The 45,143-nt window shown below is 71.7% G+C and carries 40 protein-coding genes, 3 pseudogenes and 1 riboswitch (1 of these 44 only partly in view); of the genes and pseudogenes, 7 read left to right on the forward strand and 36 right to left on the reverse strand.

All coding sequences use genetic code 11. From position 1 onward, the window contains the following. The 8 genes from ACFPZI_RS15760 to ACFPZI_RS15795 form a co-directional block, all read right to left on the reverse strand. On the reverse strand, positions 1-658 hold the 5' portion of the coding sequence (locus ACFPZI_RS15760) for a hemolysin family protein (RefSeq protein ID WP_381363515.1). The gene continues 686 nt to the left of window position 1, outside the view; the window shows 658 of its 1,344 coding nt (coding positions 1-658); the start codon lies at positions 656-658; its stop codon lies beyond the left edge, outside the window. Positions 659-916: 258 nt separating this feature from the next. Next, positions 917-1,423: a PH domain-containing protein gene (locus ACFPZI_RS15765; RefSeq protein ID WP_381363517.1), complete on the reverse strand. Its 507-nt coding sequence runs from the start codon at positions 1,421-1,423 to the stop codon at positions 917-919. 25 nt (positions 1,424-1,448) lie between these two features. Continuing rightward, positions 1,449-2,312, reverse strand: a complete 864-nt coding sequence (hisG, locus tag ACFPZI_RS15770; protein ID WP_381363518.1) for an ATP phosphoribosyltransferase — start codon at positions 2,310-2,312, stop codon at positions 1,449-1,451. Positions 2,313-2,368: 56 nt separating this feature from the next. Beyond that, positions 2,369-2,641 (reverse strand): phosphoribosyl-ATP diphosphatase, encoded by a 273-nt coding sequence (locus tag ACFPZI_RS15775; RefSeq protein WP_010046365.1) that lies wholly within the window; start codon positions 2,639-2,641, stop codon positions 2,369-2,371. Positions 2,642-2,675: 34 nt separating this feature from the next. Beyond that, entirely contained in the window at positions 2,676-3,161 is a 486-nt protein-coding gene (gene ribH / locus ACFPZI_RS15780) for a 6,7-dimethyl-8-ribityllumazine synthase (RefSeq protein ID WP_381363520.1), read from the reverse strand. Positions 3,162-3,249: 88 nt separating this feature from the next. Then, positions 3,250-4,539: a bifunctional 3,4-dihydroxy-2-butanone-4-phosphate synthase/GTP cyclohydrolase II gene (locus ACFPZI_RS15785; protein WP_381363522.1), complete on the reverse strand. Its 1,290-nt coding sequence runs from the start codon at positions 4,537-4,539 to the stop codon at positions 3,250-3,252. Next, positions 4,536-5,180: a nicotinamide mononucleotide transporter family protein gene (locus ACFPZI_RS15790; RefSeq protein WP_381363524.1), complete on the reverse strand. Its 645-nt coding sequence runs from the start codon at positions 5,178-5,180 to the stop codon at positions 4,536-4,538. The genes ACFPZI_RS15785 and ACFPZI_RS15790 overlap by 4 nt, the downstream gene beginning before the upstream one ends. After that, positions 5,177-5,836, reverse strand: a complete 660-nt coding sequence (locus ACFPZI_RS15795) for a riboflavin synthase (protein WP_381363525.1) — start codon at positions 5,834-5,836, stop codon at positions 5,177-5,179. The genes ACFPZI_RS15790 and ACFPZI_RS15795 overlap by 4 nt, the downstream gene beginning before the upstream one ends. A 143-nt stretch (positions 5,837-5,979) precedes the next feature. After that, positions 5,980-6,110, reverse strand: a riboswitch (FMN riboswitch). 442 nt (positions 6,111-6,552) lie between these two features. On the opposite strand from ACFPZI_RS15795, the gene ACFPZI_RS15800 reads away from it, so the two are divergent. Continuing rightward, entirely contained in the window at positions 6,553-7,311 is a 759-nt protein-coding gene (locus tag ACFPZI_RS15800; protein WP_381363526.1) for an SDR family oxidoreductase, read from the forward strand. Positions 7,312-7,376: 65 nt separating this feature from the next. Here the strand turns inward: ACFPZI_RS15800 and ACFPZI_RS15805 are convergent, their stop codons facing one another. Next, positions 7,377-8,582, reverse strand: coding sequence for an ROK family transcriptional regulator (locus ACFPZI_RS15805; protein ID WP_381363528.1), 1,206 nt, complete (start codon positions 8,580-8,582; stop codon positions 7,377-7,379). A 178-nt stretch (positions 8,583-8,760) separates the two neighbouring features. Here ACFPZI_RS15805 and ACFPZI_RS15810 point away from each other — a divergent pair, with 178 nt between their 5' ends. Together ACFPZI_RS15810 and ACFPZI_RS15815 are read left to right on the forward strand one after the other, a co-directional pair. Next, a complete protein-coding gene (locus ACFPZI_RS15810) occupies positions 8,761-9,966 on the forward strand; it encodes an MFS transporter (protein ID WP_381363529.1) in 1,206 nt (401 codons plus the stop codon). 151 nt (positions 9,967-10,117) lie between these two features. Next, positions 10,118-11,572: a uracil-xanthine permease family protein gene (locus ACFPZI_RS15815; RefSeq protein WP_381363531.1), complete on the forward strand. Its 1,455-nt coding sequence runs from the start codon at positions 10,118-10,120 to the stop codon at positions 11,570-11,572. On the opposite strand, the pseudogene ACFPZI_RS15820 reads toward ACFPZI_RS15815, so the two are convergent. Beyond that, positions 11,554-11,874 (reverse strand): annotated as a pseudogene (locus ACFPZI_RS15820) (glycoside hydrolase family 6 protein); the annotation flags it as partial. The gene ACFPZI_RS15815 and the pseudogene ACFPZI_RS15820 overlap by 19 nt on opposite strands. Next, on the reverse strand, positions 11,859-13,112 hold the full coding sequence (locus ACFPZI_RS15825) for an RNA-guided endonuclease InsQ/TnpB family protein (RefSeq protein WP_381363533.1): 1,254 nt from the start codon (positions 13,110-13,112) through the stop codon (positions 11,859-11,861). The gene ACFPZI_RS15825 and the pseudogene ACFPZI_RS15820, both read right to left, overlap by 16 nt. Before the next feature lie 152 nt (positions 13,113-13,264). On the opposite strand from ACFPZI_RS15825, the gene ACFPZI_RS15830 reads away from it, so the two are divergent. Continuing rightward, on the forward strand, positions 13,265-13,951 hold the full coding sequence (locus ACFPZI_RS15830) for a DUF5995 family protein (protein ID WP_381363535.1): 687 nt from the start codon (positions 13,265-13,267) through the stop codon (positions 13,949-13,951). 46 nt (positions 13,952-13,997) lie between these two features. On the opposite strand, the gene ACFPZI_RS15835 is transcribed toward ACFPZI_RS15830, so the two are convergent. From ACFPZI_RS15835 to rpe, 9 genes and pseudogenes are all read right to left on the reverse strand, one after another. Next, the gene (locus tag ACFPZI_RS15835) at positions 13,998-15,695 is read right to left on the reverse strand and encodes a flavin monoamine oxidase family protein (RefSeq protein ID WP_381363537.1); all 1,698 of its coding nucleotides are present in this window, start codon (positions 15,693-15,695) and stop codon (positions 13,998-14,000) included. A gap of 55 nt (positions 15,696-15,750) precedes the next feature. Then, positions 15,751-16,539 (reverse strand): carbon-nitrogen hydrolase family protein, encoded by a 789-nt coding sequence (locus ACFPZI_RS15840; RefSeq protein ID WP_381363611.1) that lies wholly within the window; start codon positions 16,537-16,539, stop codon positions 15,751-15,753. Between the two features lie 423 nt (positions 16,540-16,962). Further along, positions 16,963-17,244 (reverse strand): annotated as a pseudogene (locus ACFPZI_RS15845) (hypothetical protein); the annotation flags it as partial. 170 nt (positions 17,245-17,414) lie between these two features. Then, on the reverse strand, positions 17,415-18,617 hold the full coding sequence (locus tag ACFPZI_RS15850) for an MFS transporter (RefSeq protein WP_381363538.1): 1,203 nt from the start codon (positions 18,615-18,617) through the stop codon (positions 17,415-17,417). 130 nt (positions 18,618-18,747) lie between these two features. Beyond that, entirely contained in the window at positions 18,748-19,200 is a 453-nt protein-coding gene (locus ACFPZI_RS15855) for an Lrp/AsnC family transcriptional regulator (protein ID WP_381213335.1), read from the reverse strand. A gap of 126 nt (positions 19,201-19,326) precedes the next feature. After that, positions 19,327-20,769 carry a GuaB1 family IMP dehydrogenase-related protein gene (locus ACFPZI_RS15860; protein WP_381363612.1) on the reverse strand — a complete coding sequence of 481 codons (1,443 nt, stop codon included), beginning with the start codon at positions 20,767-20,769 and terminating at the stop codon, positions 19,327-19,329. Between the two features lie 107 nt (positions 20,770-20,876). Beyond that, positions 20,877-21,230 carry a barstar family protein gene (locus ACFPZI_RS15865; RefSeq protein WP_381363540.1) on the reverse strand — a complete coding sequence of 118 codons (354 nt, stop codon included), beginning with the start codon at positions 21,228-21,230 and terminating at the stop codon, positions 20,877-20,879. Between the two features lie 435 nt (positions 21,231-21,665). Further along, positions 21,666-22,712 carry a sugar-binding transcriptional regulator gene (locus ACFPZI_RS15870; protein ID WP_381363542.1) on the reverse strand — a complete coding sequence of 349 codons (1,047 nt, stop codon included), beginning with the start codon at positions 22,710-22,712 and terminating at the stop codon, positions 21,666-21,668. Between the two features lie 79 nt (positions 22,713-22,791). Further along, complete coding sequence (gene rpe / locus ACFPZI_RS15875) at positions 22,792-23,478, reverse strand: ribulose-phosphate 3-epimerase (protein WP_381363544.1); 687 nt, start codon at positions 23,476-23,478, stop codon at positions 22,792-22,794. Positions 23,479-23,834: 356 nt separating this feature from the next. Between rpe and ACFPZI_RS15880 the strand changes: the two are divergent. Beyond that, positions 23,835-24,156: pseudogene (locus tag ACFPZI_RS15880) on the forward strand (MMPL family transporter); the annotation flags it as partial. Here ACFPZI_RS15880 and ACFPZI_RS15885 read toward each other — a convergent pair. Together ACFPZI_RS15885 and fmt are read right to left on the reverse strand one after the other, a co-directional pair. Continuing rightward, positions 24,137-25,555: an RsmB/NOP family class I SAM-dependent RNA methyltransferase gene (locus ACFPZI_RS15885; RefSeq protein ID WP_381363545.1), complete on the reverse strand. Its 1,419-nt coding sequence runs from the start codon at positions 25,553-25,555 to the stop codon at positions 24,137-24,139. The pseudogene ACFPZI_RS15880 and the gene ACFPZI_RS15885 overlap by 20 nt on opposite strands. A 100-nt stretch (positions 25,556-25,655) precedes the next feature. After that, positions 25,656-26,588: a methionyl-tRNA formyltransferase gene (gene fmt, locus ACFPZI_RS15890; RefSeq protein ID WP_381363547.1), complete on the reverse strand. Its 933-nt coding sequence runs from the start codon at positions 26,586-26,588 to the stop codon at positions 25,656-25,658. A 333-nt stretch (positions 26,589-26,921) separates the two neighbouring features. On the opposite strand from fmt, the gene ACFPZI_RS15895 reads away from it, so the two are divergent. Continuing rightward, positions 26,922-27,488 (forward strand): hypothetical protein, encoded by a 567-nt coding sequence (locus tag ACFPZI_RS15895; protein ID WP_381363548.1) that lies wholly within the window; start codon positions 26,922-26,924, stop codon positions 27,486-27,488. Positions 27,489-27,580: 92 nt separating this feature from the next. Here ACFPZI_RS15895 and ACFPZI_RS15900 read toward each other — a convergent pair whose 3' ends face one another. The 14 genes from ACFPZI_RS15900 to pyrR all read right to left on the reverse strand — a co-directional run bounded on the left by ACFPZI_RS15900 (position 27,581) and on the right by pyrR (position 44,356). After that, positions 27,581-29,740: a primosomal protein N' gene (locus ACFPZI_RS15900; protein WP_381363550.1), complete on the reverse strand. Its 2,160-nt coding sequence runs from the start codon at positions 29,738-29,740 to the stop codon at positions 27,581-27,583. Positions 29,741-29,877: 137 nt separating this feature from the next. Continuing rightward, on the reverse strand, positions 29,878-31,086 hold the full coding sequence (gene metK / locus ACFPZI_RS15905) for a methionine adenosyltransferase (protein ID WP_381363552.1): 1,209 nt from the start codon (positions 31,084-31,086) through the stop codon (positions 29,878-29,880). A 246-nt stretch (positions 31,087-31,332) separates the two neighbouring features. After that, a complete protein-coding gene (coaBC, locus tag ACFPZI_RS15910; RefSeq protein ID WP_381363554.1) occupies positions 31,333-32,535 on the reverse strand; it encodes a bifunctional phosphopantothenoylcysteine decarboxylase/phosphopantothenate--cysteine ligase CoaBC in 1,203 nt (400 codons plus the stop codon). A 202-nt stretch (positions 32,536-32,737) separates the two neighbouring features. Continuing rightward, entirely contained in the window at positions 32,738-33,010 is a 273-nt protein-coding gene (rpoZ, locus tag ACFPZI_RS15915) for a DNA-directed RNA polymerase subunit omega (protein ID WP_055570801.1), read from the reverse strand. 73 nt (positions 33,011-33,083) lie between these two features. Next, on the reverse strand, positions 33,084-33,677 hold the full coding sequence (gene gmk, locus ACFPZI_RS15920; RefSeq protein WP_381363556.1) for a guanylate kinase: 594 nt from the start codon (positions 33,675-33,677) through the stop codon (positions 33,084-33,086). A gap of 37 nt (positions 33,678-33,714) precedes the next feature. Beyond that, complete coding sequence (locus ACFPZI_RS15925) at positions 33,715-34,038, reverse strand: integration host factor (RefSeq protein WP_006382163.1); 324 nt, start codon at positions 34,036-34,038, stop codon at positions 33,715-33,717. 256 nt (positions 34,039-34,294) lie between these two features. Beyond that, positions 34,295-35,140: an orotidine-5'-phosphate decarboxylase gene (gene pyrF / locus ACFPZI_RS15930; RefSeq protein ID WP_381363558.1), complete on the reverse strand. Its 846-nt coding sequence runs from the start codon at positions 35,138-35,140 to the stop codon at positions 34,295-34,297. Next, positions 35,137-36,243, reverse strand: coding sequence for a quinone-dependent dihydroorotate dehydrogenase (locus ACFPZI_RS15935; protein WP_381363560.1), 1,107 nt, complete (start codon positions 36,241-36,243; stop codon positions 35,137-35,139). The genes pyrF and ACFPZI_RS15935 overlap by 4 nt, the downstream gene beginning before the upstream one ends. A gap of 75 nt (positions 36,244-36,318) precedes the next feature. Next, positions 36,319-39,642: a carbamoyl-phosphate synthase large subunit gene (carB, locus tag ACFPZI_RS15940; protein WP_381363561.1), complete on the reverse strand. Its 3,324-nt coding sequence runs from the start codon at positions 39,640-39,642 to the stop codon at positions 36,319-36,321. Beyond that, positions 39,635-40,777 carry a glutamine-hydrolyzing carbamoyl-phosphate synthase small subunit gene (gene carA, locus ACFPZI_RS15945; RefSeq protein WP_381363563.1) on the reverse strand — a complete coding sequence of 381 codons (1,143 nt, stop codon included), beginning with the start codon at positions 40,775-40,777 and terminating at the stop codon, positions 39,635-39,637. Before carA ends, carB begins: the two co-directional genes overlap by 8 nt. Next, positions 40,774-41,394 carry a PH-like domain-containing protein gene (locus ACFPZI_RS15950; protein ID WP_381363565.1) on the reverse strand — a complete coding sequence of 207 codons (621 nt, stop codon included), beginning with the start codon at positions 41,392-41,394 and terminating at the stop codon, positions 40,774-40,776. Before ACFPZI_RS15950 ends, carA begins: the two co-directional genes overlap by 4 nt. Further along, a complete protein-coding gene (locus ACFPZI_RS15955; protein WP_381363566.1) occupies positions 41,391-42,704 on the reverse strand; it encodes a dihydroorotase in 1,314 nt (437 codons plus the stop codon). Before ACFPZI_RS15955 ends, ACFPZI_RS15950 begins: the two co-directional genes overlap by 4 nt. A gap of 4 nt (positions 42,705-42,708) precedes the next feature. Next, positions 42,709-43,692, reverse strand: coding sequence for an aspartate carbamoyltransferase catalytic subunit (locus ACFPZI_RS15960; RefSeq protein ID WP_381363567.1), 984 nt, complete (start codon positions 43,690-43,692; stop codon positions 42,709-42,711). A gap of 106 nt (positions 43,693-43,798) precedes the next feature. Next, positions 43,799-44,356: a bifunctional pyr operon transcriptional regulator/uracil phosphoribosyltransferase PyrR gene (gene pyrR / locus ACFPZI_RS15965; RefSeq protein WP_381363569.1), complete on the reverse strand. Its 558-nt coding sequence runs from the start codon at positions 44,354-44,356 to the stop codon at positions 43,799-43,801. Between the two features lie 274 nt (positions 44,357-44,630). On the opposite strand from pyrR, the gene bldD reads away from it, so the two are divergent. Continuing rightward, complete coding sequence (gene bldD, locus ACFPZI_RS15970; protein ID WP_055572227.1) at positions 44,631-45,134, forward strand: transcriptional regulator BldD; 504 nt, start codon at positions 44,631-44,633, stop codon at positions 45,132-45,134. The last annotated feature ends 9 nt before the right edge of the window (positions 45,135-45,143 follow it).

The following is a 45,143-nucleotide window of genomic DNA, read 5'->3' on the forward strand; positions in this document are numbered from 1 at the left end:
GCTGCGCGGTCAGCCCGGCCAGGGACAGGGTCCGTACGAAGAGGTCCGCGGTGTCCTGTTCCAGGGCGCCGGCCCGCGCGGAGTGCCGGGCCAGGGAGACGAGTTCGCCGGGGCTGCGGGCAGAGGCCAGTTCTGTGGTGGGCTCGATGCCCAGGGTGCGCACGAGCCGGTTGGCCACGGCGTTGAGCCCGGCGATGACCGGGCGGAACACGCGGGCGAAAGCATGCTGCGGGCCGGCGACGAACCGCGCGACCTGCAGGGGGCGGGACACCGCCCAGTTCTTGGGCACGAGTTCGCCGATGACCATCTGCACGGCGGAAGCCAGCAGCATGCCGATGACCACGGCGACGGTGGAGACCGCGCCGGTGGGGACGCCGATGCCGGTGATGGGGCCGTGCAGCAGTTCGGCGAGTGCGGGTTCGGCGAGCATACCGACGGCCAGGGAGGTGAGGGTGATACCGAGCTGGGTGCCGGAGAGCTGGAAGGACAGCTCCTTGAGTGACTCGACGACCCGGCGGGCGCGCCGGTCGCCGCCGGCGGCGGCCTGTTCGGCATCCGGCCTCTCGACGGTGACCAGGCCGAACTCGGCGGCCACGAAGAACCCGTTGGCGAGAATCAGCAGGAACGCGGCTGCGAGGAGCAGCAGAGGGGTGGTCATGATGCCGCCGCTTGTGCACGGTCGCGGACCTCGGAGAGTGGGTTCGCGCTATGTCGACAGGGGGCGGCGCAGGTACTGCAGGACGATCCGTCCATCGCCGGAGAGGGTCACTCCTCGGGTAGCTGGAGCCCCTGGGGCACCGGGCGGGGCGGCAGGGGCGAGGGCGCGGTCGTCGCGCCTGTGCCCAACAGATTAATCAAGACAGTGGCGACTGCGGCAGGGTGGACAACCCCGACATGTCCCCGAGGTGTTCCCGGATCAGCCCTGGGAGGTCCGGCCGGTGGTCGTGGTCCGTGCCACGGCGAGCGCCCGCAGGGCCCGCGCGTCGGCGATGGCGCGCTCCCGGGCGATGCCCGGCTGGATGCCGAGCACCGGCAGGCTGGTGCCGTCGCTGAGGTCGAGGAAGACCCAGGGGTCACCCGGACGGAGGTTCACCTGAAGGATCTGGGCCCACTCCAGCCGGCGCCGGGTCACGATGTTGACGACGGTGACGCCCGTCTCGTCGGCGTCGACCCTCGGCCGGGCCAGCAGGACCAGGGCTCCGGCCAGGAGGGCGGCGGTGAACACGAAGCTGAGGCGCTCGCCCGGGTTGAGCTGCTTCAGCAGCAGCGCGATCAGGGAGATGGCCGCGAAGAGCGCGACGGCCGCGGTGAGCAGCACCGCGCGGGTCCGGCCCGGCCGGAAGGTGACGGGCAGGGCGGGCAGTTGGTCCGACGGGGTGCCCGGGGTGGCATCCGGGGAGGTGTCGGGGGTGGCGTCCGGCATGGTGCGGCTCCGGGATCGGTCCGGGTCAGAGACGGCAGGCGTGGATGGCCGTGGTGAGGATGGCGCGGGCGCCGAGGTCGTAGAGATCGTCCATGATCCGCTGGGCCTCCTTGGAGGGGACCATGGCACGGACGGCAACCCAGCCCTCGTTGTGCAGCGGGGACACGGTCGGGGACTCCAGGCCGGGGGTCAGCGCGACGGCCTTCTCCAGCTGCTCGACCCGGCAGTCGTAGTCCATCATCACGTAGGTGCGGGCGACGAGGACGCCCTGGAGGCGCCGCAGGAACTGGCTCACCTTGGACTCGACGGTGTCGTCGGCCCCGGCCTCGGCGCCGGTGCGGCGGATGACGATGGCCTCGGAGGTCATGATCGGTTCGCCGATGACCTCCAGGCCCGCGTTGCGCAGGGAGGTGCCGGTCTCGACCACGTCCGCGATGACCTCGGCGACACCGAGTTCGATGGCGGTCTCGACGGCACCGTCGAGGTGGACCACGGTGGCGTCGATGCCCTGGTCGGCGAGGTGCCGCGCGACGATGCCCTCGTAGGAGGTGGCGACCGTGCTGCCGTTCAGGTCCGCGACGCTCTTGGCGGCGCTGGGCTTGGCGGCGAAGCGGAAGGTGGAGCGGGCGAAGCCGAGAGGCAGGATCTCCTCGGCCCCGGCGCCGGAGTCGATCAGGAGGTCGCGGCCGGTGATGCCGATGTCGAGACGGCCGGACGAGACGTAGATGGCGATGTCGCGGGGGCGGAGGTAGAAGAACTCGACCTCGTTGACCGGGTCGACAATCCTCAGTTCCTTCGACTCCCGGCGCTGCTGGTAGCCGGCCTCATGCAGCATCTCCGCCGCAGGGCCTGCCAGTGAACCCTTGTTGGGGAGTGCGATGCGCAGCATGAGGTCGGCTTCCTTTGCGGTGTTGTCGTATCAGGGGTGGGAGGGGCTGTCCGCGCTCATAGATGGGCGTAGACGTCGTCGAGGGAGATGCCTCGGGCGACCATCATCACCTGAACGTGGTAGAGCAGCTGCGAGATCTCCTCGGCGGCCGCTTCCTTGCCCTCGTGCTCGGCGGCCATCCAGACCTCGGCGGCCTCCTCGACGACCTTCTTGCCGATGGCATGGACGCCCTTTTCCACCAGTTCGGCGGTGCGGGAGGTGGCGGGGTCGCCGTGCGCGGCCTTGTGCTGGAGCTCGGTGAAGAGCTCCTCGAACGTCTTCTTGGACATGGTGGTCCTCACCCTACGCGGTGTCGGGGGCTGCTCACCGCCAGGGTTCGGATACCGAACGCAGCGTGGCCGCGGTCGCCACCGCCGCCGTGACCGCCTCGTGCCCCTTGTCCTCGGTGGAGCCGGGCAGTCCGGCACGGTCCAGCGCCTGTTCCTCGGTGTCGCAGGTGAGCAGGCCGAAGCCGACGGGCACGCCGGTGTCGGTGCTGACCTGGGTGAGTCCCTGGGTGACGCCCTGGCACACGTACTCGAAGTGGGGTGTGCCGCCCCGGATGACGACGCCGAGGGCGACGACCGCGTCGTAGCCGCGTCCGGCGAGGACCTTGGCGACGACCGGGAGTTCCCAGCTGCCGGGGACCCGCAGCAGGGTCGGCTCGTCGATGCCGAGGTCGTGCAGGGCGCGCAGGGCGCCGTCGACCAGTCCGTCCATCACCTTCTCGTGCCACTGTGCCGCGACGACGGCGACGCGGAGGTCCTCCACGTTGCGTACGGACAGTTCCGGTGCACCCTTGCCGCTCACGTCTCTCCTCGATGATTCTCTTGCCGGCCGCCGCGGGCAGGCTCTCCTGCCGGCTGCCGTGGTGGGTGGTCGCCCCGGGCGGGCGCTGTCATTGGTTGCCGCAGGCGGGCACGGTCGGCGTGTCCAGCCAGGGCAGGTCGTGGCCCATCCGGTCGCGCTTGGTGCGCAGGTAGCGGATGTTGTGCTCGCCGGCGGTGACGGGCATCGGCTCGCGGCCGGTGACCTCGATGCCGTACCGGACGAGTGCCTGGGACTTGTCGGGGTTGTTGGTCAGCAGGCGGACTCCGCGCACCCCGAGGTCGGCGAGTATCTGCGCGCCGGCGGCGTAGTCGCGGGCGTCGGCGGGCAGGCCGAGCTCGAGGTTGGCGTCGAGGGTGTCGCGTCCGCGTTCCTGGAGTTCGTAGGCGCGCAGCTTGGACATCAGGCCGATGCCGCGCCCCTCGTGTCCGCGCAGGTAGACGACGACGCCCCGCCCCTCCGTCTGGATGCGGTCCAGGGAGGCGTCCAGCTGGGGGCCGCAGTCGCAGCGCTGGGAGCCGAAGATGTCGCCGGTGAGGCATTCGGAGTGGACCCGCACGAGGACGTCCCGGCCGTCGCCGATGTCTCCGTGGACGAGGGCGACATGTTCGACGCCGTCAATGGTGGAGCGGTAGCCGTAGGCGGTGAACACGCCGTGGGAGGTGGGCAGCCGAACCTCGGCCTCGCGGCGGACGGTGGGCTCGGAGGTACGGCGGTAGGCGATCAGGTCCTCGATGGAGATGATCGTCAGGCCGTGCTTGCGGGCGAACGGAATCAGTTCGGGCAGGCGCAGCATCCGGCCGTCCTCGCCGGCGATCTCGACGATGGCTCCGGCCGGGCGCAGTCCCGCGAGGCGGGCGAGGTCGACGGCGGCCTCGGTGTGGCCGTCGCGTTCGAGTACGCCACCGGAGCGGGCGCGCAGCGGGAAGATGTGGCCGGGGCGGACGAGGTCGGCGGGCTCTGCGGTGCCGCTCGCGAGGAGTTGGAGCGTGGTGGCCCGGTCGGCGGCCGAGATGCCGGTGCTCACGCCGTGGGCGGCGGAGGCGTCGACGGAGACGGTGAACGCCGTCTTCATCGACTCGGTGTTGTCCTCGACCATCTGCGGGAGGCGGAGCCGGTCCAGTTCGTCGCTCTCCATGGGGGCGCAGATCAGTCCGCGGCATTCGCTCATCATGAAGGCGACGATCTCGGGGGTCGCCTTCTCGGCGGCGACGACGAGGTCGCCCTCGTTCTCGCGGTCCTCGTCGTCGACGACCACGACGGGGCGGCCGGCCGCGATGTCGGCGATGGCCTGTTCGACCGGGTCGAGCATGGGGTCCTCGAACTCCTCGGTGCTGTGAAGGATGGGTGCCGTGCTCATGCCTGCGCTCCTTCCAGGGCGGGGCGCGCGTCCTCGCGGGAGCGCAGCCACCAGTCGCGCAGTCCCCACAGGACCAGTGCGCCGTAGATGACGTAGACGAAGCCGGAGAAGGCGAAGCCGTTGGCGAAGTTCAGCGGTACGCCGACGAGGTCGACCAGCAGCCAGGCGAACCAGAACTCGACCATGCCGCGGGCCTGGGCGTACATGGCGACGATGGTGCCGACGAAGATGTACGCGTCCGGCCAGGGGTCCCAGGACAGGGACGGGTACAGCGTGAACAGCCCGCCCACCGCGAGGGTGCCGACCGCCGCGGCGCCCACCATGAGCAGGCGTTCGAGGCCGGTGGCGAACCGCACCGCGATGGAACCGTCCTGCGCCTGCTGCCGACCACGGTTCCACTGCCAGAATCCCCAGGCGGCGACGACCATGACGACGATCTGCTTGCCCGCGCTGCCGGAGAGGTGGGCGGTGGCGAAGGCCGTGAAGAGGATGACGCCCGAGACGAACTGGGCGGGCCAGGTCCAGATGGAGCGCCGCCAGCCGAGGGCCAGGGCCGCCAGACCGATCACGTTGCCGATCATGTCCGACCACTTGATGTGCTGGTCGAAGAGGGTGAAAGCCTCCGAGTTCAGCCAGTTCACCGCGCGGCCCCCTCACCGGCGGCCGAAGCGTCCACGACGGGGACGCCGACGGCCGGAACACCGATCGCGCGGTCGCCGATCAGCCGCTCGACGTATTTGGCGATGACGTCCACCTCGAGGTTGACCGGGTCGCCGCTCTGCTTGAGCCCGAGGGTGGTCAGGGCGAGGGTGGTGGGGATCAGGCTGACGGTGAAGAAGTCCTGCCCGGCGTCGACGACGGTGAGGCTGATGCCGTCGACCGTGATGGAGCCCTTCTCCACGACGTAGCGGGAGAGTTCGGCGGGGAGCGAGACCCTGACGATCTCCCAGTTCTCGGACGGCTCGCGCCCGAGGATCCGGCCGGTGCCGTCGACGTGCCCCTGCACGATGTGGCCGCCGAGGCGGGCGCCCAGGGCCATGGGGCGTTCGAGGTTGACGCGGGAGCCGACGGCCAGGGCGCCGAGGCTGGAGCGGTTCAGGGTCTCGGCCATCACGTCCGCGGTGAACTCGTCGCCCTCGTGGTCCACGACTGTGAGGCAGACACCGTTGACGGCGATCGAGTCGCCGTGCTTCGCGCCCTCGGTGACGGTGGGGCCTCGCAGCCGGAAACGACAGGCGTCGTCAAGGGTCTCGACGGCGGTGATCTCACCCAGTTCTTCGACGATTCCGGTGAACACTTCCCGGGTCCTCCTGCCTCTTCGGGCACGGACTCCGGGGCTGTCGACGACGACAGAAAACGGGCGAAGGCACCGGGAGCGACGCCGGACGGAGCCCGTCACGAGGACGGACCGGTACGGCGGCGCGCATGGATGCCCGCCCGCCGCGCACTGCCTCCCATCCGGACTTTAACCGTCGGTCCAGGAATTTCACCTGGTCAACCGGCCACTGGAAGCGGCCGGGTCGCGGACTGTAACCGCCGGTTCGGACTTTCACCGACCCCGGAGTGCGCTGCTGCTGGTACAGGGCCAGTGTGCCACGCCCGCCCGCCGTCCATACGGGCACCGGATGTGGGCTGCCTCACAGGAAGTGACACCGTACGCCGTCACCGCAGGGCAGACTCCCGGAGGACGGCCCGCGATCACCCGACCGCCGCCCTCTTTCGCACCCTTGGAAGCCACCGGAGCGCGCCTGAATACCCCCCACATCTGGTCCATACCTATTGACTGAATGGTCTAGTCCTCTTACCGTCTGCTTCAGCCTCCCCAGAGACCGGCCCGGCGGCGGTGACGACGGCCCTTGCCCGCCGCCGGGCCTCACCACCTCGCCCTCCGGCCCGGTTCGCGGCCCCGTGTCACATTCCCGGCGGCCGTTCCGTCTCTCTCCTGATGAACTGGGCAAAAGCGCGCCGACAGGAGCGCCGCGTCCGACGACAGGACCTGAGGAGCTGAACGGCATGACCACAATCCTGGTGACCGGCGGTACGGGAACCCTCGGCCGGCATGTCATCGAGCGGCTGCGGACGGGCGCGCAGGAGGTGCGGGTGCTCAGCCGGCACTCCCAGCCGTACGCCGTCGACCTGCGCCGGGGCGGCAATGCGCTGGACGCGGCCGTCACCGGCGTGGACACGATCGTCCACTGTGCGACCACCCCGCGCGGCGGCGACGAGGAGGCGGCGAAGAACCTCGTGGCGGCGGCGCGGCGGGCCGGGGTGGGGCACGTCGTCTACATCTCGATCGTCGGCGTCGACCAGGTGCCGTTCGGCTACTACAGGACCAAGTTCGCGGTGGAGCGGCTGATCGAGGAGTCGGGGCTCGGCTGGACCGTGCTCCGTACGACCCAGTTCCACGACCTGGTGCTCACCCTCCTCCAGGGACTGGGCAAGGCTCCGGTGATGCTGCTGCCGGCCCATGTGAAGGACCAGCCGATCGAGGTGACCGAGGTCGCGGACCGTCTGGCGGAACTGGCCCGGGGCGGGCCCGCGGGGCGCGTCGCGGACATGGGCGGGCCGGAGGTGCGCACGTTGGAGTCCCTGGCGCGTTCCTACCTGGAGGCCGCGGGCCGCCGCCGCGCGGTGGTCAAGGTCCCCCTTTGGGGCGCGGCGTACCGCGCCTTCCGTGCCGGCGGCCATCTCGCCCCGGAGCACGCGGTGGGCAAGGGCACCTTCGAGGAGTTCCTGGCGGCCCGGGCGCAGCGCGCACGCGCGGGCAAGTGAGCGCGCACCAGGTGAATGAGCTGCCGCGGGCGCCGAGGGGGCGTGCGCGGCGCCGAAAGGGCGCTTCAGTGGGCGTGCCCCTGCGCGGCCGGGCCGAAGAGTTCGTCCTGGGCGTGGTCACGGGCTGTCAGGAGGGCGCCTCGCAGCACCGCTCCGCCACCCAGGACACTCGCCCGCACCTCAGTGGGCAACGGTGACATCCGGGCCGTCCGGTCCTGCACGCGGGCGGCGAGTTCCTCGCCGCCCGCCTGTCCGATCTCCCCGCCGAGCACCACGCACCCGGGATCCAGCAGCGCGGCCACCGACGCGACCCCCACGGCGACGCGGTCGGCGAGGGCGTCGAGGAAGCGCGCGTCCACAGAGCCCGGCTCCTCCCCCGCCCGCGCGACGGCCGCCCGTACCGCTCCCGCCGCCGGTTCCCCTCCGGGCTCGGCCACGACCCCGTACCCCCCCGCCAGTTCCGCGACCGCCGCCGCCGACGCGAGGGAGTGGAAGCCGCCGCCGCAGTCCGTGGCCGACGGCAGGCCCGGTGTGCCCGGGACCGGCAGGAAGCCGATCTCACCCGTGCCGCCGGAGGCGCCCCGGCGCAGAGCGCCGTCCAGGATCACGGCCGCGCCGGTACCGTGGCCGAGCCACAGCAGGACGAAGGTGTCGCGGCCGCGAGCGGCCCCGTCGCGCTGCTCGGCCAGGGCTGCGAGGTTGGTCTCGTTCTCAAGGCTGACCCGCGCCTCGGGCAGCCGCTCCTGAAGCGCGGCGACCAGTCGGCGGTGCCATTCCGGCAGCCCTGTGGAGTCGCGCAGTTCGCCGCTCGCGGGGTCGATCAGCCCAGGGACGCCGACGCCGACGGTGTGCAGCCGGTCTGCGCCCGCCTCCTTCAAGGTCCGCTCGACCAGGGTCACCGCCCGCTCCACGGCCGGGCCTGTCCCGGCGGCCGGCGCGATCGGTGCGGAGGCCTTGGCCAGGACCGTGCCGACGAGGTCGGACACGACCACGGCGACACCCTCGGTCCGCACATCGAGTGCGGCCAGGTGTGCCCGGTCGGCGACGATCCCGTACAACTTCGCGTTCGGTCCACGCCGTTGCTCCCCGGCCTCCCCGACCACGGCGATCAGCCCGGCTGCGGTCAGCCGCTCGGCGAGGTCGGCGACGGTCGGCCGGGACAACCCGGTCAGCTGCTTCAACTGCCCGGCCGTCAGCGGGCCTTCCTGCTGGAGCAGCCGCAGGGCGAGCCGGTCGTTGATGGCTCGGGCAGTGCTCGGGGATGCGGCCATGGCGTGATCCTTCCAGATCGGCGGTCTGCCGACGGCGGGCGGCCGCGGTCACGGCAGCAGGACCGGACCGGGCTGGGCTGGACTGGACTGGCGAAAATCCCCTTATCTTTCAGGCAGGGTCCCTGATAGTTTACGCGGCGCGTCAGGGATGCCTTGGGCGACCGGGAGGGGCGGGACCATGAGCGCAGAGGTGTACGGGCAGCGCGAGGTGCGGCGGGCACGGTACGCCGTGGGGGCGGTATTCGCCGTGCACGGCGCCGTCACGGGCTCGTTCGCCACCCGCGTACCGTGGATCCAGGACCATGCCGGAGTGAGCCCCGGACAGTTGGGGCTCGCGCTCGCCTTCCCCGCGCTCGGCGCGTCCGTCGCGATGCCGCTGGCGGGGCGCATCAGCCACCGCTTCGGCGCCCGGACCGCACTGCGCGGGCTGATCGCGCTGTGGACGCTCGCGCTGGTCCTGCCGTCCGTCGCCCCGAACCTGCTCACCCTCTGCCTGGCCCTGTTCGTCTACGGCGCCACGGCCGGCATGTCCGACGTGGCGATGAACGCCCTCGGCGTGGAGGTGGAGAACCGGCTCGACCGGTCGATCATGTCCGGACTGCACGGCATGTGGAGCGCCGGCGCCCTGATCGGTTCGGCGGCCGGCACGCTCGCCGCGCACCTCGGTACGGACGCCCGGCTGCACCACACGCTCGCGGCCGGTGTCCTGACCGTAGTGGGCGTCCTCGCGGCCGGCCACGTCCTCGATCTGCGGTCCGCCGCCGACGAGGAGCCGCCGCCGAGGTTCGCGCTGCCGCCCCGCTCCGCGCTGCTGATCGGCGCGATCGGCTTCTGCGCGGTCTTCGCGGAGGGCGCGAGCCTCGACTGGTCGGCGATCTATCTGCGCGACCAGCTGGAGACCTCAGCCGGTCTCGCGGCGGCCTGCACCACCGGTTTCACGCTCACCATGGCGGTCGCCCGGATCACCGGGGACCGGGTGGTGGACCGCTACGGCGCGGTGCGCACGGTCCGCGCGAGCGGTGTCGTCGCCGTCTGTGGCGGACTGCTGATCGTCCTCGCGCAGCACCCCGCGGCGGCGATGGCCGGCTTCGCGCTGATGGGTCTCGGCATCGCGGTGGTGGTGCCGCTGTGCTTCGCCGCGGCCGGCCGCAGCGGCAGCAACCCGAGCCTCGCCATCGCGGGCGTCGCGACCATCACGTACACCTCGGGGCTGATCGCTCCGAGCGCGATCGGGCTGCTGGCCCAGGCGACCAGTCTGGCGGTGTCGTTCGCCCTGGTCACGGTGTTGTCGTGCGGTCTGGCCGGCTTCGCGGGCGTACTGCGCGCCGGGGACCGGGTGAAGATCACCCGGCCCGACGCGGCGGTTCCCGAGCCGCGGCCCTGACCGTCGCGTTCCCCGGGACCGGGCATGCCCGGGGACTCTCCGGGCGGGCGCTCCGCGCGAACGCTCCCCGCCCTCCCCCGTGAACGGAGCATGCCTGATCAGCCCTCACAATGGTCCGGACACGCTGCACGAACGACGAAAGCGACAGCCCATGGATCTCGGCGTCCGCTGGACACTGCACGGCGACGGACGCACCCCGGCCCCCGGCGCGGTGGTCCGTCCCGACGAACGGCTCTCGTGGCCCCGCACCGCGGGACTCGGCGCCCAGCACGTCGTGGCGATGTTCGGGGCGTCGTTCGTCGCCCCGGTCCTCATGGGTCTGGACCCCAATCTCGCGATCATGATGTCGGGCGTCGCGACCATCGTCTTCCTGCTGGCCACACGTGGCCGGGTGCCCAGCTATCTGGGCTGCTCGCTGTCCTTCGTCGGCGTCGCCGCGGTCATCCGGGCGCAGGGCGGGTCCAGCGCCACCGTCACCGGCGCGGTGTTCGTGGTCGGGGCCGCACTGTTCCTGGTGGGGCTCGCGGTGCGGCACTTCGGGGCGCGGATCATCCATGCCGCGATGCCCCCGATCGTCACCGGTGCGGTGGTGATGCTGATCGGCTTCAACCTGGCGCCGGTCACGGCCGCCACCTACTGGCCGCAGGACCAGTGGACCGCCCTGTTCGTGATGCTGTTCACCGGTCTGGCGGTGGTGTGCCTGCGCGGTTTCTGGTCCCGCATCGCGATCTTCCTCGGACTGGTCTTCGGGTACGTCCTCTCCTGGGGCCTCGACCGGGTCTTCGGACAGATCCACTCCGCGGACGCGAGCGGCGAGGTCACCGATCACTGGCGCCTGGACCTGTCGGGCGTCGGCCAGGCCGACTGGATCGGCCTGCCGACCCTGCACGGCCCGTCGTTCGAGTGGTCGGCGATCCTGGTCGCCCTGCCGGTCGTCATCGCGCTGATCGCCGAGAACGCCGGACACGTCAAGGCCGTCGGCGAGATGACCGGCGACAACCTCGACGACAAGCTGGGCACGGCCATCTCCGCCGACGGCGTCGGCTCCATGCTGTCCACCGCCGTCGGCGGCCCGCCCAACACCACGTACTCCGAGAACATCGGTGTGATGGCGGCGACCCGCGTCTACTCGACCGCCGCGTACTGGGCGGCCGCGGGCTTCGCCCTGCTGTTCGGCCTCTGCCCGAAGTTCGGTGCGGTCGTGGCGGCCGTCCCCGGGGGTGTGCTCGGCGGCATCACCGTCATCCTGTACGGCATGATCGGCCTGCTCGGCGCCCAGATCTGGACCAACGCCAAGGTGGACCTGCGCAATCCGCTGAACCTGGTGCCGGCCGCCGCGGGCATCATCATCGGCGTCGGCAACGTCACGCTGGAGTTCACCGACACCTTCTCGCTCAGCGGCATCGCGCTCGGCACGCTCGTCGTCATCACGGGGTACCACGCGCTGCGCGCCTTCGCGCCCGCCCACCTCAAGACGCAGGAGCCGCTGCTCGACGAGGGCACCTCGTCCTACGACACGAGCGACGAAGGCGCCGATGCCGGCGGGAGCGGCGGGAAGGACAACGGCGAGGCGGACGGCGAAGGCGCTCAGCGCGCCAAGTCGTAGGCGTACGACGGGGCGAAGGTGCCCGGCGCCCCCTTGCAGCCGTCCGACTCCCCCGGCAGCTTGACCCACAGGTAGGCGTCGACCCCGGCCTCGCCGGTGCTGAGCGTCGGGGCCCGGCCGAGGGAGCGGCCTCCGGGGTCGCACCACTCCTCGTCGGCCGGGGCGCCGTTGCCGTTGCGGCTGGTGTCGATCACGGCGCCGAGGCCCGGCGGGCCGCCGAGGGCGTCGAGCACCCGCCGGTCGTAGGCGATCTCGTCGGCGGTGGCGTGGAAGTTGGAGACGTTGGTCAACGACCCGGGACTGAGAGTCCCGGGCTTGCACAACGGGCATCACTGGCGGTGATGCTGCGTTTGCGTCCAGCCCCGTCCCGCTGGCGCGGGAGCGGGGCAGGGGCCGTTGACTGGGCCCCGCGTCGCCACAACTCCCGCGCGCGAGCGCGGATGTTGCGGGAGCCGTTCCGGTCCGCGTGATCAACGAATCCGCAGGACCGGCACGCGAACCGGGCCTGACAGACCCGGTTCGCCCTGTCGATGTACCCGCACTCGGCGCAGGTACGGGAGGTGTACGCCGGATCGACGTGCACCACCGGCACCCCCGCGCGGCGGGCCTTGTACGCGATGAACTGCCCGAGCTGATGGAAGGCCCAGGAGTGCAGGGTGGCCCGTTGGGGCTTGCGAAGCCGTACCCGCTCACGGATTCCGCCCAGGTCTTCCAGAGCGATTCCGCGACCGGTGCGTTCTGCCTCGGCCACCACATGTTTCGCGATCTTGTGGTTGATGTCCCTGGCTCGCCGTGTCTCCTTGTGGCGGCGTTTCTTCAGTCGCCGCCTGGCGGACGGGGTGTTCTTCTTCTGCAGCTTGCTGCGCAGGCCGCGCTCGCGGACCCGGATCCGGTTGAGTTCACGCCCGGCCATGATCTCGCCGTCCGACGTGGTGGCGATGTTCACGATGCCCAGGTCGATACCGAGGAAGTCCACCGGGTCACCGTTCAGCGGCGCCTCGGGGACCTCGCAGGTGGCATTCAGGAACCACATACCGTCCCGGCTGATGAGATCGGACTCGCCCCTGCGGTACAGGACAAGCGTGGCCAGCTGCTCCGGCGCGGCGGTAAACGCCACGTCCTTCATCCGCCCGCCGGTGGTCCACACCGACACCGTCCGCCCGGCGAGCTGCCACGAGAGCATCCGGTCGTCGAAGGGCTGAGCGCCGAAGGGACGGAAAACGACGGGTTTCTGGGTGGCGCGGCGGTGGCGTGCCGAGCCGGAACGGCCGAGGCGGCCCGCCGCCAGGTTCGCCCTCAGCGTGGCGTAGGCGTCGCAGGCCTTCTTGATCGTGTGCTGGGCCGCCTGGGCGCCCAGGTTCCACCGCGACCTGACCTGCCCGTAGGTGAGCCTGCGCAGTGCAAAGTTCTTGAACTTCCCCTGCTCGAAGGCGACCTCACTGACCCAGGTGGCAGCCTCGTTGCAGGCGCGCAGGGTCGCCTCCAGAGCCGCCGCCTGCACGGGCGTCGGCAGCAGTCTGATCTGCACCACCAGCTTCACGATCACCGATCGTAGACACCCGCACGACACCGCACCACGCGTTCCCCACCCACCACCCCATCGAGTGAAACCCGGCACCCCTGGCCCGACGTTCCGGGGAAGCCCCGGCCCCGCCGCCACGGGCACCACACTAAAGGTGCGACTCTGCGCTCATGGCGCAATGCGAACAAGTCCACAATCCCGTAGACACGGTCGTCTCCCGTATGCGCGCCCTCGACTCCGTCCTGCCCCGCCGGGACGGGATCGCGGTCTTCAACCGGGTCTACCTCACGGTGACGACGGAGGCCGACCGGCGCATCGACGCGGGTCTGCTCGCGGACACGCGGGCGGCGGTCACCCTGAACGTGGTGTTCGCCGAGCGCTATCTGGCCGCCGTCGAAGCGGTGTCCAAGGGGCGCCGCCCACCGGCTTGCTGGCGTCCGCTGTTCCAGTTCCGCCACCATCCCGGCGTACGTCCGCTGCAGTTCGCACTGGCGGGCATCAATGCGCACATCGGTCACGATCTGGCGCTCGCCGTCGTGGACACCTGCCGTACGCTCGGCTGCGAACCCGCCCGGCTGGAGGACGAGTTCGAGCAGGTGGGCGACCTGCTGGTCGCGCTGGAGGAACGCATCCGCGAGGACCTGATGCCCGGCCCCGACATCCTCCAGCTCGCCGATCCCCTCACTCATCTGACCGGCGCGTGGAGCCTGGACCGCGCCCGGGACGCCGCATGGACGACGGCCCGCGCGCTGTGGGCGCTGCGCGGACTGCCGGACGTCACCGAGGAGTTCGCCGCACGCCTCGACATGGCCGTGGGCTTCGCCGGGCGCATGCTGCTCACGCCGCTGCCCGACTGAGCGGAAACCGGGGCCGGCCGGTCGCCACGCCCCTGTGCGACCGGGTTCAGTCGTCGGAGAGTTCCACCGGTGCGATCTCGTCGTACACGTCACCGGGCCCGGGATTGGCCCCGTCGGTCCCTCCCCCGAAGTGGTGCATGACGCCCCAGACGGCGTTGAGGGCGGTCTGGACGGCGCCCTCGGCCCAGCCGGCCGTCCAGGAGATGTCGTCGCCGGCGAGGAAGACGCCCCGCTTGTCCTCGGGCAGCCGGTCCTGCATGAAGTGCGTGAACAGGCGCCGCTGGTAACGGTAGTGACCGGGCAGGTTGGCCTTGAACGCGCCCATGAAGTAGGGCTCGTTCTCCCAGGAGACGGTGACCGGGTTGCCGATGATGTGCTTCCTGATGTCGGCCTTCGGGTAGATCTCGCCCAGCGACTTCAACATGACCTCCATCCGCTCGTTCGGTGACAGCGGCAGCCACTTCAGGCTGTCGTCGCACCAGGTGTAGGACAGGCAGATGACGGCGGGCCGGTCCGGGCCGTCGTCCAGCAGATAGGTACCCCGGGTCATGCGGTCGGTCAGCGTCATCGACATGACGTCCCGCCCCGTGTCCTCGTCCTTGTCGAGCCAGAAGGGCCGGTCGACGGGCACGAAGAGCTTGCTGGACTCCATGTAGTGGGTGCGCTCGATGGCGGTCCAGTGGTCGATCGGGAAGAGCGCGTCGTCGCAGGCGATCTTGGACAGCAGCATCCAGGACTGGGCGGTGAAGACGGCCGCCCTGTAGGTACGGACGTCTCCGTTCGCGTCCGTCACCGTGACGCGGTGGCCCGCGGTGCGGTGCAGCCGCGTCACCGCCGGGCGCGGCTCGCCGTCCACGTGCAGGGCCTTCAACGAGGTGCCGTACGGCCAGTGGACGAGCTTCTCCGGCTCGCGCTCCCACAGGCGCAGCGGCAGCTGCTGTGAGCCGCCGACGATGCCTCGGTGATGGTCGTCGGCCTCGGTGTAGACGACGCGCAGGACCTCCAGGATGGAGTTGGGGAAGTCGGTGTCCCAGCCTCCGGTGCCGAAGCCGACCTGGCCGAAGATCTCGCGGTGCCGGAAGGACCTGAAGGCCTCGGAGTCGCAGAGGAAGCCGTAGAAGGTCTGGTCGTCGAGCTTCTCGACGAGCCCGGACCAGATCTCGCGGATGCGCGGGACGTCGCGCTCGCGCAGGGCGCGGTTCATGTCGGAGAAGTCGGCGCCCTCCTCCAGGCACCGGGCCCAGGCGTCGGCCACGTCCCGGTAGACCTGCGGGAGGTCGTCGAGGGTCTCGGCGTAGTGGGACTCGCCCTTGAGGTCGACGACGGTCGAAGGCGTCGATGCGGCGAGGGGGTTGGGGAACGGGCGGGTCTCAAGGCCCACCAGGTCGATGTAGTGCTGGAGGGCCGTGGAGGACGGCGGGAAGCGCATCGCGCCCATCTCGGCGGTGAGCGCGGGGTCGCAGCCCTCGAATCCGACGGTGCGCAGTCGGCCACCGATCCGGTCGGCCTCGTACACGACGGGCTTGAGGCCCATCTTCATCAGCTCGTAGGCGGTGATGATGCCGGACAGGCCGCCGCCGATCACCGCGACCTCGGTGCCGTGCTCCGTGGCGGGGATCTGGCCGAGGCCCGCGGGGTGGGCGAGGAAGTCGTCGTACGCGTACGGGAAGTCCGGGCCGAACATGGTGATCGGCGGCTGCTGCTCGTCGGCGTGCTCGACGGCGTTGGGCACCGTGGACGTCATGGGGTACGGACTCCTTGCGCGAAAGAGGTCGAAGGGGGCGGAGGGTGGCGGGGGTTCAGCCGAGCGGCCCGTACAGGGCGGGGCGGCGGTGCCGCAGATACGGGTTGTGCTCGCGGGAGGCGGCGAGGAGCACGGGGTCCGCGTCGGCGAGAACCAGTTCCTCGCCGCGCCCGGCCCGGGTACGGGCGACCCCGTCGGGTCCGGCGAGGGTGGAGAGCCCTGTGAACTCCCACTCGCCCTCCTGGCCGACCCGGTTGACGTACGCGATGTACATCTGGTTCTCGAACGCCCGTACCGGCACGAGGTGCTCGGCGACGAACTGGAACGGATGCATCAGCGCGGTGGGCACCAGCAGAAGATCGGTGCCGGCCAGGGCGTGGGCGCGCGCGTTCTCAGGGAACTCGATGTCGTAGCAGGTCAGCAGGCCGACGGTGAGGCCGTGCAGCTCGGCCTGGACGACCTGTTGGTCGCCGGGGGCGAAGTGGTCCTGCTCGAAGGGGCCGAAGAGGTGGGTCTTCCGGTAGTTCGCGAGGCGGGTGCCCTCCGCGGAGATGAGCTGGGTGGAGTTGTGGACGGTGTCACCCGCGCGCTCCGGGTAGCTGTAGGCGATGGCGAGCCCGTGCCGGGCGGCGGTCCGGGCGACCGCGTCGGCCGCGTCGCCGTCGGCGGGCTCGGCGAGCGCCGCGATGTCGTGGCCGATCGCGTACCCGGTGAGGAACAGCTCCGGTGTGACGAGCAGCCCGGCGCCGGCCGCGGCGGCGCGGTCGGCGGCCTCGTCGAGGACCTTGAGGTTGCCGGCGACGGAACCGGGTCGGCCGGAGCTCTGGAGCAGGGCGGTACGCATGCGTGTTCCTCGTCGGTACGCGGGGTTTCGGGGGGGCGCATTGACGGTACGGTCGGCCGGCTCGGCCGGGCAAGATGGAGCCGTTGCGCGCCGGTGAGCGGATCGTTGCGTCCGGTGCGGGATCGGCGGCGATTCGTTGCGCACTCCCGATCGGAGCCTGCTTCCGACCGGAGTCGCAGGGGGCGGGCACGACGTCGGGGCCACGGTGACCTCCGTTTCATCTGCGGAGAGGCCGCCATCAACCGCCGTACGAAACACACCCACCGCGCGCGATACCCCGCTGGGACGACCTCCCTGGTGCCCGGTGTCACCACCGCATCCGGCCTGCCCGGCGCGCAGGGCAGGCGCCCCGGTCCCAGGAGATGTCGCGAGCAGCACCCGCTGGCGCAGTCCCTCCAGTTCCTCGGCGGCGCCGACCATGGCGTCGAGGGCATGGCGCTGCGGGCCGGAGAGCCGGTCGTGATCGCCGTCCCGGATCGCGCCGCGCATGGCGTTCACGGCGCGGTCGGTGCGGCGATGCCGCTCCATGAGGTCCAGGGTCGCGGACGTACGGTGGCCCGTCCCCCAGTAGGTGGCGGCCAGCCGCCGTTCGATCTGGATCTGCCCGATCGCCGTGTCGACGGGCGTGCCGAAGTCCTCGTACACATCCTGAGCCGGGCCAGTGCGCGCAGTTCTCCGGTGACCGACACCATGGGGAAGGTCCACAACGCCAGCAGGGCGAACGCCGGAGCGAACGCAAGCGCGACGATGCGGGCGCGAACCGTGGCGGGACGGCCGATGAGCCGGCGCACAGCTCTCCCCCAGGACGCTCGGGTTACTGGGCGGCGAAGCAGATACCAACGGATGTTACCCACCGGTAGCGAGTGACGGACAACCTACGGGATGCCTCGCGGCGAGCGCAATGGCCTCTTGAACACCAGGAGCAACGCCGTCACCGCATACGGCAGCGCGAACACGGCGAAGGCCGTGCTGTGCCGGCTCTGCGAGGCGATCAGGGCATAACCGCCGAACACCGCGACCGTGGCCAGCTCGGTGCCCAGGCCCGCGAGCGAGGTCAGGGTGGCCCGCCCGGTGTCCCCGATGCGCCGCTGGAGCCGTGCGTCGGCCAGCACGGTCGCCGCCTGGAAACCGCCGAAGGCGAGGGCGACCAGGATCAGCCCGGCGGGCGTACCGGCGAGCGAGCCGACGGCCAAGGCGAGTCCGGCACCGGCGAGCAGGGCCGCGAGTCCGGCCGTACCGAGGCGTTCGCCCTCGCCGGCGAGCAGGCTTCCGGCAGTGGCACCGGCCCAGATCAGCAGCAGGAGGTACGGGACGGTCTCGTCCGCGACGCCGGTGTCCCGCACCAGCAGCGGCGTGTACTCGTCGAGGGCGCCCCACACCGCGCCGACGGCCGGTACGAGCAGCAGCGCGCCGCGCACCGACCGGTCGGCGCGCGCCTCGGCGAGCCCGGCACGCAGGGGGGCGGTCCAGCGGCGGTGGCCCGCCGCCGGGGACCGGTGTTCCGGGAACCGGAGGGCGGTGGCCGCGGTCAGCAGGCACGCCAGGACGCTGGCGGCGCCGACGGCGGTGTGGCCGCCCCGGCCGAGCACCGGACCGGCGAGCCCCATGGCCGCCATTACGGCCACCAGGCCGGCCGCGCGGGCCCGGCCCATGATCCGGGCGTAGCGGCCGGCCGCGCCGAGCCGCTCCAGTTCGTCGTGGACCAGGGCCTCCAGCGCCCCGGAGGCGAGTGCTCCGCCGGCGCCCCACAGGACGAAGCCGACCGCGAAGGCGCCGTACGAGGGCAGCAGTACCCACAGGGCGAAGCCGGCGGCGGTGAGCAGCGGGCCGAGCCACAGGAGCAGGCGGCGGGAGACGGCGTCGGCCCAGACGCCGGAGGGGACCTCCAGCAGGACGCCGGTGACCGACCAGAGGGCGAACAGGGAGGAGATCTGCCAGACGGTGAGGCCGGTGTCGTTGAACAGCAGCGCGTACACCGGGTAGAGCAGCACGAAGTCTTCGAGGAACGCGTAGCCGTACAGCGTGGTCGTCAGCCGTCGGACGCGGGGGTCGGGCGCACGCGTGGGCGTGGAGGTCATGGGGCCTTCCCGTAAGGGCGGTTCGGACACCGGACGTGGAGGACGTACGGCATCCGAGGTGGCCCTCGGGAGGCGTTACCGGTGGATCAATGTCGCCAGGTCATGACACCGAGGATAGTGCGGGCGGCCGTCAGGCGGGCGGTCCGGACGAGAATCGTCGCAGCAGCGGTGACAGCACCAGCACGGACTTGGTCCGCTCGACGAAGGGCTCCCCCGCGATCCGTTCCAGGACCCGTTCGAAGTGCCGCATGTCGGCGGCGAAGACCTGGGCGATCGCGTCCGCCTCTCCGGTGACGGTGGAGGCGGACACGACCTCCTGGTAGCGCTCCAGGCCCCGCTGGATGGTCTCCGGGGAGGTGTTTCCGCGGCAGTGGATCTCGACGAAACCCTCGGTCTCCCAGCCGAGGGCGGCGGGGTCCACCCGCACGGTGAAGCCGGTGATGGCGCCGGTGGCGCGCAGCCGGTCCACGCGCCGCTTGACGGCGGGCGCGGACAGGCCGACGAGCTTGCCGATGTCCGCGTAGGAGCGGCGGGCGTCCTCGGCGAGGGCGTGCACGATGCGTTCGTCGAGATCGTTCAGCACTGCGGGCGGTTCACTTCGCTTCTGGGAGGTCCGGGACGGGATCGGCGGGTTCGGCGAGTTCGGCAGGGCCGGCGGGATTCGTGAAGGCCGCCCGGGAGCCGGACGGCCGGGCAGCCGGGACCTCGGTCAGGTCCAGCTGACGTGCAGCGGCTTGCCTTCGGCGTACCCGGCGGCGCTCTGGATGCCGACGACGGTCTTCTCCCCGAACTCCTCCAGGGAGCCGGCACCCGCGTAGGTGCAGGAGGAGCGGACACCCGCGATGACCGAGTCGATCAGGTCCTCGACGCCGGGCCGGGTCGGGTCGAGGAACATGCGGGAGGTGGAGATGCCCTCCTCGAACAGCGCCTTGCGGGCCCGGTCGTAGGCCGATTCCTCCGAGGTGCGGTTGCGTACGGCGCGCGCGGAGGCCATGCCGAAGGACTCCTTGTAGGGGCGGCCGTTCGCGTCGTGCTGAAGGTCGCCCGGGGACTCGAAGGTTCCGGCGAACCAGGAGCCGATCATCACATTGGACGCGCCGGCCGCGAGGGCCATCGCCACGTCGCGCGGGTGGCGGATACCGCCGTCGGCCCACACGTGCTTGCCGTACTTCTTCGCCTCCGCAGCGCACTCCAGGACCGCGGAGAACTGCGGCCGGCCGACGCCGGTCATCATGCGGGTGGTGCACATGGCGCCGGGGCCGACGCCGACCTTGACGATGTCCGCGCCGGCCTCGATCAGGTCGCGGACGCCCGTGGCGGAGACCACGTTGCCCGCGGCGATCGGGACCTGCGGGTCAAGGTCGCGGACCAGCTTGAGCGCGCTGATCATCGATTCCTGGTGCCCGTGCGCCGTGTCGATGACGAGCGTGTCGACGCCCGCGTCCAGCAGTTGCTGGGCCTTGCCCGCGACGTCACCGTTGATGCCGACGGCCGCGGCGATGCGCAGCCGTCCCCGGTCGTCGGTGGCCGGCGTGTACAGGGTGGCGCGCAGGGCGCCCTTGCGGGTGAGGATGCCGGCGAGGCGGCCGTCCTTGTCCACGGCGGGGGCGTAGCGCCGGTTGGCGCCGTCGAGGGTGTTGAAGGCCTCGCGCGGGTCCATGCCGGCGTCGACGAGCAGCAGGTCGCGGGACATGACCTCGCTGAGCTGCGTGAAGCGGTCCACACCGGACAGGTCGGTGTCGGTGACCACGCCGACCGGCCGGTGCCCGTCGTCGACGACGACGCCCGCGTTGTGCGCGCGCTTGGGCAGCAGGGCGAGCGCGTCGGCGACGGTCTGGTGCGGGGCCAGCACGATGGGGGTGTCGAGGACCAGGTGGCGGCTCTTGACCCAGGCGACGACCTCGGTGACGACCTCGATCGGGATGTCCTGCGGGATGACCACAAGCCCGCCGCGGCGGGCCACCGTCTCGGCCATGCGGCGGCCGGCGATGGCCGTCATGTTGGCGACGACGAGCGGGATGGTGGTGCCCGTACCGTCCGGGGAGCTGAGGTCCACGTCCTGACGCGATGCGACGGCGGACCGGTTGGGCACCATGAAGACGTCGTCGTAGGTCAGGTCGTACGCAGGCTGGATGTCGTTGAGGAAACGCACGTGCTGCACATCCCAGTCGATAAGAGGTGGCCCCCGGACAGGTCAGCCAGGGGGAAGAGCACGTACTTCATTGTCCCATGACGACCGGATCGCCAGTTCCGGTGCGATCATCCAGGCAGGTCGGCACGCGGCCGGGAGGAACCTCCGAGGGTGAGGGCCACGGTGAGTGACGGGGTCCGTCGCACCGCTTCGGCGAACACCTCCCGCGCCGTCTCCCACTCCTCGGGGCGTGCCGTCGCGTAGGGCAGCCGGCCGTCCACGACGATCAGCAGTCCATGTTCGACGGTGCCTTCGGGCCGGACCGTGTGGTCGGCGAGGGAGTCCGCGAAGGCGTCCCAGGTGCGGCCGAACCAGCCCGGCAGGTCCAGGGCGCGGGCGCAGCGGTCCATCAGGCCTGCCTTGTCCGTGGCCCCGTCGAGGTCGAGCGCGACCACGAGCCGGCCCGCCAGTTCGTGCGTCATCCCAGTACCGTCCTGAACGATGCGTAGGGGGCGTCGGCGCAGTACCTCCCACCGCCGCGTCCGGTGACGACGCGCCGGGCCCGCGGTCGGCCGAGTCCGGTGTCCCGACCGTGTACTCGTGGTGGTAGCCGCGTTCGCGCCGGGGCAGCAGCCGCTCGAAGTCGCCGAGGACGGCACCGTCCCGCTCGTACGGGAAGGGCCCGCCCGCGTCGACGGGGCCCAGCGTGCGCCGCGCTCCCTCGGGAGGTCGGCCTCCCGGACCGTGGCCGTGCCGTCGGCCCGGACGGGCGGCGGGTCCTCGGTGCCGCCGGGCGAGCAGCCCGCGAGGAGCGGGCCCGCCGGCAGCACGAGGAGGCAGGCCAGGAGAGAGGGAGGAGCCGCGGCACCATACGCCGATGCTGCCACGCCCGCCCTCGCCCCTCGTCCCTCGCCCGGTCAGGGACCGTCCGGGTCGGACCGGTTGAGGGCGGACCTCGGGGCGGGTCCCGCCGCCATCAGGTAGTCGGCGGCCGAGGTGTCCGTCACCAGGCTGGTGACCAGCCCGGAGCGCAGCACCGCGTCGATCGCGGGGCCCTTGCGCTGCCCGCCGGCGATCGCGACGACCTCGGGGACCCGGCGCAGCTGGTCGGTCTTGACCGTGATGCACCGCTCCCCGAGGTCGCGGCCGACCCGGCGCCCGTCGGCGTCGAAGAGGTGCGCGGACATCTCGGCTGCGACGCCGAGGGAGGCGTAGTGCTCCCGCTCCTCATCCGTGAGCATGTCGTGCACCGTCGAGATGCCCGGCTCCCAGGAGCCGATGGAGACACAGGCGACCGTGACCTTGTCGAAGTACTCGAAGGCCCGTGCGATACCGGTCTGGTGGCGCAGTGCCTGAGCGGTCGCCGCGTCCGGCAGCAGCATCGGCGCGTAGATGGGGTGGGCGTCGCCGCCCGACACCTGCGCGGCCCGCCGTACGGCCTCCACCGAGCCGCGCTCGGCGGTCCCGGCGTCGTACACGCCCGTCAGCTGCACGACCGTGCAGGGCGCCAGCCGGTCCAGGGCCGCCGCCATGTGGATGGTGGACCGGCCCCAGGCCAGCCCCAGTACATCTCCTTCGTTGACCAGTTCGCCGAGCAGGTCGGCGGCCACCTCTCCCAGGTTCTCGGGGTCGGGTGTCTCCGCGGCCTCGGCCGGGGACTCCACCACGACGGCGTGCCTGAGGCCGTAGCGGGCGCGCAGCGCGTCGGAGCGCTCCGCGTCCAGCTCGGCGGGCACGCGGATCTCGATGCGTACGAGATCCCGTTCGAGGGCGGTCTCCAGGACCCTGGCCACCTTGAAGCGGCTGACGCCGAACTCCTCGGCGATCTGGATCTTCGACTTGCCCTCTAGGTAGAAGCGGCGGGCCATGGCCGCCGCCTGCACCAGCTCAGCGGGTCCCATCCGCATGGCTGAACGGCCCGCCGCCGACATACCCGACACGGCGATCTCCTCACTGCTGTTCACACTCTGGATTCGCCGTTCATCCTTGCAGATTCGGCGCGGTCGAACGGTCCTGCTGGAGAGCCGTTCACGTTCCCGTGGCTCAGTGGTCGCACGCCCAGGATGCCTTGCCCGTGGCTGCCTCGGCCTGGTTGCGCAATGCACGTACCGCCTCGGCCGGGTCCTGTGCCCCGTACACGGCGGATCCCGCGACGAAGACGTCGGCTCCGGCGTCGGCGCACTGCTCGATGGTGGACGCCGAGACACCGCCGTCGACCTGGAGCCAGAGGTCCAGGCCGTGCTTACTGATCATCTCGCGGGTGCGGCGAATCTTCGGAAGCATGATGTCGAGGAATGCCTGGCCCCCGAAGCCCGGCTCGACCGTCATGATCAGCAGCATGTCGAGCTCGGGGAGCAGGTCCTCGTACGGCTCGATAGGCGTCGCGGGCCGCAGCGCCATGGAGGCTCTGGCCCCCTTGGCCCGGATCTCCCGGGCCAGCCGCACGGGCGCGGCGGCCGCCTCGACGTGGAAGGTAACGGAACCGGCCCCCGCCTCGACGTACTGGGGCGCCCAGCGATCGGGGGCCTCGATCATCAGGTGGCAGTCCAGCGGGGTGCCCGTCGCACGGGCGAGCGACTCCACGACCGGCACACCGAGCGTGAGGTTCGGGACGAAATGGTTGTCCATGACGTCGACATGGAGCCAGTCGGCTCCCGCGACCGCCTGCGCCTCGTCCGCGAGGCGGGAGAAGTCGGCGGAGAGAATACTGGGGTTGATCTGCGCGGCCATGCACCAAGCCTGCCATGCCCTCCGGGGGTCGGCGGCACCGGTGGGGGACGGATGCGGTCGTATCCGCTGTATCCGCTGTATCGGCCGTCCCGGACGCACGACTCGCACGGGTCGCACGGGTTGTACGGGTTGTACGGGGTCCACGAGACGCACGGGTCGCACAGGGCCCACGAGTCGTATGCGGACCGCGGGTTGTCCGTTGCCGGGTGCGCGGTGGCCCGTGGCCTCCGGTCACCCGGGCCCGGGGCCGACCGGCTGTGGATGCGGCCATGAGCGCGACACACGGCACCCCCGGGAAAAGCGGGACGCCCAAAGAGCGCGGCACCCCCGGGGAGCGCGGGGCACCGGGGACGCCGGAGGCGGGCCTGCGCGGAACCCGGCGGGGCGTGGTCACCGGGCTCGCCACCACGGGCACCGTCATCACCTCGGCGGTCCTGGTGCCGGCGGGCACCTTCGCCGCGCTCGGCACCCTGCCCCCTGGTCGCCTTCGCCGAGATCGGCTTCGCGGTCGCCCTCGGCGTGCCGCTGGACACCTTCATCGTGCGGTCGGTGCTGGTCACGTCCCTGTTCCTGGACATGGGCCCCCAAGTGTGGTGGCCGCACCGGCTCGCCCGCGAGGACGGCGCCGGCGCGGTACGCGAACCGGAGGAGGCGGGCGTCAGCCGGTCCGGCGGATGAGCGCCAGATACATGGCGTCAGTCCCGTGCACATGCGGCCACAGCTGAACGTCGGGGCCCTCACCCAGCTCCGGGACGCCGGGCAGCAGCGGCCGGGCATCGAGGAGTTCGGCGTCCGGGAACTGCTTGAGGAGGTCGGCGACCACGGCCCGGGTCTCCGCCAGGTGCGGCGAGCAGGTGGCGTAGCCGACGACACCGCCGACCCGTACGGACTCCAGGGCGGTGCGCAGCAGCCCGCGCTGCAGCGGGGCGAAGCCCTCCAGGTCGCCCGGCCGGCGCCGCCAGCGCGCCTCGGGGCGCCGGCGCAGGGCGCCGAGGCCGGTGCAGGGCACGTCGACCAGCACTCGGTCGAAGGTGCCGGGCCGCCACGGCGGCCGGGTCCCGTCGGCGGCGATGACCTGGTACGGCCCGGGGTTCCCCGCCAGCGCCTTGGCGACCAGTCCGGCCCGGTGCGGCTGCTTCTCGGAGGCCAGCAGGACGGCACCGCGCTCGGCGGCGAGCGCGGCGAGCAGCGCGGCCTTGCCGCCGGGGCCGGCACAGCCGTCCAGCCACATCCGGTCGGGCCCGTCCAGCGGGGCGTCGGCCAGGGCGAGCGCGACGAGCTGGCTGCCCTCGTCCTGCACGCCGGCCCTGCCGTCCGCCACCGCCGGGATCGCACCCGGCTCGCCGCCCTCGCTCAGCCGCACCGCGTACGGCGACCAGCGGCCCGGCAGAGCGGCCTCCTCGTCGAGCAGTTCCCCGGTGGTGGCCCGGCCGGGACGGGCGACGAGCGTGACCTCGGGCCGCTCGTTGTCGGCCCGCAGCAGTTCCTCCACGCCGGCGCGGCCGCCGCCGAGGGAGTCCCAGAGCGCGGAGACGACCCAGCGCGGGTGCGAGTGCACCACGGCGAGATGGCCCTCGGGGTCTTCGTCGTACGGCGGCGCGACCCGCTCGAGCCAGCCGTCGAGATCGTGCTGCGCGACCTTGCGCAGCACGGCGTTGACGAACTTGGCCCGTCCGTCGCCGAGCACCACGCGCGCGAGCTCGACGGAGGCGGACACGGCGGCATGGGTCGGAATCCGGGTCCCCAGCAGCTGGTGCGCGCCGAGGCTCAGCACGTCCAGCACGGGCGGGTCCACCTCGCGCAGCGGCCGGTCGACACAGGCGGCGACGACCGCGTCGTACGTGCCCTGCCGACGCAGCGTGCCGTACACCAGCTCGGTGGCGAGCGCCGCGTCCCGGGCATCGAAGTCACCGCCCTCGCGCGCCTTGCGCAGCAGCGGCGGCAGGACGAGGTTGGCGTAGGCGTCCCGCTCGTCCACGGCCCGCAGGGCCTCGAAGGCGAGGATGCGGACGGGGTCCTTCTGGGGCCGGCGGTAGGGCTTGCCGGGCTTGCGGGGACGACGGGGCTGGTCACTCACGAAAAGGTGCTCCGGGTGTGGGGTGAAGTGCGCGGTCCAGCGTACGTCGTCGGGACGGGCCGGGGTCGCGTGGCGCCGGCGCGGGGCAGGGTCCACGGCGTCAGCCGCCGACGGTCTCCTCGGCGCCGATCCGTGCACCGCGTGCCCAGTCGGCCGCGCGCATCGGCTTCTTGCCCTGGGCCTGCACCCACAGCAGTTCCACGGCGTGCGAGCCGGTGCCGGCGTACACGTTGTTCTTGCCTGCGGACAGCCGGCCGGGCGCGAGATCCGGGCGGTCGGGGGCGGGCCTGACCTGGACGAGCTTGAGCCGCTCGCCCCGGAAGGTGGTCCAGGCGCCGGGCGCGGGTGTACAGCCGCGCACGATGCGGTCGACGCGCAGGGCCGGGGCGCTCCAGTCGACGTGGGCGTCCTCCACGGAGACCTTCGGGGCGAGGGTGATCCCGTCGACGGGCTGCGGTACGGCCTTCAGGGTGCCGTCCTCGATGCCGTCCATGGTCGCGGCGAGCAGTCCGGCGCCGGCGAAGGCGAGCCGGGTGAGCAGGTCGCCGCTGGTGTCGGTGGGGCGGATCTCCTCGGTGACGGTGCCGTAGACCGGCCCCGAGTCGAGCCCTTCCTTGATGAGGAAGGTGGACGCGCCGGTGATCTCGTCGCCCGCCATGACGGCGTGCTGCACGGGCGCCGCCCCGCGCCAGGCCGGCAGCAGCGAGAAGTGCAGGTTGACCCAGCCCCGGTCCGGGATGTCGAGGGCGACCCGGGGCAGCAGGGCGCCGTAGGCGACGACGGGACAGCAGTCGGGGGCGATCTCGCGCAGCCGCTCGAGGAACTCCGGGTCCCGTGGCTTCGCGGGCCTGAGCACCTCGATCCCGGCCTCCTGCGCCCGCTCGGCGACCGGAGAGGCGACCAGCCTGCGGCCCCGCCCGGCCGGCGCGTCGGGCCGGGTGACGACGGCGGCCACCTCGTGCCGCTCCGAGGCGAGAAGAGCGTCCAGGGCGGGAACGGCGACCTCGGGGGTGCCGGCGAAGACGAGCTTCATGGGGTGGATTCGGGCCTCTCGGGCGGGGACGTTGCGGGCAGCACACCAGTCTATGGGGGGACGGCCGAGGGCGTACGGGCGGCGTACGGGCGGCACGGCGGGCGGCGGTTCGGACGCGGCAGTGGGGCGGTACGGGGGGGGGGGGACGGGCCCGCGGACGGGCTCCGGGCCTGGGCCTGGGCTCGCAGTCCTTCACAGGGGCGGGCGCGGGAATCGCCACGCCCCCAGCCCGTGACCCACGGAGCGGATCAGCGTTGGTCAAGAAAGAGTTGACCACACTGGGCCGCTCCGACGCGGCCCATTCCTTTCAACGCCGGTTCGAGAGGCTTGTTCATGGCCGACCACGCAACCCACGACGCCCAGGCTCGCGCCAGCCTGCACTTGCTGGTGCGGGACATCGAGCGGGTCCGCCGGCAGGTGGACGCACTGCGCACGCTCACCGCCCAGCTCGGCAACGTCTACCGCCCGCGCCGCTCCGGCCCCTCCACGGGCTTCGTCGTCTACGGACGCGCCCCCGCCCCGACGGTCCGTCTCGCCCAGGAACTGCGGGACAGCGTCGAGACCCTGGTCACCGCGGCCGTGGACTTCGACCGCTCGCTGGGCTTCTCGTGGGACGCGGTGGGCTCCGCGCTCGGCGTGACCAAGCAGGCGGTCCACCGTCGTTACGGCGCCCGCCGTGCCGCGGCCACCCAGAACCAGGCCACGGAGACGGAGCACACCGCCGAGCCGTCGGGAACGCGCGCGGTCAACGTGGGTGCGGGGGTCTCCGGCGTGCCGACGGTTCCCGCCGCCCGTTCCATGCCGACCCAGCCGACGGCGGGCAGCCCGTCCCTCCGCGACGACCCGCGCCCCACGGCCGTCCCCGGCCCCACCACCTTCCCGGGCCCCCGCAACGGCTGACCGCCCGTCCTCGGCCCTTCCGGACGCAACCGCGCCCGGGAGGGCAGCACTCCCCAGTCTGCTCGCCCCAGCCGTTTCCCGGCCCGCACTCCTCAGCCGATGTCGGGCGGGTCGATTCGTACCCACACCGGTTCGTCGCTGCCGCGGGCCATGCGGGCCGCCTGGGCGGACTTCAGGGCGGCGGTCAGCGCGGCTCCCCTACCCGGGGGTACCCGGATCAGGGCCCGCCCCCATTGATCCCCGGGCGGCGGGCCGCCGGGGCGCCGCGGGCGGCCCGCGGGGGTGACGGGCAGCGGGACGGGCCCCAGTACCTCCGCCTCCCCGGGGAGTTCGGCCGCGCGGAGGAATCCGGCCACGGCCTCCTCCGGCCCCGAGACCGCCGCCATCCTCGACACCGGCGGGAAGCCCAGTTCGGCCCGCTCCCCCAGCTCCCGTACCGCGTGTCCGACGGGGTCCCACCGCACCAGCGCCTGCACGGGCCGCAGGGTCGGCTCGGCGACCACCACGACCGTGCCGCCCTTTGCTTGTGGACGCACCAGCGCCGCCGCGCCGATCCAGCGGCGCAGCGCGTCCTCCCCGGCCCGCAGATCGGGTCGGCTCAGCATCGCCCAGCCGTCCAGCAGCAGCGCCGCCGCGTACCCGCCCTCGGCGACCGGCTCGGCCCCCGGCGTGCTCACCACCAGCGCGGGCGCATCCGGCACCGTGTCCAGCACATGCTCGCGCCCGGAGGTGCGCACCGGCACTGCGGGGAAGGCCCGGCCCAGCTCCTCGGCGGTCCGGCGCGCCCCCACCACCTGGGCCCGCAGCCGGAACCCGCCGCACTCCGGGCAGTGCCAGCCGCCCTCCTCGCGCCGCCCGCACCAGCCGCACCGCAGATCGTCGGCGCCGGGTGCCTCCATCGGCCCCGAGCAGTGCCGGCACCGCGCCGGGGTACGGCAGCCCGCGCACGCCATCCGCGGGACATAGCCGCGCCGGGGCACCTGCACGAGCACCGGCCCGTGCCGCAGCCCCTCCCGGACGGCCTGCCAGGCGAGCGACGGCAGCCGGGCGGCGCGGGCGGCCTCGTCCCGCGCGAGATCCCCGTCCCCGACGGTCCGCACCAGCGGGGCGGCGGCCCGTACCTGGTCCCTTCCGGAGACCAGGGGTCCGGCCCAGCCGGTCTCCACCAGCTGGGCGGTCTCCACCGTGCAGCTCCAACTGCCCACCAGAAAACCGCACTTGTCCTGGGCCGCCCGCAGCAGCAGCACCTCACGCGCGTGCGGCTGCGGGGCATGCTGCTCACTGTGGCTGTCGTCACCGTCGTCCCAGAGCGCGACCAGTCCGAGGTCCTGGACGGGCGCGAACATCGCCGCGCGGGTGCCGATCACGGCGCGCACGGAGCCGCGGCGCACGGCGAGCCACTGTGCGTACCGCTTCTCGGGCCCGGCGTCGGCGGTCAGCACCGCGTGCCGCCCCTTGCCCAGGAGCTCGGTGAGCGCGGCGTCGACGCGGGCGACGGTCCGTCCGTCCGGCAGGACCACGAGGGCGCCGCGGCCGGAGGCCAGCGTTGCCGCGACCGCGCGGGCCAGCTCCTCGCTCCAGAGCGGTCCGGGCAGCGCGTTCCACACGGCGCGCGGAGCGCCGCCGTTGGCCAGCGACCGGAGGAAGGCGGGCCCTTGCTCGTACCGGGCCCAGGAGCCCGGCTCGGGTGCCGGGGGCGGCGGCGCCGGGTCGGGCGAGGTCCGCCGCTCGGCGCGTGCGCTGCGCGGCGGCACGGCGAGCTGGAGCACGTCGGCGAGGCTGCCCGCGTACCGGTCGGCGACCGCGCGGGCCAGCCCCAGCAGCTCCTCGCTCAGGACCGGCTCGGGCGAGACCACCTGGGCGAGGGCGGCCAGCGGCCCCGAGTAGTCGGACTCGGCGAGCCGCTCGACCAGGAACCCGTCGATGAGTCCGCCGCCCTCGCGGCGCCCCTCACGTACCCGGTGCCGGCCGGCCCCGAACCGCACCCGCACCCGGACGCCCGGCTGTGCGTCGGCGTCGAGTTCCTCGGGCACGGCGTAGTCGAAGTACCGGTCGAGATGCAGTACGCCCTTGTCGACGAGGACGCGCGCGACCGGCAGGTGCCCGGCGAGCGCGGCGCCCCGCCAGGTCCGCGGCTTGGCCCGGGGCGTGTCGGTCTTGCGCACGGTCTCCCGGATGAGCGCGAGCTGCTCGGGCGGCGCGCCCTGCGCATCGCCGTCCGCCTGTCCGCTCCCGCCGTTCTCGCTGCTCACGCCTGCATTCTTACCAAACGGCGCTGACACACGACGGCCGCTGCGACCTCAAGCGGTACGCCGGGGCCGCGCACACGCCGAGGCCCCGGAGCCCCCGAGGGGGACGCCGGGGCCTCGGGAAGGCGCCGGAGCGCGGACTACAGCCCCGCCGCCTTGCGCAGCGCGTCCACGCGGTCGGTGCGCTCCCAGGTGAAGTCGGGCAGCTCACGGCCGAAGTGGCCGTAGGCGGCGGTCTGGGAGTAGATCGGGCGGAGCAGATCCAGGTCACGGATGATGGCGGCCGGACGGAGGTCGAACACGTCCTCGATCGCCCGCTCGATCCGCTCGGTGTCGACCTTGGCGGTGCCGAAGGTCTCCACGAACAGACCGACCGGCTCGGCCTTGCCGATGGCGTACGCCACCTGGACCTCGCAGCGGGAGGCCAGGCCGGCCGCGACCACGTTCTTGGCGACCCAGCGCATCGCGTACGCCGCCGAGCGGTCCACCTTGGACGGGTCCTTGCCGGAGAAGGCACCACCGCCGTGCCGGGCCATGCCGCCGTACGTGTCGATGATGATCTTGCGACCGGTGAGGCCCGCGTCGCCCATCGGGCCGCCGATCTCGAAGCGGCCGGTGGGGTTGACCAGCAGACGGTACTTCTCGGTGTCCAGCTTGATGCCCTCGTCCAGCAGCGCCTTCAGCTCCGGCTCCACGACGAACTCGCGGATGTCGGGGGCGAGCAGCGACTCGAGGTCGATGTCGGAGGCGTGCTGCGAGGAGACCACGACGGTGTCGAGACGGACGGCCTTGTCGCCGTCGTACTCGATGGTGACCTGGGTCTTTCCGTCCGGGCGCAGGTAGGGGATGGTGCCGTTCTTGCGCACCTCGGACAGACGCTTGGAGAGGCGGTGCGCGAGGAAGACCGGCAGCGGCATCAGCGTCGGCGTCTCGTCCGTCGCGTAACCGAACATCAGGCCCTGGTCACCGGCGCCCTGCCGGTCCAGCTCGTCCTCGTCGCCTTCGACCCGGGACTCGTACGCGGTGTCGACACCCTGGGCGATGTCCGGGGACTGGGCGCCGATGGACACCGACACGCCGCAGGAGGCGCCGTCGAAGCCCTTCTTCGAGGAGTCGTAACCGATCTCCAGGATCTTCTCGCGCACCAGCTGCGCGATCGGTGCGTAGGCCTTGGTCGTGACCTCGCCGGCCACGTGCACCAGGCCGGTGGTGATCAGGGTCTCGACAGCGACGCGGGAGTTCGGGTCCTCGCGGAGCAGCGCGTCGAGAATGGTGTCGCTGATCTGGTCAGCGATCTTGTCGGGGTGACCCTCGGTCACGGACTCCGAGGTGAAGAGACGACGGGACACAACGCTCCCTGTGGTTGCAGCGGCTGCTGGCTGATCATTGGCGGACGGCAGGGGCTGCACCACACACCGTCCGTGGACAGTTTATCGGTCGCGCCTCGCCACGGGTCCCCCTGTCTCGCCTCTCGGGAACCCCCGTGACCTGCGGCATGGGCATTCTGCCCATGCCGGGGCGTGTTGGCCAGAGGCGCCACGCCCCGGCGGCAAGGTTTAGGGGTCCTTGCAGCATCGGCCCCTGCCGCGGATGCTTCAGCCCAGGCGCCCGGCCACGAGGTCCCAGACCGTGTCGGCCAGGGCTTCCTTGGGTCCGTGCGCCACGGACGTCTCGCTGCCGTCGGCGCCCAGCACCACGGCCTCGTTCTCCTCGGAGCCGAACGTCTTGTGCTCACCGACCTCGTTGACCACGAGCAGATCGCAGCCCTTGCGCTTCAGCTTGGCCCGTCCGTTGGCGAGCACGTCGTCCGTCTCCGCGGCGAAACCGACGACCACCTGTCCGGGGCGGGGCCGGTCGGCGGAGATCTCGGCGAGAATGTCCGGGTTGCGCACCAGGGCGACGGGCTCGGGTTCCCGGCCGTCCTGCTTCTTGATCTTCCCGGCCGCGTACGCCGCGGGGCGGAAGTCGGCGACCGCGGCGGCCATGACCACCGCGTCGGCGTCGGCAGCGGCCCGGAGCACTTCCTCGCGCAGTTGTACGGCGGTCTCGACGGGGACGACGTCCACGCCCGCCGGATCGGGCAGCGCGGCGTTGGCCGCGATCAGGGTGACCCGTGCGCCCCGCGCGACGGCGGTCCGGGCGAGCGCGTAGCCCTGCTTGCCGGAGGAGCGGTTGCCGAGGAAGCGGACGGGGTCGAGGGGCTCCCGGGTGCCGCCGGCGCTGACCACGACGTGTCGGCCTCTCAGGTCGGGCTCGGTGACGCCCCGGGCCAGTACCCGGCGGCAGACCTCGAAGATCTCGCCCGGGTCGGGCAGCCGGCCCTTGCCGCTGTCGGCGCCGGTGAGCCGGCCCACCGCCGGTTCGACGACGACGGCACCGCGCCGGCGCAGGGTCGCCACATTGTCCTGCGTGGCCGGGTGCTCCCACATCTCGGTGTGCATGGCGGGGGCGAAGACCACGGGGCAGCGGGCGGTGAGCAGGGTGTTGGTGAGGAGGTCGTCGGCCAGGCCGTGCGCCGCCTTCGCCAGCATGTCCGCGGTGGCCGGGGCGACCACGACCAGGTCGGCGTGCTGCCCGATGCGGACGTGCGGCACCTCGTGGACGTCGTCCCACACCCCGGTCGAGACCGGGTGGCCGGAGAGCGCCGACCAGGTGGCGGCGCCGACGAAGTGCAGCGCGGAGGCGGTGGGGACGACGCGGACGTCGTGCCCCGACTCCGTCAGCCGCCTGAGCAGCTCACATGCCTTGTACGCGGCGATGCCGCCGCTGACGCCCAGAACGACCTTCGGCTTGTCCACGTCTCTCCCGTCTCTCCCCGGAATATCGGCCCTGTGCGCGCCGGAGACGGCCGCACATCCCTCATGCTCGCACCACTGCGGGAACGGCCCCGTGCCCCCAACCACACCACAGGCCCGGCAGACGTGCTGCCGGGCCTGTGGAAAAGTCGGCCGAGAGTCACTGATATGACTTTCGGAACCGTGCGACTTACTGAACTGCGACTTACTGAACGGGGCCTTCGATGGCCTCGGAGGTCAGCAGTCCCGCGTTGATCTCGCGCAGGGCGATCGAGAGCGGCTTCTCGTGGACGTGGGTGTCGACGAGGGGACCGACGTACTCGAGGAGACCCTCGCCGAGCTGCGAGTAGTACGCGTTGATCTGGCGAGCCCGCTTGGCCGCGTAGATCACGAGGCTGTACTTCGAGTCCGTGGCCTCGAGAAGCTCGTCGATCGGCGGGTTGATGATGCCCTCGGGCGTGGAGATGGAAGAGGACACGCTCTACCTTCCGATGGATGGGAAAGAATCAGTCTGCATGATCGCTGAATGACCGTTGAGGAAACGCTGACGATCACACGACGTTCATCAAGGCTAGCAGCTCGCGGGCCACGCCCTCGACGGAGGTGTTGACCAGGGTCGTATCGAACTCCGGCTCGGCCGCCAGTTCGACCTTCGCGGCCTCCAGCCGGCGCTCGACCACCTCGGGCGACTCGGTGCCCCGGCCGGTGAGCCGGCGCACCAGTTCCTCCCAGGAGGGAGGGGCGAGGAAGACCAGCTGGGCCTCGGTCATGGACGCGCGGACCTGGCGGGCGCCCTGCAGGTCGATCTCCAGGAGGACGGGCAGGCCCGACTCCAGGTGCTCGAGCACCGCCGCGCGCGGTGTGCCGTAGCGGTTGCCGGCGAACTCGGCCCACTCGAGCAGCTCACCGTTGGCGATCAGCTTGTCCATCTCGTCGTCGGTGACGAAGAAGTAGTGGACCCCGTCGCGCTCACCGGGGCGCGGCTTGCGGGTCGTCGCCGACACCGAGAGCCAGACCTCGGGGTGCGCCTTGCGCATATGCGCGACGACCGTGCTCTTGCCGACCCCCGAGGGGCCGGAGAGCACGGTCAGCCGCGGACGTACGTCCGGGGGTACGGGGGTAGTCCCCCGGGGTGTTGCAGCCATGCGGTGATTATTCCAGCAATCCCGGTATGCCCGGGACTCAGGAGCCGGTGCTGCCGAACTCGCGCTCCAGGGAGGCGATCTGGTTCGAGCCGAGACCACGCACACGGCGGCTCTCGGAGATACCCAGTCGCTCCATGATCTGCTTGGCGCGGACCTTGCCCACGCCCGGCAGGGACTCGAGCAGGGCGGAGACCTTCATCTTGCCGATGACGTCGTTCTCCCGACCCTGCTTGATGACCTCGTGCAGGGAGGCGCCGGAGTGCTTGAGTCGATTCTTGACCTCGGCCCGCTCCCGGCGAGCCGCGGCGGCCTTTTCGAGCGCGGCTGCGCGCTGTTCAGGGGTAAGGGGCGGAAGAGCCACGCCTACGTCACCTCGGATGTCGAACTGTCGGATACGGACCGGTGAGGAACCTAGTCGCCCCACACCAGGGGAGCCACGAGCAACACGCTTGCCCGTTCACTCTCCGTCGGAGACTAGCTGCCAACTCCGTCTGAGTCAGCGAGAACAGCGGAAAAGTCCAGGTCAGGATCGATGATGGCGGACATTTAAGGGCATAGCGACCGGGTTTTTTTATCGCATGCGGTCCTGGCGCGCTCCTGCTTCCCTCGTCGGAGGCTCAGACCGCCGCCACGGCCGTCCTGATCTCCTCCGCGAACCGCTCCGCGGCATCACGCAGCGCGACCACGTCGGCACCGTGACGCAACACTCCCCGGCTGACGTTCGGCACGACGTTGCGCACCGCCGGGCCGAAGACCGCCGGGAGATCCGCCGCCGTGGCTCCCTGGGCGCCGATGCCAGGCGCGAGCAGCGGACCGTTGATGTCCAGATCGTACGACGACAGGTCGCCGAGCGTCGCGCCGACGACGGCGCCGAAGGACCCCAGGGGCGTCTCCCCCGCGTTCTCGGCGGCCAGGTGGCCGAGCATGGTCGCGCCCACGCTGCGTCCGTCGGCCCGTACTGCGTGCTGCACCTCGCCGCCCTCCGGGTTGGAGGTCAGCGCCAGGACGAACAGTCCCGTGCCGCTCTCACGGGCCAGCGCCACCGCCGGGCTCAGCGAGCCGTAGCCGAGGTACGGGGAGACGGTCAGCGCGTCCGAGAACAGCGGGGAGTCCGGGTGCAGGAAGGACTCGGCGTAAGCGGCCATGGTGGAGCCGATGTCGCCGCGCTTGGCGTCCATGACGACCAGCGCACCGGCCGCCCGTGCCTGAGCGACCGACGTCTCCAGCACCGCGATGCCGCGCGAGCCGAAGCGCTCGAAGAACGCGCTCTGCGGCTTGAGCACGGCGACCCGGTCCGCGACCGCCTCGACGACCGTGCGGCTGAACCGCTCCAGACCGGCCACGTCGTCGTTCAGGCCCCACTCGGCGAGCAGGGCGGCGTGCGGGTCGATGCCGACGCACAGCGGGCCGCGCTCGTCCATGGCCCGGCGCAGGCGCGCTCCGAAGGGTTCCGGCCCGCTCATACCGTTGTCCTCACGTCGGCGCCCACCGCGTCGGCGAGCGTGTCGTACGGGCTGGTGCGCAGACGCGCGGCGAGCCCCTTGTGGAGGGTGCGGGCCCAGAAGGGTCCCTCATAGATGAACGCGCTGTAGCCCTGGACCAGGGTGGCGCCGGCCAGGATGCGCTGCCAGGCGTCCTCGCCGTTCTCGATGCCGCCGACACCGACCAGGGTGATCCGGTCGCCCACGCGCGCGTACAGGCGGCGCAGCACCTGAAGGGAGCGTGCCTTCAGGGGCGCGCCGGACAGGCCGCCGGCCTCCTGGACAGCGGCGGGTTCGGACCGCAGACCGAGCCCCGCGCGCGCGATGGTGGTGTTCGTGGCGATGATCCCGTCCAGGCCGAGCTCCACGGCCAGGTCGGCGACCGCGTCGATGTCCTCGTCGGCGAGGTCCGGGGCGATCTTCACCAGCAGCGGCACCCGGCGGGCGGGGACGGCGCGGTCGGCGGCCTCGCGGACGGCGGTGAGCAGCGGGCGCAGATGGCCGACGGCCTGGAGGTCGCGCAGGCCGGGAGTGTTCGGCGAGGAGACGTTGACCACCAGGTAGTCGGCGTACGGCGCCAGCCGCTCGGCGGACTTCACGTAGTCGCCGACGGCCTCGGCCTCGGGCACGGCCTTGGTCTTGCCGATGTTGACGCCGACGACCGTCCTGAAGACGGGTGTGCGGGAGGCCAGGCGGGCGGCGACGGCCAGCGAGCCCTCGTTGTTGAAGCCCATGCGGTTGATCAGCGCGCGGTCCGCCACCAGCCGGAACAGCCGCTTCTTCGGGTTGCCGGGCTGCGGCTCGCCGGTCACCGTGCCGATCTCGACGTGGTCGAAGCCGAGCATCGCCATGCCGTCGACGCCGACGGCGTTCTTGTCGAAGCCGGCGGCGAGCCCGAAGGGACTGTGCAGCCGCAGCCCGAGGGCCTCGGTGCGCAGTTCCCTGTGGCGGGGCGCGAGCGCGGCGGCGACGAAGGTGCGCAGGCCGGGGACGCGCGCGACGAGCCGGATCCAGCGGAAGGCGAGGTGATGGGCCCGCTCCGGATCCATCCGCCGGAACACCAGAGGGAAGAAGTACTTGTACATGTCTGTGTCCTCGTGAAGAGCCTGAAGAGCCTCATGAAGAGGGGGACACCGTTTCCGGTGTCCCCCTCGGGACGGTCAGTCGCGGGCCGCTGTCAGATGGTGCGCGTGTTCCTGGAGCGAGCGGACGCCGACCTCGCCGCGGTTGAGGGCGTCGATGCCCTGGACCGCGGCGGCGAGCGCCTGGACCGTCGTCAGGCACGGCACGGACCGCGCCACGGCGGCCGTACGGATGTCGTAGCCGTCGAGGCGTCCGCCGGTGCCGTACGGCGTGTTGACGATGAGGTCGACCTCGCCGTCGTGGATCAGCTGGACGATGGTCTTCTCACCGTTCGGGCCGGTGCCCTCGGACTGCTTGCGCACGACGGTGGCGTTGATGCCGTTGCGCTTGAGGACCTCGGCGGTACCGGAGGTGGCCAACAGGTCGAAGCCGTGGGCGACGAGCTCACGCGCGGGGAAGATCATCGAGCGCTTGTCCCGGTTGGCGACCGAGATGAAGGCGCGGCCCTTGGTGGGCAGCGGCCCGTAGGCGCCCGCCTGCGACTTGGCGTACGCGGTGCCGAACGCGGAGTCGATGCCCATGACCTCGCCGGTGGAGCGCATCTCCGGACCGAGGACCGTGTCGACGCCCCGGCCGTGGATGTCGCGGAAGCGCGACCACGGCAGCACAGCCTCCTTGACGGAGATCGGCGCGTCGAGCGGGATGTCGCCGCCGTCGCCCCGGGCCGGGAGCAGGCCCTCCGCGCGGAGCTCGGCGACGGTCGCGCCGAGCGAGATCCGGGCGGCCGCCTTGGCCAGCGGCACCGCCGTCGCCTTCGAGGTGAAGGGGACGGTGCGCGAGGCGCGCGGGTTGGCCTCCAGGACGTAGAGGACGTCCCCGGACAGCGCGAACTGGATGTTGATCAGGCCGCGCACCCCGACGCCGCGCGCGATGGCCTCCGTGGAGGCGCGCAGCCGCTTGATGTCGTGGCCGCCCAGGGTGATCGGGGGCAGGGCGCACGCCGAGTCGCCGGAGTGGATGCCGGCCTCCTCGATGTGCTCCATGACGCCGCCGAGGTAGAGCTCCTCGCCGTCGTAGAGCGCGTCGACGTCGATCTCGATGGCGTCGTCGAGGAACCGGTCGACCAGTACCGGCCGGGAGGGGCTGATCTCGGTCGATTCGGCGATGTAGGACTCGAGGCGGGTCTCGTCGTAGACGATCTCCATGCCGCGGCCGCCGAGCACGTAGGACGGGCGGACGAGGACCGGGTAGCCGATCTCGTCGGCGATGGCCCTGGCCTCGGTGAAGGTGGTGGCGGTGCCGTGCTTGGGGGCCGGCAGGCCGGCCTCCTGGAGGACCTGGCCGAAGGCGCCCCGGTCCTCGGCCGCGTGGATGGCCTCGGGAGGCGTGCCGACGATCGGTACGCCGTTGTCCTTGAGGGCCTGGGAGAGGCCCAGCGGGGTCTGGCCGCCGAGCTGGACGATCACGCCCGCGACGGGGCCGGCCTGCTGCTCCGCGTGGACGATCTCCAGGACGTCCTCCAGGGTGAGCGGCTCGAAGTACAGCCGGTCGGAGGTGTCGTAGTCGGTGGAGACGGTCTCCGGGTTGCAGTTGACCATCACGGTCTCGTACCCGCCAGGAGGATTGGGTGCAGTGCTGAGCGCGAAGGAGGCGTGGACGCAGGAGTAGTCGAACTCGATGCCCTGGCCGATGCGGTTCGGGCCGGAGCCAAGGATGATCACCGCGGGCTTCTCGCGCGGGGCGACCTCGGTCTCCTCGTCGTAGGAGGAGTAGAAGTACGGCGTGTTCGCGGCGAACTCGGCGGCGCAGGTGTCGACGGTCTTGTAGACCGGGCGGATGCCGAGGGCGTGCCGCACCTCGCGGACGACGTCCTCGCGCAGGCCGCGGATCTCCGCGACCTGCTGGTCGGAGAAGCCGTGCCGCTTGGCCTCGGCGAGCAGGTCCGCGGTCAGCTCGGGCGCGGCGGCCAGGTCGTCGGCGATCTCCTTGATGAGGAAGAGCTGGTCGACGAACCAGGGGTCGATCTTCGTGTGCTCGAAGACCTCCTCGGGCGTGGCACCCGCGCGGATGGCCTGCATGACGGCGTTGATGCGGCCGTCGGTCGGGCGGACGGCTTCACGCAGCAACTCGGCCTTGTCGCCGGGCTCGCCGGTGAACGCGAACTGGCTGCCCTTCTTCTCCAGCGAGCGCAGCGCCTTCTGGAACGCCTCGGTGAAGTTGCGGCCGATGGCCATGGCCTCGCCGACCGACTTCATGGTGGTGGTGAGGGTGGAGTCGGCGCTGGGGAACTTCTCGAAGGCGAACCGCGGGGCCTTGACGACCACGTAGTCGAGGGTCGGCTCGAAGGAGGCCGGGGTTTCCTTCGTGATGTCGTTGGGGATCTCGTCGAGGGTGTAGCCGACGGCGAGCTTGGCGGCGATCTTGGCGATCGGGAAGCCGGTCGCCTTGGAGGCCAGGGCCGAGGAGCGCGACACGCGCGGGTTCATCTCGATGACGATGATGCGCCCGTCCTCGGGGTTCACCGCGAACTGGATGTTGCAGCCACCGGTGTCGACGCCGACCTCGCGGATGACGGCGATGCCGATGTCGCGCAGGGTCTGGTACTCGCGGTCGGTCAGCGTCATCGCGGGCGCGACGGTGATGGAGTCGCCGGTGTGCACGCCCATGGGGTCGAAGTTCTCGATGGAGCAGACGACCACGACGTTGTCGTGCTTGTCGCGCATCAGCTCCAGCTCGTACTCCTTCCAGCCGAGGATGGACTCCTCCAGGAGCACCTCGGTGGTCGGTGAGAGGGTGAGGCCCTGTCCGGCGATGCGGCGCAGTTCGTCCTCGTCGTGGGCGAAGCCGGAGCCGGCGCCGCCCATGGTGAAGGAGGGGCGGACGACGACCGGGTAGCCGCCGAGCTCGTCGACGCCGGCGAGGACCTCGTCCATGGTGTGGCAGATGACCGAGCGGGCGGACTCGCCGTGCCCGGTCTTCCGGCGGACCTCCGCCACGACGTCCTTGAACAGTTCGCGGTCCTCGCCCTTGTTGATGGCCTCCACGTTGGCGCCGATCAGCTCGACGCCGTACTTCTCCAGGACGCCGTTCTCGGCCAGGGAGATCGCGGTGTTGAGGGCCGTCTGGCCGCCCAGGGTGGGCAGCAGGGCGTCCGGCCGCTCCTTGGCGATGATCTTCTCTACGAACTCGGGGGTGATGGGCTCGACGTAGGTGGCGTCGGCGATCTCCGGGTCGGTCATGATTGTCGCCGGGTTGGAGTTGACCAGGACGACCCGCAGGCCCTCGGTCTTGAGCACCCGGCATGCCTGGGTGCCGGAGTAGTCGAATTCGGCGGCCTGGCCGATGACGATCGGGCCGGAGCCGATGACCAGGACGGACTGGATATCGGTGCGCTTAGGCACGCTGGCCCTCCATCAGGGAAACGAAGCGGTCGAACAGGTGGGCGGCGTCGTGCGGGCCCGCTGCCGCTTCCGGGTGGTACTGAACGCTGAAGGCCGGCCGGTCGAGCAGCCGGAGCCCTTCCACCACGTTGTCGTTGAGGCAGACGTGGGACACCTCGACGCGGCCGAACGGGGTGGCGGTGACCTTGTCGAGGGGCGCGTCGACGGCGAAGCCGTGGTTGTGCGCGGTGATCTCGACCTTGCCGGTCGTACGGTCCTGGACCGGCTGGTTGATGCCGCGGTGGCCGTACTTCAGCTTGAAGGTGCCGAAGCCGAGGGCGCGGCCGAGGATCTGGTTGCCGAAGCAGATCCCGAACAGCGGGGTGCCGCGCTCCAGAACGGCCCGCATCACGGAGACGGGGTGGTCGGCGGTGGCGGGGTCGCCGGGTCCGTTGGAGAAGAACACGCCGTCGGGTTCGACGGCGTAGACGTCGTCCACGGTGGCGTTCGCGGGCAGCACGTGCACCTCGATGCCGCGCTGGGCCATGCGCTGCGCGGTCATGCCCTTGATGCCGAGGTCGACGGCGGCGACGGTGAACTTCTTCTCGCCGACCGCCGGGACGACGTACGGCTCGGTGGTGGCGACCTCGGCTGCGAGGTCGGCGCCCTTCATCGGGGGGACCTCCTGGACGCGGGCCAGCAGCGTGGCGTCGTCCGGCACGGTGTCGCCGCTGAAGATGCCGACGCGCATGGCCCCCCGCTCGCGCAGGTGGCGGGTGAGCGCGCGGGTGTCGATGCCGCTGATGCCGACGACCCCCTGGGCGGCGAGTTCCTCGTCCAGGGAACCGCGGGAGCGCCAGTTGGACGGCACGCGCGCGGGGTCGCGCACGACGTAGCCGGCGACCCAGATCCGCCGGGACTCGGGGTCGTCGTCGTTGACGCCGGTGTTGCCGACGTGCGGGGCGGTCATGACCACGACCTGGCGGTGGTAGGAAGGGTCGGTGAGGGTCTCCTGGTAGCCGGTCATGCCGGTGGAGAACACGGCTTCGCCGAAGGTCTCCCCCACTGCCCCGTAGGCACGGCCGCGAAAGATCCGGCCGTCCTCCAGGACGAGTACGGCGGGAGTCTTGGCGACTCCCCTGGTGGAGGTCGTCATCGTGCGCCTTCCGTTTCCGTCTTGTTGATCATGTCGTTCAGGGTCTTGACCCATGCGTTGTGCTCGGCCGCGTGGTCGGAGCGGAAGCCGGAGTCGATCAGCTTGTCGCCGTGCGCCCAGGTCACGACGAGCAGACCGCCCTCGGTGAGGACCTTGCCGGCGATGCCCTTGTCGAGCCGGGCCTCGCGCAGCGCGGCGACGGGGACGAAGAAATCGCTCGCGCCGGGGCGCACGACGTCCAGTCCCGCGTCCGTCGCGGTGAGCTCGACCCGGCTGCGGGTGCCCAGACCGTGCGCCACGATGCGGTCCAGCCACTGCCCGGCGGTGGTGGAGCCGTGGTAGCGGCCGCTCATCGTCAGTTTCGCCGCAGCCGGCGACTCCGGCATTCCAGGCAGCGGCGGCTCGCCGCCTCGGTTGAGGGTGGTGGTGGGAGACGGGCGGGTGGGCAGCTCGGGCAGGTCGCTCTGGAGGGTGCCGCGCCACTTCCAGCCCTCGCGCATCAGCCAGTAGACGAGCGCGACGAAGAGGGCGAGTCCGACGACCCAGCCGATCCGGGCCGCCCAGTCGGTCACTTCCGCCGATTCCCTCTCGGCGGCCAGCAGGAGTACAGGTGTCACGTGAGCTTCCCGTCGATGAGCGTGGCCGTGCCCCGGAGCCAGGTGTGCGTGACACGGCCCGGCAGCTCGCGGCCCTCGTACGGGGTGTTGCGGCTGCGCGAGGCGAAGCCCGCGGGGTCCACGGAACCACGGTATGCCGTGTCGACGAGTGTGAGGTTGGCGGGCTCACCCGCCGAGACGGGGCGGCCGTGGCCCTCGGCCCGTCCGATGCGCGCGGGCGTGAAGGACATCCGGTCGGCGACGCCGGCCCAGTCCAGTAGGCCCGTGTCCACCATGGTCTCCTGGACCACCGACAACGCGGTTTCCAGGCCGACCATGCCCATGGCCGCTGCGGCCCACTCGCAGTCTTTGTCCTCGTGCGGGTGCGGGGCGTGGTCGGTGGCGACGATGTCGATCGTGCCGTCGGCGAGCGCCTCGCGCAGCGCCATGACGTCCCGCTCGGTGCGCAGTGGCGGGTTGACCTTGTAGACCGGGTTGTAGGACCGCACCAGTTCGTCGGTGAGGAGCAGGTGGTGCGGGGTGACCTCGGCGGTGACGTCGATGCCGCGGGACTTGGCCCAGCGGACGATCTCGACGCTGCCCGCGGTCGACAGGTGGCAGATGTGGACGCGGGAGCCGACGTGCTCGGCGAGCAGCACGTCCCGGGCGATGATCGACTCCTCGGCGACGGCCGGCCAGCCGCCCAGGCCCAGCTCGGCGGAGACGACGCCCTCGTTCATCTGGGCGCCCTCGGTCAGCCGGGGCTCCTGCGCGTGCTGGGCGACGACGCCGTCGAAGGCCTTCACGTACTCCAGGGCGCGCCGCATGATCACGGCGTCGTGGACGCACTTGCCGTCGTCGGAGAAGACGGTGACGCCGGCCGCGGACTCGTGCATGGCGCCCAGTTCGGCGAGCGTGCTGCCCTCCAGGCCGACGGTGACGGCGCCGACGGGCCGTACGTCGCAGTAGCCGTGCTCCTTGCCGAGCCGCCAGACCTGCTCGACGACGCCGGCGGTGTCGGCGACGGGGAAGGTGTTGGCCATGGCGAACACGGCGGTGTAGCCGCCGCTCGCCGCCGCGCGGGTGCCGGTCAGCACGGTCTCGGAGTCCTCGCGGCCGGGCTCGCGCAGATGGGTGTGCAGATCGACCAGGCCGGGCAGCAGCACCTTGCCGTCCGCCTCGACAACGGTTACCTCCTGCGCGCCTCCGGCACGACCGGCGCCCTCGGCGCTCAGCCCGGTGCCGACGGCCGCGACGGTCCCGCCGTCGATCAGCACGTCCTGCGGGTCGCCGCCGAGCACCTTCGCACCGCGGATCAGGGTCTTGCTCATTGTGTTACTTCTCCTCCGTGGTGCGGGCGGCGTGGGTGAGGGCGGGTTCTTTGCCCCCGAGCAGCAGGTACAGGACGGCCATCCGGATGGAGACCCCGTTGGTCACCTGTTCGACGACGGTGCAGCGCTCGGAGTCGGCCACCTCGGCGGTGATCTCCATGCCGCGGACCATGGGGCCGGGGTGCATCACGATCGCGTGTTCGGGCATCCGCCGCATGCGCTCGCCGTCGAGGCCGTAGCGCCGTGAGTACTCGCGCTCGGTCGGGAAGAACGCGGCCTTCATGCGCTCGCGCTGCACACGCAGCATCATGACGGCGTCGGACTTGGGCAGGGTGCGGTCGAGGTCGTAGGAGACCTCGCAGGGCCATGCCTCGACGCCGACCGGCAGCAGCGTCGGCGGGGCGACGAGGGTGACCTCGGCGCCGAGGGTGTGCAGCAGGTCGACGTTGGAGCGGGCGACCCGGCTGTGCAGGACGTCGCCGACCAGCGTGATGCGCCGGCCGGAGAGGTCCTGGCCGATCCCGGTGTCCCGGCCGACGAGCCGGCGCCGCATGGTGAAGGCGTCGAGCAGGGCCTGGGTGGGGTGCTGGTGGGTGCCGTCGCCGGCGTTGATGACGTGCGCGTCGATCCAGCCGGAGGTGGCCAGCCGGTACGGGGCCCCGGAGGCGCCGTGCCGGATGACGACGGCGTCGACGCCCATGGCCTCCAGGGTCTGGGCGGTGTCCTTGAGGGACTCGCCCTTGGAGACGCTGGACCCCTTGGCGGTGAAGTTGATCACGTCCGCGGACAGCCGCTTCTCGGCGGCCTCGAAGGAGATCCGGGTCCGGGTGGAGTCCTCGAAGAAGAGGTTGACGACGGTCCGGCCGCGCAGGGTCGGCAGTTTCTTGATCGGCCGGTCGGCGACCCGGGCCATCTCCTCGGCGGTGTCGAGGATCAGGACGGCGTCGTCGCGGGTGAGGTCGGCGGCCGAAATGAGATGACGTTGCATCTTTCAGGCTCCGTAAGGCAGTTCAATCGGAAGAACGGGAGAATCCGGGCAGCTCGGGGCGTGGCGGCGCACCGGGCCGGCGCACGCGGGCGGCGTGCCCGGATCGCTACGGGGAGGGCTGCTTGGCGCCGAGCAGCACGGTGTCGCGACCGTCCTCCTCGGCGAGCAGGACCTTGACCGTCTCCCGCAACGACGTGGGGAGGTTCTTGCCGACGTAGTCGGCGCGGATGGGCAGTTCGCGGTGGCCGCGGTCGACGAGGACGGCGAGCTGCACCGCGCGCGGGCGCCCGATGTCGTTCAGCGCGTCGAGGGCGGCGCGGATGGTGCGCCCGGAGAAGAGCACGTCGTCGACGAGGACGACCAGCCGGCCGTCGATGCCGTCGCCGGGGATCTCGGTGCGGGCCAGCGCACGCGGCGGGTGCATGCGCAGGTCGTCGCGGTACATGGTGATGTCGAGCGAGCCGACCGGGACCTTGCGCTCGGTGACCTGTTCGAGCTTGGCGGCGAGCCGCTGGGCGAGGAAGACGCCCCGGGTCGGGATGCCGAGGAGCACCACGTCGTCGGCGCCCTTGGCGCGCTCGACGATTTCGTGGGCGATGCGGGTCAGTACCCGCGCGATGTCGGGGCCTTCGAGAACGGGCCGCGCATCGGACTGCGTGTCCATGTGAACGGACCTCCTTCTCCGCCTCACGGGACGGACCTTAAAGGACGTCGGAATTGCTTCGCCCACGCTACCAGGTGGGGAGCGACACCCCTGACTCCCCTTTCGCCATCACCGGCCACTCCCTTGGCGCAACGGCTCTCGCCGGACCCGGAAGAGTCGGTGTGGACCATTCGGCTTGACGGGCGAGAGTAACTCTGCGTAACCTCACAGTGAGTTACCAGCCGCGCGGCCCGGAAATCATGCCGGCCGCGTCGACACAGTGCCGGGGAGCTATATGTCCAGCGAATACGCCAAACAGCTCGGGGCCAAGCTCCGCGCGATCCGCACCCAGCAGGGCCTTTCCCTCCACGGTGTCGAGGAGAAGTCCCAGGGCCGCTGGAAGGCGGTCGTGGTGGGTTCGTACGAGCGCGGCGACCGCGCAGTGACCGTGCAGCGTCTTGCCGAGCTGGCGGACTTCTACGGCGTTCCGGTGCAGGAACTGCTTCCTGGTACCACTCCGGGCGGCGCCGCCGAGCCGCCGCCGAAGCTGGTCCTCGACCTGGAGCGGCTGGCCACGGTGCCGCCGGAGAAGGCCGGCCCGCTGCAGCGGTACGCGGCGACGATCCAGTCCCAGCGCGGCGACTACAACGGCAAGGTGCTCTCGATCCGCCAGGACGACCTGCGCACGCTCGCCGTGATCTACGACCAGTCGCCCTCGGTCCTCACCGAGCAGCTGATCAGCTGGGGCGTGCTGGACCCGGACGCGCGCCGTGCGGTCGCCTCGCACGACGAGGGCTGATCGCACCAC

The organism is Streptomyces chlorus, from assembly GCF_042655885.1.
In the GTDB taxonomy this organism is placed as follows: domain Bacteria; phylum Actinomycetota; class Actinomycetes; order Streptomycetales; family Streptomycetaceae; genus Streptomyces; species Streptomyces chlorus.

Bases quoted from the DNA above. Each gene is read 5' to 3' on its own strand.
- ACFPZI_RS15935 (WP_381363560.1), bottom strand. From the start codon at position 36,243: ATGTACAAGTACTTCTTCCCTCTGGTGTTCCGGCGGATGGATCCGGAG.
- pyrR (WP_381363569.1), bottom strand. From the start codon at position 44,356: ATGGACACGCAGTCCGATGCGCGGCCCGTTCTCGAAGGCCCCGACATC.
- ACFPZI_RS15960 (WP_381363567.1), bottom strand. From the start codon at position 43,692: ATGCAACGTCATCTCATTTCGGCCGCCGACCTCACCCGCGACGACGCC.
- ACFPZI_RS15850 (WP_381363538.1), bottom strand. From the start codon at position 18,617: ATGACCTCCACGCCCACGCGTGCGCCCGACCCCCGCGTCCGACGGCTG.
- pyrF (WP_381363558.1), bottom strand. From the start codon at position 35,140: ATGAGCGGGCCGGAACCCTTCGGAGCGCGCCTGCGCCGGGCCATGGAC.
- rpe (WP_381363544.1), bottom strand. From the start codon at position 23,478: ATGGCCGCGCAGATCAACCCCAGTATTCTCTCCGCCGACTTCTCCCGC.
- ACFPZI_RS15895 (WP_381363548.1), top strand. From the start codon at position 26,922: ATGGCCGACCACGCAACCCACGACGCCCAGGCTCGCGCCAGCCTGCAC.
- ACFPZI_RS15830 (WP_381363535.1), top strand. From the start codon at position 13,265: ATGGCGCAATGCGAACAAGTCCACAATCCCGTAGACACGGTCGTCTCC.
- ACFPZI_RS15775 (WP_010046365.1), bottom strand. From the start codon at position 2,641: ATGTCCAAGAAGACGTTCGAGGAGCTCTTCACCGAGCTCCAGCACAAG.
- fmt (WP_381363547.1), bottom strand. From the start codon at position 26,588: ATGAAGCTCGTCTTCGCCGGCACCCCCGAGGTCGCCGTTCCCGCCCTG.
- ACFPZI_RS15835 (WP_381363537.1), bottom strand. From the start codon at position 15,695: ATGACGTCCACGGTGCCCAACGCCGTCGAGCACGCCGACGAGCAGCAG.
- ACFPZI_RS15810 (WP_381363529.1), top strand. From the start codon at position 8,761: ATGAGCGCAGAGGTGTACGGGCAGCGCGAGGTGCGGCGGGCACGGTAC.
- bldD (WP_055572227.1), top strand. From the start codon at position 44,631: ATGTCCAGCGAATACGCCAAACAGCTCGGGGCCAAGCTCCGCGCGATC.
- ACFPZI_RS15785 (WP_381363522.1), bottom strand. From the start codon at position 4,539: ATGAGCACGGCACCCATCCTTCACAGCACCGAGGAGTTCGAGGACCCC.
- ACFPZI_RS15955 (WP_381363566.1), bottom strand. From the start codon at position 42,704: ATGAGCAAGACCCTGATCCGCGGTGCGAAGGTGCTCGGCGGCGACCCG.
- hisG (WP_381363518.1), bottom strand. From the start codon at position 2,312: ATGCTGCGCATCGCACTCCCCAACAAGGGTTCACTGGCAGGCCCTGCG.
- gmk (WP_381363556.1), bottom strand. From the start codon at position 33,677: ATGGCTGCAACACCCCGGGGGACTACCCCCGTACCCCCGGACGTACGT.
- carA (WP_381363563.1), bottom strand. From the start codon at position 40,777: ATGACGACCTCCACCAGGGGAGTCGCCAAGACTCCCGCCGTACTCGTC.
- ACFPZI_RS15840 (WP_381363611.1), bottom strand. From the start codon at position 16,539: ATGCGTACCGCCCTGCTCCAGAGCTCCGGCCGACCCGGTTCCGTCGCC.
- ACFPZI_RS15805 (WP_381363528.1), bottom strand. From the start codon at position 8,582: ATGGCCGCATCCCCGAGCACTGCCCGAGCCATCAACGACCGGCTCGCC.
- ACFPZI_RS15865 (WP_381363540.1), bottom strand. From the start codon at position 21,230: ATGACGCACGAACTGGCGGGCCGGCTCGTGGTCGCGCTCGACCTCGAC.
- ACFPZI_RS15800 (WP_381363526.1), top strand. From the start codon at position 6,553: ATGACCACAATCCTGGTGACCGGCGGTACGGGAACCCTCGGCCGGCAT.
- ACFPZI_RS15765 (WP_381363517.1), bottom strand. From the start codon at position 1,423: ATGCCGGACGCCACCCCCGACACCTCCCCGGATGCCACCCCGGGCACC.
- ACFPZI_RS15815 (WP_381363531.1), top strand. From the start codon at position 10,118: ATGGATCTCGGCGTCCGCTGGACACTGCACGGCGACGGACGCACCCCG.